Below are 57,671 nucleotides of genomic sequence, written 5' to 3'. Positions count from 1 at the left end.
TTATCCCCATAAGTATACTAAAAGCGTTAATAATGGAATTGGTATATAAGTGAGTTACTCCATAACAAATATATAAAATAAAAAGTAACGGAATTAGTATATAAGAAAAGGCCAATCCCTTAAGCCTAAAATTAAGGGAAAAAGATAACACATTTATATATATGGCTACTAATCCACCAAATGACAATGCAAGAAATGGAGCTGTCCGTGAGCGCTCGCAGACCTACAATCCAAAAACGGACTCTTGGATAAAACGAGATGCAAATACAGGAAAATTCATGGATATGAAAACTTCTAATAATAAACCATTTAAAGGTGTCCGCAAAGAAAAATAGAGTCTAGTAATAGGACTAAAACAAGGAAGGGGTGAAATGCCCCTTATTTTTTAAATAAAACTTAAAGCTTATGGCAGAATTTACAACAGCAGCAGTGGCACTACTAAAACCACTAATTACAAAAGGCGCATCGATTGCCTGGGAGAACCGCAATCACTTAACGTCTTTCTTCAAAACGAAGTACGGTAAATACAAAGATCAAGATATTAGATTCTCAATGAGTGGTCTATACAAAATTCAGATTCCAGATAGTAACGACTATCTACTCGTCTTCAACAGAAGAATAGAAAATCAGCTTCAACCTGTGGGAGGCGCTTACAAACGCTTTGGTGATGATAGCCTTTTCAATAAATGGGGTTACAAACCTGACAACAAGAAAAACGGATTGGATGTTGATGAGAAGAGCTTCTCTGACTTACGTTTTACAGTGAAAGGTCGGCATGTAATAGATGTATTAAACTGGTTCGACAAGGGACAAGAGCGAGAAACCGATCCGCGTAGAGAGTTCATAGAGGAATTGCTTGATACGGAAATACTTGATAGGAAGATCTTTCAACATATCAACCAAAAACATATCAGGCGGTACTCTAAAAATCTTTCATGGAGCGATTACTTCAATTGTTACGAAATTCTTGTTTTTGACATTTTTGAGCTATTACCAAACGACGACCAAAAAAGAGCACTTATTGAAATCGCTAAACAGCCTCTGGACTTATCTAATGGATATGCAGTGGTAAGCTGTGATGATATAGAACAATTACGACTGATGCAGAACGGTAAGCAGATTGCTCGGATAGGTCAACACACTAAATTATTAATCAACAAAACATTTTAACATGCTAGATATATTTAACAATTATGTTCTTCAACGAGAAGAACTTTTGGCTAGAATAGCACAGGAACTACAATTGGATAAAACACGGATAGAACGAATGGAATCGGCATATAACGCTGTTGCAGAGCTTTTGAGAAATGATAAAAATTTCTTTGACGGATTAGTTATTGAGGTATATGCACAAGGTTCTAAAAGAATTGGCGCAACTGTACGACCGATTAACAATTCTGATTTTGATTTGGATGTAGTACTGCATATTTTCGATCCATACTACCGACATTCTCCACAAGAAATCTATAATGCACTTGTAAAAGCATTAGAAAAAGATGGATATTACAAAACAATCCTAGAAAAGAAGAAACGCTGCGTAAGACTTAATTACAAAAGTGACTTTCATATGGATATCTTGCCTGCATGTATGCCAGACATGTCGGAAAAGGAAATGATTAAGATACCTGAAAAAGCGCTCTTCAACTGGTCATCAGGAAATCCTAAAGGATTTTCAAGTTGGTTTTTAAATATTGCGAATTCCGTAAAAGAACCTTTATTGGGCCGGTATTCTGATGTTTTAATGAAAGCTCAGGTAGAAACTGAAAGGCTACCTGAAGAAGCATATTTAAAAACACCATTACAACGGGTTGTTCAACTTCTTAAAAGATACCGTGATATTTATTTTGAGAGAAAAGATTATCCAGTATCCAGTATTGTAATCACAACTTTAGCAGCTCAGTTTTATTCTGCCGAAAACTCCATATTTGAAGCTATGGATAATATAGTACAGAATATAAAAAATGGATATTTAGATTCTATACGACATAATAGAAAATTCAAAGTATTAAACCCCGTAAATCTAGAGGAAGACTTTACCGATTCTTGGACAAACGAACATTATAAAAGTTTTTTCAGCTTTATTGAAGACTTCCATAAAAGATGGCAAAATTTAAAAAATTCATTTGAAACCAGCAAAGATGATTATATCAAGTTATTTGGTGAAGGTGTATATAAAAAGACACTTAACGAACAATTCAAAAACTTTGCGCATTCAACTAATAACTCCGTAGCAAAATCCTCTGGATTAATAGCTGCAAGTATTGCATTTACTTCACCAAGTGGAAATATAAACTCAACTAATGGATATAAAAATGGGAATCATCACAACTTTGGCGGGAAATACTAAGCAAGAACATCAAAAAGATTGGTATACTTTCTTGTATATACAGAAACATTTTGTAGAAAAACATTTTAGCTGGTTAAAGCTCGTTTTGGATAAAAAGAACAAACAACTCATTGGTACAGGCACATTGCAGATAGGGGGTAAATCTTATAAGATCTTGCTCTCCTACTCTCCATTTCAGAAGTTCAGATACGACAGAATCTATATACGAGGTGATACCATCAAATATCATGACGACATACATCTCTATTACGATAACTCGTTATGCTTATATCATCCTCTAATTGACAAATTACCTGGTAAAAACATATCGCTCTGCGAAATGATCCCTTGGATCAGTGAATGGATTATTCACCATAATCAATGGAAGAAATATGGAGTGTGGTTAGGTAAAGAGATTAAGCATTAAGGCTTAATCTCTTTACCTAACTAATGAAATTTATTTTTAACGCTAGAATAATATCATCTAATAAATCATGGAACATCTTACACCAATCATCACAGCTGCTTTACCTATCTTTATATATTGGGCAAATAGTTTCATTAAATCAAAAAATATTTCTAATCAAATTGACCGGTTAAAAAGTGAAATAGAATTTAACAAAGGTTTCAACGATGAATTATGCAGTACACTAAGCCATATATATTGTGCAAAAATATTTCAACAACAATTTGGGTTTGAAGTCGTACCTTCTCGTGTAAATGCATATTTGCAATGTTTTAATACCTGCGATGTGAGCACTAAAACTTTCAAATATTTATATAAGAAACTGTATTTAAAATTCGATAAAGCAAGTCAAAAGGTGAATATTATAGTAACAAAAACTGACAAATACGTAGTTACACTCATCAGTTTTGCAATAATTTACATACTTGTGTTTTCGATAATTATACTATACTTTTTCTTAGACACAAATAATATTTTGGCAAGCGCTGATGAGGTATTGACCATTAGAATAGTTTTGATAATTGCCTATATAATTTCTAGTTATTTTGCTATTAAATTATTCGTAAATGATATTATTCCTTACTTCCAGGCTCGAAGTATTATCAAAAATTTAGCTCAAAATAAAGGATTATCATAATTTTAGAGTTTGATCAAGTAGTAAGACTGAACTTTTGTACTGAAATTAGCCAAATGGGTCCTATAATTCGTTTAAATTAAGTATATTTACTTAAACCAATTTTATGCCATGATTGCCAATCATAAAGAAAATTTGCAAAATAGATATGCAAATAATGTACAATCCACACCAATTTATATTGATGATGCCGAAAGTGGTAGAAAGGGTTATTACTGTATGGGATGTACTAGAGAAATGGAAGCCGTAAAAACTAAGATAGTTGATCGTGCCTCCTATTTTCGACATTATGTCAAAAAAAACAGTCCTAAAAATAGGTGTACATATTCGGATAAAACATATCGCCATAAATTGGCCAAGGAAAACCTTCTGACCAATAAAAGGATAAAAGTACCAGCTGTATATAAATACTCAAATAATGACTCTGATCCTGCAATTTTCATTAAACCAGCTAAGATAATTGAGGCACAAACCGTACATGCTAAACTGAGCTTTTATGAGGACGAATCAGGTAATATTAAATGGACAAAAGCTACCGATATTGATACAGAATATCTTTTGTACAAACCAGACATCACCTTTTTTGATAAAACGGATACACCTATCCTTTTCATAGATATAACTACTAGTCATAAACCTGATAAGGATAAACTAGTAAGTTTATTAAGGTTAGGAATTGATGCCGTATCCGTAATAATACCCAAGGCATCACCTGCCGAAATTGATCAAGTTTTTGAACACAGTCAAAACACAAAATGGTTATATAATAAAGATGAAATCAACACCGAATATATTCGAGTTCCCAATGGAAATACAAAGGGAATATCACATATTGATAAAGAGCAAAGACAGCTTTTTGCAGAGTCTAACCGCTGTAGAAAGGCACAGATTAATAACCTTATACGAGCAATTGGAAAGGTCTTGGAATCTCAACCGTACAGAGATACTGAATCAAAATTTGAATCAGAAATATCAAGAGTTGAGAAAAACACAGAAGAATTACAAGACCGACTTTTCAACGAGGAAGCTTCGCTTAGAGAAAAGCTTTCAACAAAACTTGAAGGAGAAACAAGAGCAGTTGACGATGAAATCGACGAAATTCAAAGTCGATACGCAAATTTGGAAGAAAGATATATTAGAAAAAGAGAGGACCTTGAAGGGAATGGAACAGAACTTCTCGGATCTATTAGAAATCTACAATATGAAATCAGGTCAATCTCAGGAAGCCCAGAAGAAAGAGAGATTAATCATAGAAAAGAAGCTGACGATATTGAACGAAAAATCGGAGATATTGAAATCAATATTGATGGAGTCATCGCAGATAGAGAAGCTTCAAAACGAAGCTATGACGAGCATATCAGACAAGAGAAAGATAAAATTAGAAAAGACGAAGAGTGTCGAGAAGGAATACCAGAAAGCTCAAGACGAAGAATCCTTGAAATGGTCGACAAATATCGAAAAGAAGAGGTCAAAATTGTTGACAATATTAAAAGAAGTGAGTCAACTAGAGAGGGATTTGCAGAGCAGTCTAAAAGAGAAGAAGATGAGCTTAGAGAGGAGTTTGAAACTATCGATAAATCATCAGCTAAAGCCATTGAAAATGCAAATTTTGGAGAAAATCCCTACCTGTCCGAACAATATGAAGCAATGCTTTCTGCAGAACGACTCGTCAGCGATTATATCGTATACCACAGCCCTTTTACGAGACTTACCAAAATTAAAGAGTTCATTAACTCAGGTGTGTTCAAGAATTGGGTATAGTCAAGAAAAAATCGAAGAAGCTTTTGATAGGTACGTACAATAAGGAAATTAATAAAATGATTCCCTGTTTTCAAAAACAAAACATAAACTGATTTAGTAAAAATGTTTTTAAAAATCATAATGTAGATTTAATTAATAAAACTATCTTGAATCTTTGAAATACTGACCCTATTAGCTTTAAATATAGATTATTAAACAAATTTTCGATACATAAGGTAATTGTATTTCACAAAACAAAATCTTAAATTTATTAATCAAACACTATCTTAATATTCTAAGCCTGGTGTCCCATTTTTTTAAAGATATACAAATCGAAATCATTTCTTGAAATATGAGAAAAGCCAATAACCAAATTATCTATTCAGCTACAGATCTGTCTAATCACATTCACTGTAAAAATTTAACCAATCTCAATCTTGATGTCATTAATGGTCTTTTGGAAAAACCTAATTATAGTAATCGGTCTCTGGATCTGCTTAGAGAGCGTGGATTATCGTTTGAAGAAGAATATCTTGAATCATTAAAAAAAGAAGGTTATCATATTTTCAAAGTGAATCTAGAAAGTGATCATCCCTTACAGCAAACATTAGAAGCTATGAAGGAAGGATATGATTTTATTTATCAAGCTAGATTAAGTAATGAAAAATGGCAAGGATGGGCTGATTTCCTACGAAAAGTAAAACAACCAAGTAATTTGGGAGACTGGTCGTATGAAGTTATTGACACCAAATTAACTACTAATACCCGTTCGGGAAGCATTATACAAATTACGTTGTATTCGGAATTACTTGGCGACATTCAAGGTATTATGCCTGAACACATGACCATTAAAAATCCTGAAGAAGAACATAATTATCGGGTAAATGATTACAATGCTTATCTCCGTTTGATAAAAAAAAGACTTGAAAGCGCAGTTGCTGTACCTCAAGAAACTTATCCTGAACCTTGCATGCATTGTAATGTCTGTAATTGGTGGGAGCATTGTAATAAAATTAGAAGAAACGATGATCACTTAGGCTTTATTGCAGGTATGGGAACTTCTCAAATTAAAGAAATGAGAAAACAAGGCGTTAATACATTAGAAGCAATGTCTACTGTATCGCTACCAATTCCATTTACTCCTACTAAAGGCTCTAAAGAAACATTCAAAAAACTTAGAGAACAAGCCAGAATTCAAAATGAAAGCAGAACAGAAAATAGACCAAAATATGAATTACTCGAATTACAAAATAATTCTGGTTTAGCAAATCTACCAACTCCTACCGAAGGAGATATCTATTTAGATTTTGAGGGTGACCCTCTTATAGATCCCAATGGATTAGAGTATTTGTTCGGATGGGTATTTCAAAATACCTATTATTCTATTTGGGTTAATAATGAAGAAGATGAAAAAAATGCTTTTTGCCAATTCGTAGACTTCGTATTTGAACAAAAAGAACGCTTTCCTGACTTACATATCTATCATTTTTCTCCTTATGAAAACGTTGCTTTAAAAAGGTTAATGAGTAAATATGCCGTTAAAGAAAATGAAATAGACACTTTACTTAGAAGTGCTGTTTTAATAGATCTGCATCGAATTTTACGTCAATCTATACGAGCAGGCGTAGAAAAATACTCCTTGAAAGATCTTGAACCCTATCATGGCTATATAAGAGAAATGGATTTAAGAACCGTTTCTAAAATAAAAGCTGATTATGAATTTTTATTAGAATCAGGAAATCTTAAACATATTACAGAAAATATGACGAACGCTATTCGTCTTTATAATCAAGATGACTGTTTTTCTACGTTAAACTTACATCAATGGTTAGAACGAGAAAGAGCCCTACTCATTGATAATGGTTATGAAATACTAAGACCCATTGTTGAAGTAAAAGAGCCTGAATCTGTAACCCAACATTTAGAAAGAATAACCCCTATCATTAATTATCTACTAACAGATATACCGGCAGACATTACAGTAAGATCTAAAGAACAACAAGCAAAATATTTACTTGCTCATTTACTTGATTGGTACAGAAGAGAAGAAAAATCGTTTTGGTGGGAATATTTTCGGTTATTAGCTTTAGAACTTGATGAACTATTAGATGAGAAAGACGCTATTGCTATGTTGGACTATACCGGAGAACGGGAACAAGTCAAAAGAAGTTTTATCGATACCTATACCTTTCCTTTACAAGAATTAGACCTTAAAGCGGGTGTTAAAGTAAACGATATTAACAAAATAAGCATTGGAGAAATAGTTGAAATTAATGAACAAAATCAAATGTTTAGAGTAAAGAAAACTGCAAAAGCATTAGATGTTCATCCTGACTGTATTATCAAATTTGAGAAAATATCAAATGCGGCAAAGGCTGAAAATATTATTCAATTTGGAGAATGGATTGTAGAAAATGGTTTTGATTCTGGCTCGAATGACTACCGAGTAACGCGAGATATTCTACTGAACCGCTCTCCTCGATTGCTTCAAAAATTACCTGACATCAACGATACTGTCGAAAAAGGTAAACAATGGGCTTTAAACCTCGATAACAGTATCTTGCCTATCCAGGGTCCTCCAGGAGCTGGAAAAAGCTATACCGCTAGTCATATCATATTTGACCTAATCCAAAAAGGTAAAAAAGTTGGGATTACGGCTTTAAGCCATAAGGTAATTATGAATTTACTGGAAAAAGTAAAGGAAGTTGCTGATGAACATCAATTTGATTTAAAAGCATTATACAAAGGTGCGGTAGAACACGATGACGATAAATTCTGGAATTTCGCAAAAGACAACAACGTCATTATCTCTGAACTATCTAACTATCCTTTAATTGCGGGTACGAGCTTTATGTGGTGTAAAGAAGAATTGAAAGACTCATTAGACTACCTGTTCATTGACGAAGCAGGACAATTTGCATTAATCGAAACACTTGTTGTTTCTCATGCTGCTAAAAATATTGTTTTCTTAGGAGATCATCAGCAACTTAGTCAACCGATTAAGGGCGTACATCCTGACGGAACAGATGTTTCCGCACTTGAACATTTATTAGAAGGAGAAAAAACAATTTCGGAGGATAAAGGTCTGTTTCTTGAAACTACCTGGAGAATGCATCCTGAAATCTGTGATTTTGATTCTGAAATGTTTTATGAATCAAGATTACAAAGTAAACAAGAACTAAAAAACCAATCGATAAAAGGTAATACTGAATTTATAGGAGCAGGACTCTTTTATAAGGCGGTGCCCCATGAAGGTAATACCAATAGTTCTTTGGAAGAAGTAACATGCATTAAAAATATAGTAGAAGAATTAACAAAAGGTGATGTTTATTGGACTGACAAAAATAGCGAAGATCACGTTTTAGAAAATAAACATATTAAAATTATAACGCCCTATAATAGCAATGTCCATGAATTACAAAAAGTGATTCCCGAAATAGAAATAGGGACAGTAGATAAATTCCAAGGGCAGGAAGCACCAATCGTCATCTACAGTGTAGCAAGTTCATCTACGGAAGATGCACCAAGAGGAATGGACTTCTTATATAGTCCTAATAGATTTAATGTAGCTGTATCTCGAGCACAAATTGCTTTTATTTTAGTGAGTAATCCGCTTATCTTTGAAGCTGATTGTAAATCCCCCAGTGAAATGAAACTTGCTAATCCATATTGTCGATATATAGAATTATCAAAGATGAAATAAAAGCCCAAAAAAGTGAAGCTAAGTGCTTCCCTTTTAATTTAAATGGTATAAATCCTATGCTTACTTCGTACATTTTTATCCGCAACAACTTTTTATATTTGCTTTTTTCATAAATTTAGAAAACAATAAAAACATGCTGCGCAATTTAATGCAAAGTTGAAAGTTTTGAGTTTTCTAATCCGCCACTATCTCCAAGCTAAAAAATCACTATGAACCAACATGTTATGACGCACACTTCACAACGTCCAAGCTAAAACGACCGACGAATAATATACTAGTCAATAGAAATGAAGCATTAGACTAAAAAATTTAACTGACAATAATTTATTTCATTAAAAATCCAAGATTCTTCCGAATATAACCGTGTTCTTAATCCGTTTAATTATTTATGTGGATGATTACAGTTGTAATCAATTTGCCATTTTGAGAAAAAGTTGTTAATATGTACAATCCAAGTAAAGAACGAACTAGAGATCAAAATTATTGGATCGACTGCCAGTTAAATAAGTGAAACGATGTGTGTCAATCCCACAACTAAAAATCAGTTTAAGAATCAATTTAGCTCGATCTTACTAAATCAGAGAAATCGTTCTAAATTTTCAACTATTTTATCAGCTCATCTTCAACGTAGAAGACGGACTGACAAATTTAGCTAAGCTGTTCACAGGACTACCTCATTACTTCAAATACAGAGGTACTTTTGGGTCTGGACATATAATTCATAGTTATTGTTCCTAGTAGATTTCAGTTCATTAATCTTGTTAAAAAATCTTCAGCCTCCGTAACTGTTAAATCCATTTGAGATAGTGCAGCCTGTAATTGACTATTCATTTCGTCAGCAGTAAAACGTTCATCTTTGGTCAAGTAATTGTTTTCAAACAGATAATCTTCAAGTTCTAGTATTTTTGCTTGATTAAACCTAGAAATCTCACCTTTTTTTAATGATTCAATTAATAGCTCTGGCTTATAGTTGAGCTCTTTTAATTTAGTGCTAACTGGACTTATAAATGTGTTAGACACTTTACCTGAGTCAAGCAAAACCTCATTATCAATAGGTTTAGATCGCCCTTTTTGATATAGTTCTTGATAACAATACAACAATTCAACTTTACAACTAATCCGTCCCAATATAGGTTCTTGGAGATTATCAATTTTACCCTTATGCCTTAAAAAGCTTCTTAGTTGCCCATAGTATTGAATACCACGCAGTAAACAATTATGCAATAACTCATTATCTTCAATTAAGTAAGATAGATGAAGTTGATCTGGTCTATTCTTAAACAAATCATACAATGGTGGACTTAATAGCGTATGGTATTCTTCAATGGAATTGATGCTAGGAGAAGGAAGATTAGGAATAGATCTCAAAGGAATTTCTCTTTTTTCATCTAGGTGGTAACTTACTTGAGCATTACTCTGACCTTTTAAAATAATTATTTTCCCATTAATCTCTGGATTTCTATCTATATATTCGTTCCATTTCTTTAACTCATCTGTTTGGGCTGTGAAATAAAATACTTGTCTTCCTTCTTTACTAATCTCTATCAAAGCTTCAATAATCTGCTTCGCACGAAGATCATCACTATTTGCTAATACTTCGTCAGCTAAAATAGGCAATTTAATTCCCACTTCTTGACTTTCAATAAATGCTAGACGGACAGCAATTAATAATTGAATTCGGGTGCCTGAAGATAAATGATCAAGCGATAGACCATGATTTAACACAGTATCTCTCGCTTTAAAGCTACCTCCTCCATGATCATCTAGTATTAGTTCATAATGGCCATGGGTAATTTTATTAAATAATTCATTTGCTCGGTTAAATACCTTTGATTTACTATGCTCTTGCGTTCTTCTTTTCAAGCAATTGACAATCAAATCTCCTGTGATAGAGCGAATGGTACTAAGATAATTATGTTCTAAATCATCGAGTGCAGATTCCTTTTCTGTCAACGCTATTTCGAGCTCATGTCCACTCCTCTCTTTGTTAATATCTGCTTCTATCCTTGCTATTTCAGCAATCAAGTCGTCAGTCTGATCGGATAAGTTTGAGAAGTTTTCTTTAAATTGTTCGGCTTGGTCAATTTGTAATGTTGGGAGTTCTTCTTTTACATTGTTATACAAAGGATGATTTTGCATCTGCAACTCCTTTTCTATTAAACGACGCTTAGCATGATCAAACTCCTTTACCCATTGATCATAAGATTCTTTTTTAGACAGTAAATCGCGCAACTCAGCTTTCATATCTGTTTCCAAACTCAGCGAACTGTAAATCGATTGAATTTCATTTTCATAATTTGCTTTGATATCTTTAAGGCTGCTTTCACGATCATTTAGATTTCCGCAATCTCTTAAGAGTCCGGTACGTTTATTTTCATTCTCAGCCATGTTTTTTAAAATCGCTTTTGCAGAAGCTGCATCTGAGACAGTAGCAATCTGAACTCTCATTAATATTGCGTTAATACAACTTATCGTTTCTAGACGGTTTTTGTCTTCTTCTTCATAGGAAAGTCTATTACCGCGTAATTCATTGTCGTGCTTTTGCCACTGTTGTAGATCTTTCAAAAACCAATAAAGACCAGAATAGGACTCAATATTTTCAACGATCAATTCCGGAATCGTAGTGAGCTTCTTAACCCAAGCTGCACGCTTACTTTCTAAAGTATCTAACTCCGGCTGGATGCGCTCTACTTGATCAGTTAACTCAGCTATGCTGCGTTTAATTTCTTTCTGCCGCTTAGCCTCTTGGAGCTCCTGATGAAGCTCTTCTAATCGCTTTGACACATCTTCTTCCTTCCAACTAGACGGTTCGGGTAGACCCGTTTTCTTGAAATCACCAACCCGAGTTTCTCTAAAAGAATCGGTTGTCACATCCCGTCCTTTTACTATAACATATACGAGCATGAGTACCAGTCCACAAAATCCTATCCAGCCAAAGAAATAGGTTAACAAAACGGTTATTAAACCCAATATCAATAATATCCATAAAGTTTGTTGTGAGGATGCCGATGGTCTTGTATCTTTCTCAAACCAATTTAAAAGAAAACGAATTCCAGTATGCAGATTTTCCTCAGTATGATTCTGTTCTTGTTTCTCTTTATTTAAGCGCTGAATTTTATCTTCAAAAACCCGTTTTCTGCTTAATAAAGAATGAGCCCCTTCAAAAAAAACGTCTAAGTCACGAATATTTTGTAAATCTAAAGCAGCTAAGGCTTCACGCTGTAGTGTGGGGAAAAGTTGACTAAGCACTACTGTTGTTTCCTCTTCATTCTTCTTTATTGCGCAACGTTTACTTACTAAGTTTTGCTCTAAGCTTATCAGTTTCTCAATATATTCGCGCAGTTCGTCGAGAAGAGTCCCACTATATCCTCCCTCTGGCAACTGTAGAATCATTAATTCATCCTGTTTACTCTTTCTTTCTCGCTGAATTACAATAATCTTTTGATTGGTTTCTTCATTATCGGTTTCTAATTTTAAAAGTAGTACATCTTCATTTCCTTTCAATAAAACCATTTGTTCAGGGTAGGAGTTTTTTTCTATCTCTAGGCTTTCATACCTCTTTTTAGCGTGAAGATAATCGATGACGTAGGTATAGAATTGTTGAGACTTGGATGCACTTTTGGCTTCATCGTATTTTCCTTTTAATGTATTGAGCCTTTTTTCCTCTTTTTGTAGTTCCTTTTGCTTACTTTCAATTGAAGCGACATGTTTACGTTTGCTTTCAAAATTTTTAAATTCTGTAAGGCCAAGATTAGGAGTACTACCTTTAAACCCTAAACTGTTCTTTGCTTTATTAAGATCATACCCACCTATTGCTTCTCGGAATATCTCCTGCGCTAAATTTTTATCATCTTCTTTTATTAGTTCATGAAGTGCTAAAAAATAGCGTTTAGATTCATCATAAGCAGGAAGAGATGTCAGGCTATCATCCACTCCCCCACATTGACAAAGATAATGGCCATTATCAATTTTTATATCCCATTTTTCATCATTTATTAAGAGTCTGCTCTCAACATGAATTCTTTGTATATTTTGCTTCCAAAGTATATCTTGAATTATTCGGGCAGTAGAACTTTTGCCGGAAGCATTCGGTCCAGCGATCACATTAATATGGCTTGATAAAGATACGATAGGCTTCATCCCCAAAGGAAAGCCTGGCATTTTAAAAATGGAAAGTTCTTGAATTATTAGTGCGGGTCTCTTCATATTAATTAGATTTATGTTGATTCAATAATTCTCCGAGCAAGCGGTTGCATTCAGCTTTTAATGCGATACGTGCAGTTTCTGTCGTATTGTTAAGTTGCCTTCCTGCTGAAAGAGGAAGATAGGCACCTACTCGATTTGCATGCTCAACTTTTACTACCCATTCTTTTATTAAATCATCAAGAAACAAATCAGTCCGATTTTCTTCAATAGCCAAAATCGTATTTGCTAATATTCCTGCTGGAGAAGATTGTTGCGCCAACTGATTTAAGTCAATAACTTCAGGACTTATATGCATTTCTACTCGTCGAACACTGATCATCGTACCAGTTTCTAACTTGTCACTATGCTCTATAACGGTACTTTTCCAGGACTCAATCTCATTGACAAGACTACTTTTTCCAGTGAGTCTCAATTGATAAACCAAAGAAAGTACCTCTTCCAGCTCAGTTATCATTCTTTCCGCATCTTCTTTTAAACCATAAATTATTTTGTTGCGAAAAGCATCTACGTTTTCAACTCCACTTACATCAATTGATATATTTTTATAACGTACTGGTGACATTCCGATGTGTTCAATAGTTAGTGGCTGATCGGCACTTACAGTAATCAAGAGCGGACCATGTACAGCAGGTTCTTTTGCACTTAATGCCTGAGGTGACCCTGTATACCAAACAAGTGGATGCTCCGCTAACTGCTGAGGCTTATGTATATGACCCATTAGCCATAGTGAAATATCAGTATTCCTTAATTCGTCTAGGCGTACAGGCCCGTAATGACTATTGCTGGAGTCTAAGTCGCCATGAAGAAGACCAATAGTTTGGTGATTAGGGTCTAAAATAACAGAATCCCATGAAAGCATTGGACTTTTTGTAACGAACCTTCTCGCAAAAGACCATCCAACAAATTGAATAGTATGTCCATTCTTGCTAAACTTCGAGGCTTCCCATTTTTCATCTTGGCCTAACAAATGTACATGTTGGTTGTTTCCCGTTGTAATAATTTGAGGTAATACGTCAAAATCATGATTGCCTGAAACTACATAAATTGTCACATTATGCTTTCCTAAAGTATCGAACGCTTCCTGCAAAGGCCCATAAGCTTCAAAAAAACGATTATCCCAATCTATAATGTCTCCACAAAGTAAAAGAACATCTATATTCTTTTCAATACAATATTTCACTATTTTATTCAATGTGAAACTCGTAGATGCATGATCACCATCAACGTCAGAAGAGCGTTTACCAAGATGTAAATCTGCAGTTGCTAAAATTTTAATATTCTTGTCCATTTTACATTAATAAAAGTGCACTTGCATTATACATGGAGTGCACGGTAATACAACCTTTTGCCCAATACACATCTGAGCTTATAAAAAATGATCGTCCTCAATTTTTTGATGCCTTTAAAAGGCTAAAATAAAGGTAGCTTAACAAGCTATATTATGCTGTTCTAAATAATACTTTAAATTTATAATTCATTATAGATTATAATTCATAATCTAAAGAATGTTATTCTCTACACTTGAACCTAATACTAATTTTTAGGAATGTAAAGTGGAGAACCTAATTAGTTAATAAAATTAAAATGCAAATATTAATATTCACCATTAAACTCCCTCAATAACAACTAATCTCCGATTAATCAGTTTCTGCACAGCTTCAGGCTTCAATTCCTCAGTACCAAAGCCTCGCTTATCTTTGGTACAAGAGCTACAAGCTGTAGCATCAAGGTCATTGCTATAGCCACATAAACATTCCCATACTTCTTTGCTCGATGAAAACATGCCCTTTGATTCTTTAACTGTAACCACCTCCGGGAATAGCTGTACCAAGCCCTCTCCTTTCCATGTCTGTAGATAGACAATATCTTGAGCGGAATACCAGTCTTTGTCTAAGGTAAGTACCTTCAATGCGGCCTTTTTTGCTAATAAAGATCCTGATAACAGTTTCACCACCTGATCGTAATCGATAAGACTGGAACTGCTGATAGCTTTGTTAATGATCTTAAACTGCGCACCGGTTAAATCTTCCGACAGTAACTGTCCATAAAGTATGGCTATAGCTTGGTCTTTGTCCAGGAAATCAAAATAACGGAAGAGCGTGGCTTGACGGTCTTTGAATACTTGATCCTCCCCTGTTTCATTCATTGCTTTAAATAACAAGGGAACAAATTCGGTCAATCGGGATGTAGCTATAAATTCGGCTGTAGCATTGTCCATTGAATAGATACCAGTATAGCGTTCTATGATCAAGCTTGCTTTGACTTTGTTCTTAATAACAGATCCATCGATATCTCCACCTACCGCTTCTGCTTGTATATGTTTAATTTCATTGAGCAATACAGGAGTACCGATAGCGGTGATCATAAACATCTGCGTTCCTTTGCCCGAGAGCTCATCAATATTGACGCTGAAGCCTATAACGGCATCTGCCCTATAGCTACGTGCATTTTGCTTTAAAGACTCTACTACGCTCTTATATAGCTCCTGAAGTTTGTTTTCATAATTGCGGGAGCGACCACCGAAGAAGTCGACAAAGCTGGCTCCGATTTCACTCAAAGCATTGGCTCCAATAACAGCTGTTGCTGATATGGGATCAAAATAACGCAGGACTTCTCTCCCCTCGATGGTATTGGTACTGGTAACGATCATGGTGTATGATGAATACTGTTTTAAAAGCCCGAAAATAAAGGATCGCTTTGATTAAAAAATACGGGAAGCCGTAAGGAGGGTATAAAACATCTAAAGCCATTCTTGACAGAATGGCTTTATTTGTTTTTACTACATTCTAATTAAATTTTTTATTTTACTTACTACACTTTGAACATCTTTTGTGGAAGATGTCATATTCTCTTCACTATGATACATGTCAAGTAAGTAACATTAGATGACTGTTTAATGATACTGAAGAAATTCGGAAAAGAAATACGCTAGCCTATTAATCTCCATTTTCCGTAATAAAAAATAAATTTGTAAGTTTTACCAAATTCTAGAACTAAATCATTCATATTAGCCACACTTGAACTTCCTCCCGGTATTGTTACTGTATAAATTTGAGTAGGTTCATTTGCTAAACCAATGGATACCAACACTTCATGACCTTCGAACAAGCTTACTTCGAATGGAGTCACTGAATTTAAAGTAACCGTAGTCGTTGGGATAATTCTCAAAAATCCATTGGAGTTATAAAGTCTGTTCACAGGAATAATACCATCCGTTACGGGAATTATAGCTGACCCCGATCCTGCTGTGATTACAGGAACGGTACCTTTTATTATACTTGACAGACCTGTTGTACTTACAATAAGTTTAGAAGTCGACTGTCTTAATGTTTGTGATAATCCTTTATCTGAAATTTCAATATAATTTGGATTCTGAGATCCAGACCTATCGAGTTGAAGAACATGACCTTCTAAAGTAAATGAATTTAATCCGTCAAAACTCATGTTTAAATTTCCAGATGTTTTATACAATCCGAAACAACGATGAGCAAACAGGTTTTTAAAAGAACTTTTAAATCCAGAAACTGTACTTGTTACAGACCTAATATCGTCTCTTATTAGTACGCCAATAACTCGGGAAGATATATTTTCTACTTCAATATTTCCTTTTTTATTACCCTCTATGTGGACAACATTACTTTTACTATTGAGTGTACTGAAATTGGTACTATCATCAAAATTTGCAGTAATGTTTGTTATTTTTATATCTGCATAATCACCCCCGTTAAAGCGAATAGCAGCATTGTAAGTATTAATATCTCTTCCAAGCCAAATATGGTCCACGTTATTTATTTTATAACCTCTGAATACCTGTACCGATTTATTCTCTTCATTAAACCCTTGATTTGATACACTAACCGCATAACTATTTCCAGATGTTTGTACATTGTTTACCGTTATGAACCCCCCAAAACCATTATGAGCTAATGCTACACAGGAGCTCTGGCCATTCGGTTCATAAACATTACTGACCTCACACCTATATGAACATTTATAATCTACAACATGTCTAGTTCCATTACCATAAATATTATTAGAAGATATATGCCTACTTTCATTGATAGCTAATCCATACCCCTCTCCACTACTTACTGCTCTCGGATACTCCATAAATATGTTATTAGTACAACCTTCATAAACTGAATCCAGTCTACAAGCATTTCCATAAAAATTAATACAGAGAATGTTATGTACTTTTACCCTTTCAGCATTTTCCACCCATAGTAGAGGAAATGTATGTGTAGTTGTGCTAGTTATTTTTAAATCCTTTATCTCCACATTTGTGATTGATACTATAGGTGTAATAAAAACTTGCCCTGTATTAAAAATGCCCCTAACTATATCATATACAGTTACGACATTCCCAACTATTGATTTAATTTTAAGCAACTCTTTGTTCATGCTTTTTAAACCATCTGGGCGCTCGGCTTTGTCCTCTAATTGAATTAGTTGGTTTACTTTCAAAGAGCTTGCATCTGAAACTGTAAAAGAAGTTTGTCCAAAAGAAGGATTTCCAACCACATTAATAATTGGAAGTTTAACGCCACTAATTCTTATAACACCTTGCAGATCATTTGTTGGAATGAATTCAGAATTATTAAAATTTAGCATACCTCCTTTAGCCTTTATAATTAAGTTTCCATAATACTGAGCACCTGAATGGAAGTCTAATATAAAATTATCAGATAGATAACTAGATATGTTGTTAAGTATATTAGTCTGATCATCAACACTATTACTTTTTAGACCAAAATAAGAGACATGTATATGCCCTATATAATTGTGTTCTAACTTAATTCCATTCGTCTCAATCACACTACCTCCATCATCAGGATCTGGATTCGTTGGAGCTAGGTAATAAATAATTGGAGCTGGTGTATCTCCTTTTTCGTAATATCCTAATAACTCCACTCCAGCATATGTTGGGTTTGTACTTTGCAATGATGCGATTTCACTTGCAGATAAGCTTCGCATATCTGCCATAGTGTTCTTAATTAAAAATTGATTTGCCATATTTTATGTTTTTTAAATTTATACAACAAAAGTATAGCGAACCATAGGGGGATCTAAGAAGAATAGCTGTTATCTAAGCGGTATGTAGGAGATACCGAAAAGTGTACCTTAGTCATTATAATTTGGACCAAGAGAAGTGAAATATAACAAAAGAACTTCCCTCTAACGGCAGAGGGAAGCAATTTGGCTACTTTGTTGATCTGTCTAGCAAAACCAACGAGTGGCTTTTAAATCAATATGTTATCTGAAATAGCTATTGATCATTTTCGAGAAAATATTAATCAAAACTCCACAATTTACTGGCTGCATTGACAGCCTTAAGAATATAAGTATTATAAAAAGTCTTGCTTTTCAGACGTCAGTATTGTAAGTTTAAAATATCTCCTAAACAGGCTAATTAAACTTAATAACCACATTTTTAGAAACCGGTACAGTGAGAGACGTGTCCCATATAGGATAAGAATTAGTTGAATTGTGAGATAATCCATTTACTATATATTTCGCGCCTGAATTAAAGGTCATTACGGGCGCATCCATCGCAAGCATATCATAAATATTTGCAAATAATACATTCATATTATTTGTATTTCCACATACAATAAATGTCTTAGGAAGTAACGTTGACCTCGTAGTTCGTATTAGATTTGTAAAACATGAGTTTTTAATATAGTCTAGCACACCAATTCTGAGAGATGATGTACCGTCGTATGCCAGGTTATCCACAGTGACATTTTCTCCTATGATATCCAAATGGCTGACATTTGTTGCTATATTGTCCGATACTTTTAACCTTAGATTATAAATAGAATATCCTTTGCCACGAGTAAGTAAGAAAGTTCTATTTGAGGTTAAGAAAGCCGCATTTATATCCAAAATAGTAATATTGGTATTTATGATAGAAACATTTGCAAAGTTATTAACTGAAGAAGACAAACCTGTTGACAAAATACTGCCTCCAGCAGTGCTATTTCCGATGTAATTGCTATTATTAATTGTTATATCCAGACCGTTAATAGAAATATCTGTCCCAGAAAGGGCTATATTCGCTCCATCAATTCTACAATCTTTGAAACTTACTCCACAGGTGAGATCTGTACTGTTTCCTAGTCTAACTGAATATTTATCCACGAGACCGGACGCTGGTAGTGCAACGCAATTATTAAAGTTAATTCGCTGTTGCGACGCTACCGTTGGCCCACCTTGTGTAATAAAATAGTTGGAATAACTCTCAATAGTGATATTTTCAAAATTCAGATCTCTTATGCGATCTGAAGTAGCTGGCGCGATTTGAATAGCCCCATCAACATAATTGGCGTATACATTCCTAACTTGTAAATTATGACTGCCCTGCATTTGTAAAAATATAGAACATCTATCTGTTAGCGTAGCACCATAAAATTTTAATCCATCTAAAACGGTGTCAGAATCTAATTTTACTGCTGAAACCATCGGGTATTGCATTGCTGTTGCATAAACTGTTAGATTATACATTTTTATACCGCGGCAAAATCCCGACCCAGATAATTTCACCGCTCTTTTTGATATATTTTTGAATAAACAATCTGAAATAGTGATATCGAAATAATTCACTCCACCAAGGATACTATAGAACCGGATGCCATCGGCGTCCAAATACCCAGAGTAAAAATTGAAGTCTAAACCATCATCAAGTATATTTACAATATTTTCAAACGTACATCCTTTAATATTTCCCCTGCTACTGTTGTCTGTAGGAGTCGTTGGTTCTGAACCGTTATACAAAAACATTCCACCTGTAAATCCGTGACCTACCGTTGGGGTACCACTGACAGCAGTGTTATTATATTTACGAAAATCTTTGAATACACAATTCTGGATGGTAAAGTTCTTAACGCCGTAAGGAGACAACATCAAGCCATACGAATTGTTACGAGCATTGCCTCCGCTAACGGTAGCAGTCAGATTTTTAAATTCACTTGCGCTAATTACTAAATTTTCACAATTGTCACTCACAAAAACCAATGAGAAGCTTGGCTGCTTATTATTTCCATCAAACACGACCTCAGTTATTTGAACATTCCTATTGTTTACTGTTAGGATTTTATCATCAATTCCACCATTGAATTTCAATGTTCCGTTTTTGATTTTTGAGCCATTTATAACAGTTTGAATATTTTTGCATAACACCTCCCTTCTACTCAGGTCGACCTTTCCAAATTTCTTTAGAATAGTATTCAATCCAGGACTGAAATCTGCATTTGCCTGGTGTCCATAGTAACTAATATCTACAAATCCCTTAAATTCATGGACAAGTTTTATGTTTCCTGCAACTATAACACTCCCACCATCATCTTGTCCTGGATCTGTAGCAGCTAAGTAATAAATAATGGGCGCTGGGGTATCCCCTTTTTCGTAGTAGCCTAAAAGCTGGACCCCATCAAAAGTTCCGGCCTGTAATGCTGTAATTTCAGCGGTAGATAGAGCTTTCATATCCTCCATCGTTTCCTTAATTAAAAATTGATTTGCCATATTCATTTATTTTTATGTGTAAAGCAAAAATATAGCTGCTACGAAGGTTATCCGAGGAAAACAAGGTATATGTAAGCGGTATGTGGGAGATACCGAAAAGTCGATTCTCTTAAATATTTCAATATATTGTATTCATATATAAAATAATAAAAAAGCCATATTCTTTCAAACACGGCTTTTCCCTCCTGAATATATATTTAAAAATTAATTTGCTTGCTGACCGCTGCTTCTATCCGCCTGTAATTTTGCATTTAACTGTGTCTTTAGTTCATTTATTAAGCCAACAGCCTGATTGTATTTAATCTTTAGATCATTGACCAGCGATAGAGCTGAAGTTAGGTCTACAGCATTTGTAACTATGCTTTCCGTTGAGTTCGGGATTGAACAGTTGCCTATTGCAATAGACTGTTTCACTAGTCCATTTTGAGAAGGGGTCGATACATCTGAGTCGAATATAAATCGCTTTAATGATCCCCAATCGCTAGAAGAATTATTCGCACCTATTTTTTTATGGAAGTATAATTCGGACAAACTATTTGACTTAGAATATATTCTAAAAGACGATATCGAATTGGTATGATCAAAATTACCTGTTCTATCTACCCCCAGCGCCACCCCTAAATTAGGGTAAAAACTTGTATCCTTTATTAGTAATGGAGAAAAGCCCCCCTCAGTGTCAGATGAATTAATTGGAGTTAAAATGTCATTTTTAGTTTTAACTTTATACGAATCTGCACTGACTAATCCGGAAAGCTTCAAGTTATTTTTATCAAACAAACTAGTCTGATGATTCTTGAGGTTCCATTTTGTCAGAACACCACTTTGATCTACAATTCCTCCATTTTCCTCATTAAAATAATAATAAGTACTATTTCGCAATTCAGGATTTACAGCACCGGACTGAACCTCTACTTTCTGAAAATAGCCTCCTGATATAGAAGTCCCTAAGCTTGTACTGCCTATCCTAAAGAGATCGGAAGAATAACAATTGGTATACACGCTATATATACCTGAGTCAGATACATCAATGGCGAATTGATTTTCAAAACCTACCCCTGTAAAGTTATTATATCTACTATTGGGACCAACGACCATACCATACACACTGCATGCTTCGGGACTACCTCCAGTAAATGTATTATTATCTGCATGAGCTAACGATAGCCCAATGCTAAGCCCCTCCCAGTAGTTTTGGTAAAATGTATTATTTGAACTATTTCCTGCCGTTGTGCCTCCTCTACTTCCAACTGTTAAAAACATTCCTGTATGGGGTTTTGAGTCCATAGGAGTCATATATTTACTACAGCCACATCTATTAAAAGTTGAGAGCTGAACGGATGCCAGATACCATCCATAACCACCAGTGATATTTTTACCTTCACCGACCCAAACATTTGAAAATATACTTCTTGCAATTCCTCTTACAAATAATGTAATATCTGTAGAATTATTTCCTGAAAAAACCATATTTGCTATATTCACATTATTTACAAATTGCGTCATTGCATTTCCATCTTTAAAGGCATCAATTTCAAAAGCATGGATTCCCGATCCGATGAATTTTAATACAGTATTTGTTCCTTGACCTATTAACTTTGCATTTTCAAAAACAAAATTCAAAGTTTGACTATAGAGTAGTATTCCCTCTGGTAAGATTCCCTCAACAGTGCCAGAATCTTTTAAGTAAAGAAAAAATGCTGATAATCGTCCCGCGTTGTCGGCTAGGTTTTTGCTAACTCCAAAATATAGCGCATGTACTTTGTCAGAAAACTTACATTCAAGCTTAAAATTATTAACGACTACAATATTTCCTCCATTATCATCAAGGGGTGAATTGCTCGCATAATAAATAACAGGAGCTGGTGTATCCCCTTTTTCGTAATACCCTAATAGCTCCACTCCAGCATAAGTTGGGTTTGTACCTTGCAATGATGTGATTTCACTTGCAGATAATCCTCTCATATCTGCCATTGTGTTCTTAATTAAAAATTGATTTGCCATATTTTATATTTTTAAATTTGTACAACAAAAGTAGAGCTAACCATAGGGGTATCTAAGAAGAATTGGTGTTTTCTAGGCGGTAGACGCGATCTACCGAAAAGTCGATCATCATGAATATTTCAACTTTAAAAATTATGCTAAAAAAAAGCCACATCTTACGACATGGCTTCTACTTAATATATGGATTAAACTTGATTACTTATAAGAATTGATCGATTGGGATATTTTCCAGTTACCGCCGTCATTGACTAAAGTCACAAGATCGGTTTTGGTAAAACCTTCAAACTGCATGGTTACTTTGGCTATCATATAGTCACCAGATTCCTGTACGATGGTGGTACTGGTTTTACAGTTAAGCTGCTCGCCTTTTTGCTTTTTCAAGAAGGAGATAACTTCCGAACGGCTATTGGTTTTATCTTCTGATGCCTGAACTTTTTGGCTGAAGTCTGTTGTAAACAGCTGCTCTACCCCTGCCGATTGTCCCTCTGTCATAACCGCAACGTAATGATCAATGGCGAGATCTGCTGTAGATAAATTGACCACCGCTTTTTTAGGATTTGATACCTCTGGTTTGCCTGCTGCCATAGTGAAAGTAGATACTGCGATCATGGCTGCTGCTGCGAATGTTTTTGCTAAAGTTTTCATAATGTCTTTATGTTATATTGTTAGTTTTATCTTATTTGTTGATTCAAAAGTAGGGTGTTAATCGTCCCAACCCTATGGCAATTAGACTAAATCAACTAAAAACTCGGTGAATGAAGGAAATGGATAGGTGAAATTATTTTAAACTTTTTTGAACTATTCTATTCGACAGGTGTTCTTATAATACAAAGCGATAACAAACATACTTTCAGCATGAAAGTGTATAACGATAAATGACGTAGTACAGTAAATAAATCCAATTGCTTGAAAACAATCTGGATGATGAAACAAAAAAGAGGAAACGATAAGAAACATAAAAATTACTGTGCAGTTGAACGCCAAGATAAAGGGTCTAATGAGAATTAGGCCCTTTTGATGTTTAAAAGCTGATTAGATTTTAGCTCTAGTATGAGCGGTCTACTGCTGAAATCGAGTAGATGTGGTGATCGGTTTGATTAAAAAATACGGGAAGCCTTAAGGAAGGTATAAACCTAATAAAGCCATTCTTGACAGAATGGCTTTATTAGGTTTTTTATATCCTATTTGATTTATTTCAGTTTTTCAATCTCGTCGATGGTAAGGCCGGTACCCTCAGCAATTTGTTCTAAAGGTAAACCCATCTTTTTAAATTTTAAAGCTGTCTCAATGGCTTTTTTGTGTTCGCCTTGAGCAATACCTTCTTTTAAGCCTTCTTTTAAACCTTCTTTTAAACCTCGATCATGTCCAAGACGCTGAGCAGTAGAATAGGTATTCTCTGCATCACGCTTATGTTTTAAACTTGCTTCGTATGCCATCTTATCCTCCGGTGTTAATTTTGCGACTTCGCCTATGTCAAAGATAAGACCAAATACCCGCTTATCCAAAAAATCCGGTATTTTATCAAGTTTACTCATGTTTTTCAATAGATATAGCCACATATCCATATCTGTCTTTATATCAGCCTCATTCTTGTTAAAATTTGGTAATACTAAGAGCTTGTAACCAAGCTTTTCATAAAAAACACGATTACTCTGCTTATCACAAAGAGCAACATCATAAAAATACTTTCCGGATTCAGTTTCTCCTAATTCAAACTCTAAGATACCGATAAAATATACTTCGGGAAGTTCGTATGTATTTCCCTTATAGCCCTTGGGTATAAGTTTATTGATAAGCCTGGATGTATAAAAAACGGTTCGGTCTTTAAAAAAATCTTGATAAAGCTGTTGCATCTCTATAATGAAATGCTCCCCATCAATGCCGGTACAATAGAGATCGAAAATAACCTTACGCTCATTTTCAACATCGCCACCCTGCTCCACTGGCCGATAATGAAGATCTTGAATAACTTTCTCTCCCTCAAAGAGTCCATTTAAAAATCCAATTAAAATAGGCTTATTTTCTTCTCTTCCAAAATAAAATTTAAAGCTCCAGTCGCCACTAAAACCAACATACTTGCCCATGTTACTTTTTGTCTTTTTCATAATAATATGCTTTGCTTAAATAATTAATGTTGCTAAGCAAACATCAGAAAAACTAAAATTATTAGCCGGTTATTAAACGTTTGTAGTCGATAGTAGTCGTTTGTTGTCGGCTAGCTGGCAACAAAAGCATCAACTTGTTAACCAAAACTTGTAAGATGAACATATAAAGAAATCCACGTTGTACGATGTGGATTTTAATACTTTTATCTACTTATGTAGTCTGATTTTCCTAAAATGGATTTACGATATTTTATTCCCCAATCTCCCATCGCTTCAATAATAGTACTTAAACTCTTACCCAACTCCGTGAGTTCATATTCCACAGTAATAGGTTTGGTAGCACATACAGTTCTTGTTACTAGATTATTCATCTCAAGGTCTTTTAATTCTTTTGATAATACTTTAGGTGCAATTTTGTTAACATGGCGTTTCAAATCCATAAAACGTAACTTTCCAATGAAAAATAATGTAGTCACAATCAGATATTTCCACTTTCCACCCATGATATCTTGAACATCGGTTATACCAACAATTGACATTTTGCAATGCTCAGTTAGCTCTATACTGTCTTTATCCATATTTATATACATATATTCAAATATAGTTACCATTTAGTAATTAGTTACCAAAAGGTAATATATAACATGCAGTAAATCTTACTGCTTTATCTTTACAACATTATAGAACAATAAAAGTATTTAAAAATGAAAATAGCAGTTATAGGAGCTACAGGATTCGTAGGTAGCAATATTACGAATGAATTGATAAATCGAAACCATGAGGTCTTAGGCATCTCGAATCACCAAAGACACTCAGATAATAGCAGTTTGACATTTGTGAATTTAAATGTCATAAAAACAGAAGAGTTAGCAGATTGTATAAAAGGTTATGATATTGTAGTGAGTGCCTTCAGTTCTGGGTGGAATAATCCAACTATGTATGAAGATTTTATTCAGGGCTCAACATCCATACAACAGGCAGTAAAATTAGCGGATGTGAAACGCTATATAGTTATTGGTGGAGCAGGAAGCCTATATGTTACCGATAATTTGCAGGCCGTGGATACAGATGACTTTCCTGAAATATTTAAACCCGTTGCACTTGCGGCAAGGGATTATTTAAATATATTGAAGAAGGAAGATTCTCTTGATTGGCTATATTTTAGTCCAGCACTTGAAATGCACCCAGGCATTACAACAGGAAGAACGGGGCAATACCGACATGGTATACTTCATCCCATATCCAATGAAAATGGGAAAAGTATCATTTCTGTTGAAGACGTTGCTGTAGTCATAGCCGATGAAATTGAATCACCTAAATACAATCAAACACTATTTACTGCTGCATATTAATAAATGAAACAGTACATTTAGAAATCTAATTACCTAAAAAACAACTGTATGGCAAAACACCATACTTTTGAATATCAAGTCAAAAGGGGGATAATAAAAATTAGCTCCCTTTTATGTATAGCACTAACTGATTGCCCCAGCTCCGCTTTGAATGATATATTGGATTAAACAATTACCAAATGAATGTAAAAGTGGGATAATGCGCCTAAAATTTGTTAAATCTTAAAAAATGAGATATCTTGAATGGTCATATGAATTACATTTGTATTTGTACCATTTTGTATCAATTTCCTAATAATTATAATATGCTTCCTGAAGGGATTATAGACCAAATAAGGCTGAAATTTAAACATCAACTTCCTGAAGAATTTCTGGAAGAATTACAAAAAAATGCATTATTGATCGAACTTAAAAAGGGAGAGATACTTTTTTCGGACCAGGCTAAGCGTAACCGGGTTTTTGTAATTATTGATGGCAGTTTGGTTCGGTTTATTGTAACGCCAGAGGGTGCAAATCGTGCAACGATGTTTCATACTGAAGCCCTTTTTCCGATGATCGGAAATAATTTTGAAAACGTAGAAGGTTCCAATTTATCTTACTACATAAAAGCGAATGAAAATGCAAAATTGATAGAATTTAAAAGAGATTTTGCTTTACATTGTATCGAGAAATATCCTTTTTTAGCTAAAACGAGTTTCATGAATATGATTGATTATTTCCAGACACATCACATCATTCAAAATCATCTTATCGCCCTTTCCAGTATTGATTTCTTTCAATGGTTTCTGATGCAATATGGATTTATTTTTAAAAGATTTCAATCACAGGATATTGCTAGTTTTATGGGAATCACACCTGAATGGTTCAGCAAACTAAAACGCAAAGCAAATAAATAATAAGTTTATGCTTCCCCGTTCATTTCTTGTCTTAATTCAAGTGATGTTCATTTTCAACCCCTTAATTTTGTTATGAAATAAAGTCGTAAATACATAACGACCTCATTTCATAACAGTAAAAATAATAAAGCTATGAATAAAGTAATAGAAAAAATGATTTTCAGACCAGCTTTTGAATACATTGACAATGGAATCGAGCATGGCGTATTAAGTCCGTTTGAAACCAAAGAAACAATTTTAAAAAAAGGTGAACAGATCGCTCCGGGCTTTAAAGCCCTTGATTGTGATATTCGATATTTGAAAGATATACCGATAAAAATGCGTGACGGTATTACGATCTATACCGATATCTTTCTACCTATTACTGCTGAAAAAGTTCCTGTGCTCATTGCTTGGAGTCCTTACGGAAAAAGTGCCGGAACGGCTCCCCGTTATATTAATTTGTTCAATATGCTTGGAATGGGAAATACCTGGAATTCGGGCCTGACCAAATTTGAAGCACCAGACCCAGCTTATTGGGTGCAACACGGATATGCGGTATGTAACCCGGATGCACGAGGAATAGCACAGAGTGAAGGGGATATCACCATGATCGGATCTCAGGAAGCTGAGGACTGCTATGATCTGATAGAGTGGTTGGCTGTACAAGATTGGTGTAACCAAAAAACTGCTTTATCGGGAACTTCTTACCTCGCTTTTTCACAGTGGTTTATCGCTGCTGGTCAACCTCCCCACCTGACCTGTATAAGCCCTACTGAAGGATTGCAGGATGCATATCGCGATTTAGCGTATATAGGTGGTATTCCTGATCCTAATTTTATCCATCGTCTACAAGTAAACCATGTAAGTGCTTCGGGTGCAAGGCGCGAAGATATGGTTGCTGAGATGGAAGCTTATCCATTAGCAAACTGCGATCTGTGGGAGGATAAAATAGCCGACGTGTCTAAAATAACAGTTCCGGCGTACGTTGTGGCCAGCTACTCTAATACGTTGCATACTATGGGGACTTTTCGCTCCTGGCGAGCCATAGGTTCTACTGAAAAATGGTTACGCATACACGACAGTCAGGAGTGGCCTGATTATTACGATGTGGAATCTACAGAGGAGCTTCGCAGGTTCTTTGACCACTACTTACTGGGAAAACAAAACGGATGGGAAAAAACACCTAAGGTACGTTATTCACTTTTAGACTTACAGGGAAATAATCAAACTGGATTAGTTGCGGAAACTTTCCCTCCCAAAGAATCGGAAATGTTACGTTATTATATGAGCGGTAAAACACGAACTTTACAATTAACGGCTGACGCAGAAGAACTACCGTTGCGTTATTTCCCTGAGGCTTTGCCATGTCGGGTTTCATTCCAGACTACTTTTGAAAAAGAAACGAGCTTTATTGGCTATCCAAAAGTTAAACTGTTTATGGAAGTTGACAATGCCGATGATATGGATGTATTCGTTTGGGTACAAAAAATAGACAAATTGGGGAATGTCCTGAGCGAATTTGTCGTTCCTAACCGCAATGCCGCGTTGCAGGATTTTACTCAGGATGGTGCTTCTGCCTTACGTTATAAAGGACCAAATGGCCGTTTGCGCGCTTCGCATAGAAATTTGGATCCCGTTTTGTCTACCGAAGATGTACCTGCGTACAGTTTTGACCGGGTAGAAAAACTTGGTGCAGGAGAAATTGTAGCATTGGAGATCGTACTGAGTCCAATCGGAATGGTTTATTACGCAGGTGATACGCTACGGGTGATGATAAGCAGTAAAGATGAGATTGGTTCTGTTATGCCTGGAACTCCCGGCTGTATCCCCAACAATAAGGGTATCCATATCTTGCACACTGGAGGTAGGTATGCCAGCTATCTACAAATGCCCATATTAAAATAGGTGCTTACTATGGATAACGCCATTCTTATTCTAGAATGGCGTTATTTTTTACTTGAGGCCAAGCATTCTAAAATAATTTTGTGATAAAGAACTTCTCTCCTATTAACGATTAAATAATGGACCTTATATTAAAGCCATTTCTTTTTCTTGAAATAAAAATAAGGTAAAATAGCACATAGAATCATAACCAGAATTACTACGGGATAACCGTATACCCATTTCAGTTCGGGCATCACTTCAAAGTTCATCCCATAAACCCCAGCGACAAGTGTTGGTAATGCAATACAGATGGTTGCAACGGTCAGAATTTTAAAAATACGATTCTGATCAAGGTCAATTTTATTATTGATGTGGTCTCTGAGATCCCGAAGTCGCTCAAGGTTGAATTGTATATAGTCTGAAACGACCATAAGATCATCCAATTCTGTTTCGAGTACTTCTTTGATGAATTCGGTATTACCAAAATCACTTTTTTTACAAAGCCTGAATATACGGGTGGCCTCGTTTACCGCTTCTTTAATAAGCAGATTGTTAAAATTATAGGTAGTTATAAGGTTCATGTCCTTATCCGCAAATGCATTCTCAATTAGCACTTTATTGGCTAAGACTTTAATCTTCTTTGCAAGATTTTCAGTAATATCAGCGTAATAATCAGATACAAATTCGAAAGGAAACTTAAAAATGCTTTTGTTGAAATTTACCAGTTTCTGAAGATCTAACAATTTGGTACTATAAATTTCTGACCAATATTTATCGAGTGTAGAACTTGTAAATAAGAATATTCTACCGCAAGAAATAATAATAAATACAGGTTCTTCAACCATTTTCCCTTCTGAATTATAGTAAGGGATAGAAAAATGAAAGGAAATCTGATTCTCTAGTTCCAAAAGATGTGAACTTATCTCAATATCTTCAAAATGTGACATGATAGCAAAATCGAGCTCAAACTGTTGCTTAAGCCAATCAATATCTGTCGCAGTATAATCGTGAAATTGGATAACGATAAAATCCGATAAATCACCAACGATTTCGTGTATACTGTTAACACTATATTTCTTACTGTCTTTACCTATTAGCTCAATCATAATTGGATAGTATTTAACATTCTTACAGTGTCAAAAATAAGCTATTTTTAGTAGATTTTATATTTAGCCGAATACTGCCACGAGATCTATTTCTCTAAAACTGTTTTTGAGCAACATACCTGACTTTTTAAAAATAGATTTGTTTTTGATCTCAGAGAAAGAAAGATTTTATATAGCTGAATAATTATTAAATTTCTATATATTTAGTTTCATATAAAACTTCCTGTTTAAAATTATCTATTAACAATGATAGACGAAATCGAAGAGTTTTTTAAGGCATATTGGCGAGCGGGAATGAAGGCAGGTTACACCGAAAATGTTCCAAAAGAAATGATGGTCTCGGCTAATAGTGAAGGAAGCTATGAATGGAAACTAATTCCTGGAGTATTGACTAATGAAGATTATAAAAACGTGGAAACACAATTTAAAATCACTTTCCCAGAAAACTTTATAGCATGGCACAAACGTTATTTCTTCGAAGACTGCGATTGTTCAATCATCAGGCTACCCTTCTCAAGTCCCAGTAGACCTCTACAGGAAATAATAGATAATCTTGACTGGTATATAGCAGAACAGCTGATTCCTCTTGGTCTTATTCCCTTTGCAAACGAAGGTAATGATGCAGGACCATTAGTCTTTGACACAAGAAACGCTATCGGAAAGGAAGATTTTCCGATAAGAGTTTATGACCATGAATATGGTGGCGATCTAGATGGATTGAGTGAAATTATTTTTTCATCGTTTAGAAAAATGCTAACATGTTTAACACATTTCCTGACCGAAATTGAAAAAAGAAAACGTTTTGAAGTGTTTGCCGATTTCTATGAAATCGACCCTGAGGGTGCTGGTGCAACAGGTAAAGAGTACTGGGAAAGCTGGATCGCAATGGAAAGAGCTAACTTTGAAGAAGTTGGATACTAGTTTTTTAAACCCAAAAAGATGCTGAACAACAAAAAACTATATTACAATTATCATTTTATAAGGCAATAAAGGAATTTTATGAGCGACATATTTAAGGATGAAAACATCTATCCGTATCAAGGAAAGATAAAAGAGCATTTTAAAGGGTTTTACGATGCTACATTTATAGCTTTTATTCCATTCTTTCAAATTGATTCACAGACTAATAATAAGGTAAGTCTCAAGAAATCAAAACTATTATCTCATGAAGAAGCTGTACAAGAATTTGAATTCTTGAAAGATCTTCCAAAAGCGAAAAGGCAAATTTATAGTTACAAAAATGATGAATATCCCTCAAATGAAACTATTTTTTTGAAAGGCAAAGCAATCTCATGGAACAAGGTGGTTACTGGATCAGGGTTGACGGACTATGCTGAACTTAATAAAGCTTTACGAACTTCGATTGGTGCGCTAAATAAAAATTATGCTAGACCAGACCTTTTGGAAATGCTTAATGCATTTACTGATAAGAAAAGTATCTATCATCCGACTGAAGGCACTTTTGATATGTTATCAAAAGTAAGCATTTATAGAACTTTCCAATTTTTCAGAAAACCTCATATTGTAATAACAGACGAATTCTACCAACAGACCTTTAGTATAGACCTCGATAAATTAAGTGAATTTGAATTTTGTGAGCAAATTAATTTCAAAGATTACTACCTATATTCTACTGATTTTGAACTTTTGTTTACAGTGGAATGGGATAGTTTTTTCTTTATTATTGCGACAGACAGCAAAAAAATGGAACAATTAATAGGGAGCAAATTGTTTGAGGGTTTTTTATGTAATGATGAGACAGATCATCATTGGGATTATATGGATAAAATGTAAAAGAATGTTTGATATAAACCAAAACCTACAACTATTTTCATTTATTTAAATTTACTTTTCTTAGAGATATAATAAGATACCAAATCTTCTAATTAGAGGGCTTAATTGTAAATTAAAATAAGTGAAACGATTTTTGTGAATCCCACAAATTATGGAATATCTCCTATCCTAGCATCTACTTACATATGAAAATATTAATGCTATTTTTAATTTTGTTCAGCTTTTCTGCAAACGGGCAGTCATCAAAACAGCTTACTGATGAACTGAGTAAGGTTCTAAAAGATGAATTGGTGAGAGGAAAACAATTTTCAATCCATTTTACTAAAGTGAATAATGGGGAAATTAACATTTTGAGCCCGAGTCTTCCAACAGATGACTTGTTATTAAATAAGATAAAGACTGTTTTAAAAAAAGACTCTCTACTTCACTCCAAAAATTCGTACTTCTTACATATATACTGGGATCTATATTCAACAGAAGTTTACAGTTCAATAGGAAAGAAAGTTTCAGAGGGTTTTACAAATTATTCTAACTACATGCCTAGCCCCTACGGGGGAATTGGATTATTTGTTAAAAATATGGTAGCTGAGCTAAAACGAAATAATTTCGACTTTAAAAATTATTCAAGACACCAACATCAACTAGAAGTATATGTGGATGAAAAAGGGAACCATTCTTTTACGGGTTCCGAAAAAATTCTGTCGTACTTGGACAGCACAAAACTAAACCGCTGGAGAATAGCTTTATATTATGGCAAACCTATTAAAAGTATATATGAGATCACATTAATCAATCCTCAACCCTTATTAGATAGTCTTAAAAGAATAGAATCGGCACAAGCTGCAGAGGTATTTGTGTGGGATCAACTGTATGAAAATCAGTTTGTGCGCTATCAATCAGGTATACAACAAATCCCACAGGGAGAACTTATTATTTCATTTGTTCTCAACTCTTCATTAAATAGCTTTGAAAATCCAATAATACATCGTTGAAACCGAGATGATGCAAAGAAATTAATGAATTTCATCTTAATGCAGCATCCTTTCAAAAACAGTTTTTACTGGTCTGAATATCCAAAGTCTGACCGTTATTATTTCTACTTAAAATAGCGGATATTTTTTTGAATGCAAATTTCTGTTTTTCGTGTTCAATTTTTAGTGTTTTTTCTGATGCCTGTACTTTCTGGCTGAAGTCCTCTGTAAACAATTGCTCCACTCCTGCTGATTGACCATCTGTCATAACCGCAATATAATGATCAATGGCTAGATCTGTTGTAGATAAACTGACCACTGCTTTTTTAGGGTTCGAGACCTCTAGTTTACCTGCTCCCATAGTGAATGTTGATACTGAAATCAAGGCTGCTACTGCGAATGTTTTTGCTAAAGTTTTTTATCTAGATAATTTGTTATTTAAAGGTGATAAGGCTATCATGAGTATAAAGTCTACAACTAATTACCAATGTACTCATGATGGTTCATAATATTTTTATTGTTAGTTTCTATTTATAAGTTGCATCAGCCCCTCATCCACCAACTCAAACCCTGATGCTTGCTGAAGCAATTGTTGATTCAAAAGTAGGATGTAAATCGGCCCTACCCTATGGTAATTAGATTAAACCAACTAAAAACTCGGTGAATGAGGGAAATGAATAGGTGAAATTATCTTAAGCTTTTTTGAACTATTCTATTCGACAGGTGTTCTTATTATACAAAGCGATAACAAACATACTTTCAGCATGAAAGTGGATAACGATAAATGACGTAGTACAGTAAATAAATCCAATTGCTTGAAAACAATTTGGATGATGAAACAAAAAAGAGGAAACGATAAGAAACATAAAAATTACTGTGCAGTTAAACGCCAAGATAAAGGGTCTAATGAGAATTAGGCCCTTTTGATGTATATGGATTTTCAAGCATTCGCAACTATTATCCATGATAGATATTTGGTTTTTATCTGTATCTTAATGCGGTTAACCTATATACTTATAATGACTAAATCTATGTCTTCAATCTTCATCAAATATAGCTTATCTAGGTACTTTATCATTTTTTCATTATTGGTATGTAGCTATATTGCTAAAAGTCAAGAAGAAGAAAAAATTCGATTTTATTCATATGAGAGCTTTATACCTACTCCTCGAATAGGCGTTTATCAATTTTATAAAGAACTTATAAAAGCTTTCCCTAAAGCTCATGAAAAACAAAAAATTAGTTTTCTTGTACTAAAAGATGGCTCTGTCAAGATTAAAAACATTGATTATCCAAGTTTCGGATTGGACTCATTACAGCAAAAGTTTGAAAATATCTCAAAATGGATACCTGTTTATATGAACGGTAGAGCTTCCATTTTCAATCAAGATTATACCTTTCAGTTTGGCAAGCTGTCTGATATAGGAGATGTCGGATTTTACTTCACAAATAAGGATTCTGTAATTATTTATGATAAAAATCATATTCGATATGTGGGAGGAAAGTTGTTAGGGACCATGCAAGTGTCTACGGTAGACTATTTTTATAATAAGGGCAAAATCAACAAAATTATTATCGAAAAAAAATATTCTCAAAATCATATTGAGGATCTTAAAAAATATAATAATTACTATAATTACAAGTTGTTAGAACAGTTTTTAGTTTTTTATTATGGTCTTCCAAGCTCATATATTGCGTCTCCCACGATTCCTGTAATGGGTAAAGAATCGTTTGATGTGATTAAAGAAATTGAAAACAAAGATTATTCGGTCTCTTGGAACGATTTTTTGGATGGAAAAATTTTATTGGAAATAACGAACGGGACGCCAAAATTAACGTATGAATTCTATTAAAGATGTTTAAGCAATACAAGTGTGCCGATAGCGGTGATCATAAACATCTGCGTTCCCTTGCCCGAGAGCTCATCAATATTGACGCTGAAGCCTATTACGGCATCTGCCCGATAGCTACGAGCATTTTGCTTTAAAGACTCCACTACGCTCTTATATAACTCTTGTAATTTGTTTTCATAATTGCGGGAGCGTCCACCGAAAAAGTCCACGAAGCTGGCTCCAATTTCACTAAGAGCATTGGCTCCAATAACAGCTGTTGCTGAAATGGGATCAAAATAACGCAGGACTTCTCTCCCCTCGATGGTATTGGTACTGGTAACGATCATGGCGTATGATGAATACTGTTTTAAAAGTCCGAAAATAAAGCATCGCTTTGATTAAAAAATACGGGAAGCCGTAAGGATGGTATTAAACGAATAAAGCCATTCTTGACAGAATGGCTTTATTCGTTTATATATATGATTTATTTGATTTACTTCAGCTTTTCAATCTCATCGATGGTAAGGCCTGTAGCCTCAGCAATTTGTTCTACTGATAACGCCAACTTTTTCAGTTTCAAAGCTGTCTCAATAGCTTTTTGAAGTTGGCCTTGGGCAATACCTTCTTTTAAGCCTTCTTTTAAACCTTCTTTTAAACCTCGATCATGTCCAAGACGCTGAGCAGTAGAATAGGTATTCTCTGCATCGCGCTTATGTTTTAAACTTGCTTCGTATGCCATCTTATCCTCCGGTGTTAATTTTGCGACTTCGCCTATGTCAAAGATAAGACCAAATACCCGTTTATCCAAAAAATCCGGTATTTTATCAAGTTTACTCATGTTTTTCAATAGATATAGCCACATATCCATATCTGTCTTTATATCAGCCTCATTCTTATTAAAATTTGGTAATACTAAGAGCTTGTAACCAAGCTTTTCATAAAAAACACGATTACTCTGCTTATCACAAAGAGCAACATCATAAAAATACTTTCCCGATTCAGTTTCTCCTAATTCAAACTCTAAGATACCAATAAAATATACTTCGGGAAGTTCGTATGTATTTCCCTTATAGCCCCTGGGTATAAGTTTATTGATAAGCCTGGATGTATAAAAAACCGTTCGGTCTTTAAAAAAATCTTGATAAAGCTGTTGCATCTCTATAATAAAATGCTCACCATCAATACCGGTACAATACAGATCGAAAATAACCTTACGCTCATTTTCAACATCGCCACCCTGCTCCACTGGCCGATAATGAAGATCTTGAATAACTTTCTCTCCCTTGAAGAGTCCATTTAAAAATCCAATTAAAATCGGCTTATTTTCTTCTCTTCCAAAATAAAATTTAAAGCTCCAGTCGCCACTAAAACCAACATACTTGCCCATGTTACTTTTTGTCTTTTTCATAATAATATGCTTTGCTTAAATAATTAATGTTGCTAAGCAAACATCAGAAAAACTAAAATTATTAGCCGGTTATTAAACGTTTGTAGTCGACTGTAGTCGTTTGTTGTCGGCTAGCTGGCAACAAAAGCATCAACTTGTTAACCTAGTCTTGCTTTCCTGACACAAAAAAAAGCCACATCTTACGACGTGGCTTCTACTTATTATATGATTAAACTTGATTACTTATAAGAATTGATCGATTGGGATACTTTCCAGTTACCGCCGTCATTGACTAAAGTCACGAGATCGGTTTTGGTAAAACCTTCAAACTGCATCATTACTTTGGCGATCATATAGTCTGCTGACTCCTGTATGATAGAGGTGCTGGTTTTACAATTCAACTGCTCACCTTTTTGCTTTTTCAAAAAGCTGATAACTTCTGAACGGCTATTGGTTTTATCTTCTGATGCCTGTACTTTTTGGCTAAAATCTGATGTAAACAATTGCTCTACTCCTGCCGATTGTCCTTCTGTCATAACCGCAACGTAATGATCAATGGCTAAATCTGCTGTAGATAAATTAACTACTGCCTTTTTAGGGTTTGATACTTCTGGATTGCCTGCTGCCATAGTGAAAGTAGAAACTGCGATCAAGGCTGCTGCTGCGAATGTTTTTGCTAAAGTTCTCATAATGTCTTTATTTTATAGTTTGTTAGTTCTTATTTGTTGATTCAAAAGTAGTGTGTAAATCGTCCCTACTCTATGGCAATTAGATTAAACCAACTAAAAACTCGGTGAATGAGGGAAATAGCTAGGTGAAGTTGTGACGGTCCTAAACAAACTACCTTGCTATTCAATTTTTGTAGATTATGTTAGCAATACATGACAAATACTCAGTATGAGCACGCTCAATATGTCTGAATGTTTATTTTCAGAATTAATGCTTTTATAATATTTAACAATAAATAAGCTTTTCAACCTAAATGATAGCTTAAAAATGAAATATATCAATCAAAATTATTAACTTCAAATAGAATTAAACGTAAAATTACTGACAGTCACCCTTTTTGGTCAATTTACCCTAATTTTAAACCACAAATAAATGATAAAAGCTATTCGAATTTCTCTCCTCTTAACATTTACCTTTTCCGGTATTACAAATTTGTCTGCGCAGTCAAAAGATCAGTTTGTATTAAAAGCTGTCATTGATACCGTACCTAATGCAACCTACTTTATAAGATATGCAAATGGCAATAAAATAATGCATGATACAATAACACTGGATAAAAATAGCAGTTTTATATATCAGGCTACAATTCCTGAACCAACAATTTTTTATTTAAGCGTGCCCAATATTTACAACGATAGAATCATAGGAGATTTTATTGTCTATTCTTTTTGGGTAGAGCCAGGCAAAACGATATTATTAAAAGGTAACAGCGGATGGTTAATAAAAGGTTTACATGGACTGGCTTCAAGATCGGACCGCTATGAACTTAGAAATTCGGTCTTAGATAGTCTTGATAAAATTTATAAAAAGAAATGGTCCGAGGCGCTAGATTCTCGTAAGAAACAAAAGGGATCTGAATTAAACAATGATGAATCATTAGCGGTTTATGATAGCATTACAAATACTTTTATTGTAAGTGAACCTAAAAACTATTATGGATTATATTTGATTAATAAAAAATTAATAACTAAAATTTTTGAAATTCAACAAGTAAAGAAATGGATCTCGAGTTATCCTGAATCACTTACTTCGACCTATTTAGGGAAAGAAATCTATTCTAAAATCTCCGGTAACGAAATGAGTCAGATCGGTCAGGTACTACCAGATTTTGAGCAGCCGGATACCGCATCGAACTTCATAAAATTGTCTAGTTTTCGTGGCAAGTACGTCTTCGTCGACTTCTGGGCATCTTGGTGTGGGCCATGTCGAGCAGAAAACCCCTATTTGATTAAAGCGTATGAGACATTTAAGTCAAAAGGTTTCGAAATTGTGGGAGTTTCGCTTGATAAGGAGAGAAAATCTTGGTTAAAAGCAATTCATGATGATGGTTTAACCTGGACTCAGCTTTCTGATCTAAAAGGATTTAATAATGAAGTTGCTAAGAGATTTTTAATTACTGCTATTCCTGAAAACTACTTACTAGATCCAAATGGTGTCATTGTTGCAAAAGGACTGAAAGGAGAGCAATTGATGGCAACCTTAGAAAAACTTTTAACGAAGTAAATAACAATAACTCAACAATCTCGTCTTGGACAGTTCTAGTAACAATCATGGTTTATGATGAATACTGTTTTTAAAAACCCGAAAATAAAGCATCGCTTTGGTTAATAAATACGGGAAGCCGTAAGGATGGTATAAAAGAAATAAAGCCATTCTTGGCAGAATGGCTTTAGATGTTTATCTATATGATCTATTTGATTTATTTCAGTTTTTCAAGTTATTCAATTAAAATTATCTCTTTGAGACAAAAATACTATTACCTACGGCATATTTGTTACTATTGGAAATCTTAAAGGGTGTATTATTCTTCCATAACATAACACTGATTGTCCCTTTTTTAGGCATTTCAAAACCTGTAATAAAAACATCATTATTGATAATCTTAATATCTATTGCACTGGCCTGCATATCATCCTGAGATAAGATTGTCTTTACGCCATTTTTCCATAGAACTGCTTTACTGTTATCAGAGGCACTAGATTGTCCTACGACATATACATCATCCCCCTTAACGTAAATTGAACTTGCAAAACTAGATTCTATATCCTTGTCAAATAGTGTCACAACACCATCTTTCCAAACAGTTGCATTAGTAACTTGACCAAAAGCCCGCCATCCTACAGCATACACAGCACCGTCAGTTACAAATATCTTTTTTATGGAATTTGATTCATATATGTTTTCTTTACCTAAATCTGTCACAACACCATTTTTCCATATAAACCCACCTCTATCGCCTATATCATAATATGTACCTCCTACATATATATCTTTCTGTTTGATAAAAATGGAATTAGCTTGTCCTTCTTTCGACTTATCCAACAGATTTGATGCAATGCCGTTTTTCCATAATTTGGCAATATCTCCATTAGGTGATCCTTCGTATCCCACGATATATACATCGTTGCCATCTATCCAAACTGAATTTGCCCGAGAAGAATATTTTCCGTCTGTTAATTCAATTAATTCATTATTTTTCCATAAGGCTGCCACTAAATTTTTATTGTTGCGCCATATATAACCAACTAAATAAACATCTTTCCCCGATACATACATATCGCTCACGGTTGCGACTGATTTCCCATCTGTAAGATTAGTATATTGACCATTTTTCCATAATTGAACAAAAGTATTTGAACCGTTAGTTTCCGTTCCTGCAATAAAAACATCATATTGAGGATCTTGACTTTCATTTTCCTCCGAGTTTGTCGATTTTTTACAACCAAAAAAACATAATAAAACAACTAGTTTTATTACTAATAATGTGGATTTCATCATATTCCTTAAAATTCTATATTGTAATGTTATCTATATTTTCAAATTCAACAATGCGGTAGATAGTATTGGTAACGATCATGGTGCATGATGAATACTGTTTTAAAAGCCCGAGATAGACAATCTGTGTACATCTTTTCAAAATCTACTGATCGCTTTATCTTTTGACTGTGCAATTATGGTTTTGATGTCGGTTATAATTGTTTGGTTTACGAGCATAGTATTGAAACTTCTAAACGTTTATCAAATATACAAATAAAAGAAATTTCTGCCACCATCAATACCAGATAACTTCATTGTAATTCCATATCCAGCTCATTCTTTGATGTTGAAAAAGTAATAGAATCCTTTGATTCTTTAACGGTAACTACTTCTGGAAATAGCTGTACCAAGCCCTCTCCTTTAAATGTCTGTAAATAGGCAATACCTTGAAGGGAATACCAGTCTTTGTCTAAGGGAAGCAGCTTCAATGCTGTCTTTTTGCCAATAAAGATCCTGCTAACAGTTTCTTAACCTGATCTTTGTCGAGGAAATCAAAATAACGAAAGAGCGTGGCTTGACGGTCTATAAATACCTGATCCTCCCCTGCTTCATTCATCGCTTTGAATAGCAGGGGTACAAATTCGGTCAATCGCGATGTGGCTATAAACTCGGCAGTAGCATTGTCCATGGTATAGATACCGGTATTGCGTTCTATAATCAAGCTTGCTTTGACTTTGTTCTTAATAACTGATCCATCGATATCTCCACCTACCGCTTCTGCTTGTATATGTTTAATTTCATTGAGCAATACAGGAGTAACGATAGCGGTGATCATAAACGATTGGCGTTCCCTTGCCCGAAATCTCATTAATATTGACGCTGAAGCCTATAACCGCATCTGCCCTATAGCTACGGGCATTTTGCTTTAAAGACTCCACTACGCTCTTATATAACTCTTGTAATTTGTTTTCATAATTGCGGGACCGCCCAACGAAGATATCTACCAAGCTAGGTCATATTTCACTCAAAGCATTGGCTACAATAACAGCTGTTGCTGATATGGGATTTTTGTGGTGATCGGTTTGATTAAAAAATACGGGAAGCCGTAAGGAAGGTATTAAACGTATAAAGCCATTCTTGACAGAATGGCTTTATACGTTTATTTTATATGATCTATTTAATTTACGTGTTACATTTTTAATCTTTTTATAACACGTAATTACCACGTGTTACATTTTTAATCTTTTTATAACACGTAAAACACAAAATGCTATTCCTATATCAATTTATGAAGATGAGCTGCTTTGTTTAAAAAATCATATAGCTCTATATTTATATAAAAATTTTCTTTTCCAATTTTCTGTAAATAAACCAATTTGAGCGCTACCAATTGATCCAAATAACGAGAAGCCGTCTGACGGGAAATACCGAGATCCTCAACAAAAAACTCAATTTTAGTATAAGGATGCTTAAATAAGTTATTTATTAAATCTTGAGAATAAATTTTTGGGAGCTCACTTCGAATTTTATTTTTATAAAACTGCATTATTTCTTTGATTCCTTTAACAATTTCAATTGTTTGCACGGAGGTCTTTTCAACAGCATCTAACATAAACATAATCCACTTTTCCCATTCACCAGAGTCTCTTGTATATTGCAATAACTCATAGTATTGAGCCTTGTTCTGATTTATATATCTACTTAAATATAAAATAGGTAGACTTAAAAGATTTTCCTTAACCAAATATAGAATATTTATTATACGACCTGTCCGACCATTACCATCATAAAATGGATGAATGCTTTCGAACTGATGATGAATAATAGCCATTTTCACCAATGCATCTAAATCTGATTGTTCATCATTATTGATAAACTTCTCAAGGTTTGACATTAAATCTTCAATTTCAATAAAAGTCTGAGGTGGGGTATAAATGACTTCATCAGTTTGATCGTTTTTTAAAGAGGTGCCCGGTAGTTTCCTAAAACCAGATCTCGTTTCCTCCAATATAGCTTGAATGGCAATAATATTATTAGAAGTTATTAGCCCTTTATTAATAACTAATTCGTAACCACTTTTTAAAGCTGTCGCATAATTAAAAACTTCTTTAGCTGCATGACTAGCAAAATTATCAGTAATTGCGTCACTGCTAAAAAGTTCATCTTGCGTAGTTATAATGTTTTCAATGGCAGAACTATCTTTTGCTTCTTGTAACGCGAGTGTATTAATAATAATTTGTTGATTAGGAATGGTCTCGGAGACTCCATTCAGTTCTGCTAAAGCTTTATGAGCAGAAACTAATTTTTTTAAAACTATTTTTGTTTCGAGATCTACACTTAACGGTAAATTTGGGATAGTATAATTACTCATTACGTATTAATTAATAAAAGTCTTAAATCTAGTTCTGTATCAAAAAATAAATTTAATACACGACGAGTACAACAACATCATAGTTAGCTATATTACAATCGTATAGAATACTCCTTAAAGCCACCAGCTGACACAAACTTAGTAAATATTTACGACACCATAATATACAATAGATAGATACTGGATCCTTTACTTTATTAATAATAAGATGCTTCTATGTAGTTTTTACAGTTTGTTTTCATAACTGCGGGAGCGCCCACCGAAGAATCCCGAAGGGATCTGCGAAGCAAACTAAACAAAGCTGGCTCCTGATTGCACTCAAAGCATTGGCTCCAATAACAGCTGTTGCTGAAATGGGATTTGTGTGGTGATCGTTTTGATTAAAAAATATGGGAAGCCGTAAGGAAGGGATAAAACGTATAAAGCCATTCTTGGCAGAATGGCTTTATTTGTTATTTTATACTTTTGGCTTAAAGAATTTTTACAGCATAATGCTGTAATATAGATAATTAATGTTTTTTTTATTATCTTTGTGATAGTATGAAAAAACAAGAAATTAAAAAGCAAGTGATTATAACTTCAGTATCTCAAATGATTGCTGATAAGGAAGCTGTGCGTTCATACATGAAAGGTAAAACAACACTTCAAGAACTGGATAAGAAAGGTATCAAGTTTGCAAAACCATTATAATTACGTTTTCGATAATATTACAAATACGTATAACTTTGTAACAAGAAATTCTATTTTATACAGGGTTGCGTTTGTGGTGGATGAAACTTTTTCAGCAATATCTGGAGAGACCATTCCCAACATGTTCCAATTAGTTGTGGAAAAAGCAACTGAAACTCTTGAATCTTACGATGCTAAAGTTTCTAAGACAATAGAAGACATTGTCGAAAAATTTTTCCAAGCGGTTGAAAATTCGTTAATATATATCTGTTCTGATGATGACAAAAAATCCAAATTGCGTCATGACATCTTTGATAGATGGTACAAAAATTCTCCATATCATCATGCTATAATAAAACTTGACAATATAATTAGTTTCAATTTAGGGGACCAAGAAACCCAAAAACTTTATACATCGATGATGTTTCATAGAGATAATAGCAATTCTAAAAAGATAATCCATATTTATACTCAGATATCAAGTGCATTGCTTGATGAAAAATAATTTTTCATCGAAGACTTACAGGATTTTTCAATCTATCAATAACCAGTAAATCAATACAATACAAGAATGTTCATTATTCATAATCGGATATACACAACATTTTAATGTCCCTCCGGCACCATAATATTTGCATTGTTAAAACACCAATCTATTCCTCAGGGACTGCATCTAAATTGCTATTACATCGGCCCGATTGTAATAACAATCAAATAAAGAACCATTAATTTTGTAGTACGTTATATTAAAAACACTATTATCATCAAATAATTATAAAATAAGAATTTAAAATATTTTTAAATTTTCAGAAATGCCTTCATATACCACTGTTACAAAATGATATTTAAGTTTATTTTTTTATAAAAATTTTGCACAATCAATATTTGTAATTAAATTTAGTCTATAAAATAACTAGCCATATTTTATTTTTGAGCCAATTTCATAATTATACATATTGACAGCGAACTGTTACTTAATCTTTCGAAAAAACAAATAGATAATTATTGTTTTTAATATAAAAAAAACAATAGTTAAACTTAAAATCTCCACTCATAACTTAATGTTTTCTGGGAATTACAATACTATTAACCAATTTTTGAGGAACTAATTCAAGTGTTTTCATTAAAAAAATAACCAACAACTAAAACTACAAATTATGAAAAAAATCAACTTAACCTTGATTACGCTACTTTTTTATGGCATGGCTTGGGGGCAATCAACCCCTCCATTATTGAGCGATGAAAAAATTAATGTAACCACAAATGATGGGACACCAAAAGAATCCCCTTCCGACACTGAAAAAACTAAAGAGGAAGATTTAAAAAAACTAATTCAAAAAATCCTAAATGATAATACGGATTCTAACACAGCAATTGGAAGTGTAATACTTAAAATAAAAACAATAGTTTATGACAAGGAATTAGCTTCCAAGATTGAAGAAAAAGACAAGTTAAAAAGTAATGAAGTCAACAATATTTTTCAAAACCTATACCTCAAATTAATAAGAAAGGAAGAAATTGACAAAAAAAACTATCAATTATTAACTATAAAAGTTAAAAGTGACTCTGATAATATGGGTTATGATGCTCCGATTATAAAGATCGATAGTGCAAAGTTTGATATTCAAGAAGGAATGTTAGAATTTATTAAAGTCTATCTTAGCGATGGAACCACTTACACAAATAAAGCTGCCCCTATAGCTCTTGTACACCTTGAAAAAAGAGGTAATGACAGACTTTTTAACGCTGACGGAGATAAATTCATCTTGTTAAAAAATGTTGTGGTATTTGAGTCTAACAAAAGATTTGGATATCTACCGGATAATAAAACATTCAGTCTAGACAATCAGGATGACAAAACTCCAGGAACACTCATTCTCAACAAAAACAGCGACATTAATTCTCTAGTTAACTTTACTGCTTATTCAGATTTACTGGGGTTGTTAGGAAATGAACCTAATGCGCTAGTGAACTTCGAAGCAAATGCTAAGTTTTATTTACATCGATTAAACTATCCAAATAAGTTTTTATACATATTCCCAACATTTCAACCGCATTTTCATTACAACAGAATAGATAGCAAATTTGACACTATTGTGATTAGTGATAATAATGTGAATCCAACTGAGATCTTCAGAAGGCACAATTTTGCAGTTGGATTTGACCTGACGGTACTTAGATGGGACTGGAAACCTGCAAACTCGTTTGAATTAAAGGCTGGTTACTTATATACTTCAAGCAAAGTTCATATAGATGAAAAAAAGACAAATGCTATAAACCATATAAAATACTTTGAAGCGAATCTTAAATCTAAAGTGATAGACAATTTTGGAATTGATCTTAACGCAAAATATATGTGGCAAAAACTGAATGACAATGAATATTTTGATAGCTCTAAAGAAGAAATGTTAGCTTTACGAGGTGGAATTTATTATGCATCACCAAAGGCTAAAGGAGACGATAAGATATTTTTGAGATTTACTAATTATCTAGTTTGGGGTGATAGAAAAAAAGATTTTTCTCAAATACAAATAGGTTTTACAAAATCACTTAAGTTTTAAGGTTATCCTTATAGAGATACTTTCAATTAGAATATGTTAAAACGATGGCTGTTCGAAAAAATATCCATCGTTTTAACATATTAATTCTCCTGTACGGTAGTACTGATTGTTTTGAAGTTCAACTATTCTCCTTCCATCCCATATTAAAAAACAAGAAAAAAGTATTAAATTCTTTTATTGATCTAATACAAAACCTGACCTTCTCAAAAAGAATTAGGATGAAGAAACAGAAAAATAAAATATCACTTTTATTTCTTTATGTTTTTTAAATTATCCTACGATGCCCTGTACAATATCTTCACTCTAAAAGTACCTGTAGAGGTAGGTAAAGTGGAACCCGTAATTCCGATTGTATTGAGTATATCTGGAAATATAGATGCAGAAGATATACTATCTTTAACAGTAGCAATTCCGCTCCTATATACCAATGTACCAATATCCAAATTTGCAATGACGGCATTGGCATTATTATTATTACCTATTCGAAGACCACAACCTGTCACATCTCCTATTTTGTCAATAATTTGAATATGAAAAATATTACCTCCAAATTTCAAAATATCCATATCAACCCACTGATGCAAAATTATAGTTTCATTTGCAGTATATAATGGAGATATCCATTCTCTAAGTTCATTTGAAGACTGTAAACCTTTTGTCTCATATTTCTTAAAAAATGAGAAATAATTTCTTCCTCCCATAGTTCTTAAATATCCTGAATTATTAGAATATGCTCCAGCCAAAGAAAATAATGAGGCCTGATCAGTCATATTCTCATAATTATTTTCTATTCTATTGTCAACACACATTAAAGGATCTTCAACGGGTAAATGCCAAACATACATGCTCATGTTGTTACTCCATAAGGTATTATTTTCTATTGTAGTATTTCGCATTCTTCCCCAAGTGATTATACCATATTTAATTCCATCAGATGGTGTTACATCATCACCATTATTAACAAGATAATTATTACTTACACTGGCTCCATTTACTCCAAAATTTTTTGCTAAACAAATTGGCGCACCTACTCGTTCTATGTAATTATTATTTACTTCTAACCCATTGACACCGCCATCTCTCGCAGAATCTGCTGTGCTGGCCACAAAAACACCTTTCTGACAATATTCAATAGTGTTCCATTTTATGGAAACACCTTGCCCCCTACCAAAAATAATAGCCCCCCCCTTTAATCCGCCAGTAACTACGTTTCTATGAATTTGAACACCATTCATCTGATTTAAACAACTAATCGCCCATGAATTATTTCCACTAGCATCGATGTAGCAATCCGAAATTATTCCTCTCCATGAAAAATTAGCATCTATCGTCCTAACTTCATCACCATTACTACGGATCCTACAATTAAAAATCCTCCAATTAATACACCCGTTGATATCTATACATCCTGCTCCAAGGTTTGTAATAATAAGATCTTGTAATTCCACATAAGATATTCTTGGAGATATAAATTGTTCATTGCTAGTTACACCATTTCCTATAACTATTGTAATATTTATTCCATCTCCAATAATTCCTCCATTCACATTACCGATGGCTTGACTATACTTACAGTCGCCTTTAAGCGTCTGTCTTTCCTTTATCCGTAAAGTTGTAACCTTGTACCCTACAGTTGGGGTCGGAAAATATATAGTGTTTACCATAGTGTTAATACAATTTTGGATGCTGATTGTATCATCAGCAACACCGTCTCCTTTAGCTCCAAAACACTTTACATTCAACTCAGAGTCAATTGCATAATAAAGCTTTACACCACCACCGACTGAAATTATGTTACCTCCATTATCTGCTTGTGCTATATTGGTTAGATAATAATATTTAGGAGTAACAATATCGCCTATTTCGTAATATCCCAATAGCTCCACTCCAGCATATGTTGGGTTTGAGCCTTGCAATGATGCGATTTCACTTGCAGATAAGTTACGCATATCTGCTATCGTGTTCTTAATTAAAAATTGATTTGCCATATTTTATGTTTTTTAAATTTGTACAATAAAAGTATAGCTAACCCTACGGGAATCTAAGAAGAATAGGTGTTATCTAAGCGGTAAACGAGATCTACCGAAAAGTTGGTCATCTTGTATATCCCAGCATGTTATACTACGGTATAAAACAGAAAAAGCCGTGTTCTTTCGAACACAGCTTGGACTCCTGACTCTATATTGACGAATTAATTTGCTTGCTGACCACTGTTTCTATCTGCTTGTAATTTTGCATTTAGGTGTGTCTTTAAAGCATTAGTAAGTGGAGAAGTACTGTTATACTTAAGTTTTAATTCTGTTGTCATTGCTATCCCAAGATTAAGCATGGACTTTACCTCATTGAGAAGTGTTTGTGTAGTAGTAGGGTCTACAGCATCGCTAGTGGAAATACCAATTATGTCGGACAATGTAATTAAAGATGAATCCGGCAGATTGATATTAGATACTGCAGCTGCCTGTCTAACTCTATACACTCCAATCAGTACTAATCTTTTATCCGACAAGGCTAAAAACTCCAATTTTAACCTCCCACTCAGCGATATATTTGTAATATCAGCAGTATCTAGGACAACATTTGTTCCTGCCGTAACTGAATATGTACCACCATTACTTAATGATGCATTGATATGTATTTCAAATCTTTGCCCGGGAACTATCTTTGTATTAATTGCATTATCAATACTTAAAATGTAGTTATTATTGGTGTTTATCGTCAGATTATATCTTGCAGTTCCCGTTATCAAAGTTGATATATCAATTGTATTGTTTGCGTTACTTAGGAGGGTACCGTCAATATAATCTGTGATATAAAATGGACTTTTTACAACCTCACTTGCTGTATAATTACGCATTTTCCTATTACCCATTTCATACGTACTGCTTAAATTATATCTGTTGATGCCGGTATAAAAATCATTTGTAGTTGATGAATTTCTATACAAAGGTCGTTCGGTATCATTTCCTAATTTTTCCAAATTTATTTGAAATTGATTCGATCTAGAAAGCTGAACTGTAAACAAAGGTTTGTTGTATATCATGTAATCAGCATTGTAAACAATCTTTGTTCCTATAAATCGGAACTCTCCGGTTATCGTACTTGCAATAGAACCTCTCCAATTTAACTCTGCTGTTGTTGTAGTATGTCCTTGTATCATATAACCAGACACTAAGGTGAAAAAACAATTTAAACCGGCATAGATATGCACTCCGTCGATGGCTTCTGTATATATACTATCAAATAACCAGTTGCAATTTGCTTCTGTTAATATTCCAGCACATAATTTACTTGAATCGATTAGTTCAAGATTATCAAGAATATTTTGAGGTATAACAACTGCGGAAGGAATGTTCCATTCTTCAGTTGCAATTCTTACTCTTAAATCTTCTATAATGCTTGACACAAAAGTATTAGAAGTAAAGGAGGATCCTCCAATATTTCGTCTTTGATAAATACCAATCCTCACACTTTCTATCATCAAACCTGTGAACGTACATCCATTAACTGGCCCTATCTCTCCATCCATAAAGATACCAATACCACATCGTCTAATTTTTATATCATAATAATTCTCTCGCCAACACTTCCCCATAATGATACCAAAACCTTGAGTAAATCCTACGATAGCAATTTTTCTTAAACCCCATGAGGAAGAATCTATTTTAATACCAAATGCGTTATCACTAGAATTACCTTCAATAGCAATATTTTCTATCAAACCGCCAACATCTCTAGTGATATTATCATTACTACAAGTGAAACCTGAAGCTCCGTCCTTAATTCTGATCGTAGAGGCATTTTTATTTATTGTTGGTGCACCAGTTACATATTGCACACCTTGAGCACATGGATTAGCTCCGGTCCCAATTAAGGTTGTATTAGGAGGTAATGTAATATTGCCGACCAGATATTTACTTCCTGTTGGAGAAACTTTCACGTATGATTTGCCCTTGGACTTTTGAAGTGCCTTTACAAATGACAAAGTATCATCATTAATATTATCTCCTTTTGCACCGTAATAACGAACATCAATACCATCTCTAAACTCATGCTCCAATTTAATTCCCCGCACTTCAACCACGCTTCCTCCATCGTCGGGATCTGTTGATGTGCTCAAATAATAAATAATCGGAGCTGGTGTATCGCCCTTTTCATAATATCCTAATAGTTCTATTCCAGCATGAGTTGGGTTTGTACCTTCCAATGATGCGATTTCACTTACAGATAACTCTCGCATATCTGCCATCGTGTTCTTAATTAAAAGTTCATTTGCCATATTTTATGTTTTTTAAATTTGTACAACAAAAGTATAGCTAACAGTGGGGAGATCTAAGAAGAATAGCTGCTATCTAAGCGGTAAACAAGATCTACCGAAAAGTCGTTCATCATGAATATTCCAACATAGATAATTATAGTAAAAAAAGCCACATCTAACGACATGGCTTCTACTTAATATATGGATTAGACTTGACTACTTATAAGAATTGATCGATTGGGATACTTTCCAGTTACCGCCGTCATTCACTAAAGTCACGAGATCTGTTTTGGTAAAACCTTCAAATTGCATCGTTACTTTGGCTATCATATAGTCCGCTGACTCCTGTACGATGGTGGTACTTGTTTTACAGTTTAACTGTTCACCTTTTTGCTTTTTCAAGAAGGAAATAACTTCTGAACGGCTATTGGTTTTATCTTCTGATGCCTGTACTTTTTGGCTAAAATCTGCTGTAAACAACTGCTCTACTCCTGCCGATTGTCCTTCTGTCATAACCGCAACGTAATGGTCAATGGCGAGATCTGCTGTAGATAAATTGACCACCGCTTTTTTAGGGTTCGATAAATCTGGTTTGCCTGCTGCCATAGTGAAAGTAGAGACTGCGATCAAGGCTGCTGCTGCGAATGTTTTTGCTAAAGTTTTCATAATGTCTTTATTTTATAGTTTGTTAGTTCTTATTTGTTGATTCAAAAGTAGGATGTAATTCGTCCTTACCCTATGGCAATTAGACTAAACCAACTAAAAACTCGGTGAACGAAGGAAATAGATAGGTGAAGTTGTAACCTATCATTTCTTTTGTTAAATTGGAAAGGATTACCAAACTAATAACGAGTTAAAATATGCGGCCAATGATTCAACCTGAAGATTTGATAAATCAGCGATTTGACAAAGCTTGGTTCAACTGGGATTGTTGTTAATCATTTAATTTTATGGATGATTTTCTTTTTCCTTTGATTTTATTTGTCATCTTCATAGGTATACCAATTGTCGTGGGATTATTGATATATACAATTCCTAAAAAACTGGGATATCCAAGGTTTGCAAGATATCTGCTACTTACCTATGGTATTATTTTCCTATTATTTACATGTTATCTATTTTTTAGTGATTATTTTTTCACAAAATCTGATGCGCTCAAACTAGTTGAAGAACAAGGGATAACATTAGTAGATGAATTTAAGATCAGTAACAATAACTCATCGTTTGCAATTGGTGAGAGTTATGAAACATTTACGCTTAAAATCTCTAATTTTGATAAACAAAAAGCTATTTCGAAAATTATAAATTCCAAAAACTTCCATTCGACCGAAGATTCTAATCACATTGAATCTTATAATTCATTAAATCAGTATTGGGGCTCCAAAATTATACAGAATTATGAAACCGAAGATGCTTATGTTAGGGAGTATTTTAAACCCAGTGGACAAAATAATTATGCCCCTACTTTTAGAAAAATTACGATAAGCAAACTAAAAAATGAATTAATATATGAGGATATAGACGAATAGAATCATTCTGTAAAAAACGTCTAATACTATTTAATTATATTTTTATTCAATCGAGTTTGACACCTTTGTTTATAAGCGGAAAGACATTTTGCCATGATCATGGCAAACAAAATGGACTATAATAAATATTTACAGCTTTGTTAGCTTTACCAATTTTAATACTATGTAAACTCTCTTTTCTTCTCTCTGTCAACACCTAAAAGCAATTTGTACTGTGTCCAACTCAATTGTGCACGCAGTGCGTGCACAATTGGAAATGTCCGATAAAGCTGACGATACAAGTTGATTTGTTTTATTGAAAAACCAGTTTCAAATTCGGGTTGTAATTTTTCCAAAGATATTTGTTACGTTAAGTACCATAATAACTACTTCTTGAAATAGCTTTACCAAGACCTCTCCTTTCCATGTTTGTCGATAGGCAATATCTTGAATGGAATACCAATCTTTGTTTAAGCTAATTACTTTCAATGTTGCCTTTTTTGCCAATAAAGATCCTGCTAACAGTTTCTCCACCTGATTGTAACCGATAAGATTGGAACTGCTGATCGCTTTGCTAATGATCTTAAACTGCGCACCGGTTAAATCATCCGACAGCAAATGTCCATAGAGTATGGTTATAGCTCCAGTTTTCTTGTAACGTGCCCATCCTTATTCAATTTCAAAAGATAAATAATAAAACTATGAAACCGTAAAACTGGATAACTTTAAAGAGTAATAATTAAAAGCAAAAGTGGCTAAAGTTTGCACTCGAAGCGCTTTTGCTTTGATATATTATTGCGTGTAATTCGTTATTTATTTGGTAGTCCCGATTTTTCAACCAGTTCAACATTAAGACCGCCTTCTTTGGCATTTGGATTTCCTCTTCCAGTTTCTATTAAATTTTTCAAACTACCTTGAATATAATTTGCCCAAGAATCATTACAAATTTCGAAACACTCATCTAGTGGTGTTAAACCTTCGTGGGTAAAAGTCACTTTTGTTTGCTCTCCATCTTTAGAAAGATCAAAAATCAATTTGGTATTTACCCATTCCGTTTTATCTTTTATGAAGTTAAATTCATTATCCGTAACCAGATAAACTAATTTGACATTTGGGATTTCTTCTACCAGTTTTAATTTACACAAATGGATGTCTTTGTAATGATATAAAAATGCTTCTCCAAGCTTTTCTGTATTCCCTTCTATTTCTTCTGACCACCAAGCTCTAAAATTTTTAATAGCTTTAAAGGTAGTTGAGGCGTCTTTGTCAACTTTAAAAGTTGAGGTGTAATTGTTGTTTTCCATTTCTTGTATTTTTAAAGTTTTATTGACAGTTGTACTTTTTGAGTTAAAGGATAATAATACTAAAGTTATAATAAATGAAATTGATGTTTTCATGTTCTTTTTAATTTTACAAGATTATTTTTTCAGTTCGCTGCTTGGTTGATACAAAGATAATTTCCATATTAAACTAATAGAGGGTGTTAATTAGACATTTTAAAGGGTTGATTTAGACATTATTAAAAGTTATTTTTGTTTCAAATAATTTATTATGAAGCAATTGAGTATTTTAATTCCTGATGACCAAACTAGTATGAGTACCATTGCCTGTATAATTGGTACCTATCAAATGTTTATCACTGCCAATTCGTATTACGAAAAATTGGATAAGCAATCCGTATTTAAGGTCGATTTGGTAAGTGCTACAGATGAAAAATTGCTCAAAAATGAATTTTTGACTATAAAATCAAATCTCACTATAACTAAATGTCCAAAAAATGACCTGATTATTATTCCTGCAACTTTAATTCGTAACTATGAAACCGCTACAAAAAACAACAAATTATTAATTGACTGGATACAAGTGCAATACAAACAAGGTGCAGAAATTGCAAGTATGTGTGCGGGAAGTTTTATGTTGGCATCTGCTGGTTTACTTACTGGCAGGGTTTGTTCTACTCATTGGGCATTGGCTGAAAGTTTTAAAGAACTTTTCCCGAATGTTAATTTACAGACTGATAAATTAATTACGGATGAAAATGGAATTTATACTAATGGTGGTGCTTATTCTTTTTTGCATTTGCTACTATATTTGGTCGAAAAATTTTATGACCGGCAAACAGCTATTTATTGTGCAAAATATTTTCAGATAGATTTAGATAGAAATCAACAATCTGAATTTTTAATTTTTAACGGACATAAAAATCACATTGATGAAGTAGTTCTTGAAGCACAACTTTATATGGAAGCAAATTATCAAGATAAAATTTCCATTGAAGATCTATCTGTAAAATTTGGATTGAGCAGAAGAAACTTTGACCGAAGATTTATAAAGGCAACCGGTTTAAGACCGTTTGATTATTTACAACGACTAAAAGTGGAAGCCGCGAAAAAATATTTTGAAAATTCTCGAAAATCTGTCAACGAAGTAATGTATGACGTTGGTTACAATGATACTAAAGCATTTCGAGAAGTTTTTTATCGTATTACAGGTATAGCACCAACTGACTACAAAGAAAAATATAATAGTGGAAATTGATTGTTTTTAAGTTTTATCAATAGATTAGTTTATATTTATGTCGTTATACAAGTTATCAACTACTTTTTCAAAAATTTCTCCTGTTTTATCAAAGCTGGTATTTGTCAATATAGATATCCCTATATTTTGTTTAGGATAAATCACAAACCAATTTTGCATTCCGTATATACCTCCGTGATGTCTATAAATTAATTTATTATCATTTTCTATGATGTACCAATGATATCCTTCCCAAAAATCAGAACCCTCTTTGTATAATTTTTTATGGGATTCGTTTACAATAGGATTTGACTCGTCTAGTTGCAATTTCATATATTTCACTAAATCCGTAAAGGATCGGTTTGATTAAAAAATACGGGAAGCCTTAAGGAGGGGATAAAACCTATAAAGCCATTCTGTCAAGAATGGCTTTATAGGTTTTATATGATCTATTTGATTTATTTCAGTTTTTCAATCTCGTCGATGGTAAGGCCTGTCGCCTCAGCAATTTGCTCTATCGATAAACCCATCGTTTTCAGTTTCAAAGCTGTCTCAATAACTTTTTTATACTCGACGACATTCACTAAAGTATGAAATGTGATGAATAATAAAACTTTAGATAAAGTTCTATGTCAGTTAATATTCAAAAATCTTTTAAAGAAAGGTATAAGAAATAGATTTAAAGCAGTCGGATCATAGATAAAGCCATGCCCGCCTGATTCTACCATCTCTAAATGCCACCCTTGTGCAATTACACTTTTCTCAGAATAATATCTTTGTATGTTATCTTTTGGAAATACATTATCATCAATTGCGTTGACAGAGTATAGAGATCTTGAAGCATCTATTTTTTTCCAATCTATGGCATCTACTTTTAATTCGCAATTGCCTGAAAATGTAAAGAAAGATTTAAATGGTGTCTTTGATTGGCTCGCAAACCAAAACGTCGCTGTTCCTCCGTTAGACATACCACCCAGATATATGTCCTGTTCCACTAAAGGATATTTTCCTTTTATTTCATCTACGATATCAAGGATTTGATAAAAGGCCTCCTTCTGATTAACCCAACCATAAGTTTTTTTACCAAAGGGGTAAATAACAATAAATCCTAAACTATCTGCAACTTTGAATATTGGTTCGCTGGAAATTGATGATTCTTGATATGAAAATTCAGGTGTAGTAACAACTCCTCCATGCAAAAACACAATGGTCTTTAGGTTTTTAATATTGATTGATTTTTTAGGCAAAAAAACCAAATAAGGAACTTTATAAGTTCCTGAATCATTCCAATAGAGCGAAAAACCAATGCTAAGTGAATCATTATTGTGTTTTACATTTTCCCCATTTCTCTCAATCATTTGGAACCATTGCTTATCTTTGAGGGCTTTATCACTTTTTTGGTTATTCAGTTTTTCAGAAATCTGAGCTAAAGATGCTTGATAGTGAGGTTGATCTTTGAGTCCAGGAAAATCGCTAGCATTATTAAAATATTCATATTCACCATTGCTTAACCCCAGCCCTAATTCAACTCCTTTACTGAACCAATTTAATGCCAATTGGATACTATCTAATTTATAGGCAGCAACCATAGCATTTGCGTAATCATATTTACCAATCGAGTCATGCTGCTTAAAAGCTTGGCTAAAATCACGCAGTGCTGACACATATTCATGCGAGGTCAATTTAGTCGATGCACTTTGCATTAATTGTGAATAGGTCATCCCATCCAGCGGTACCGATTTCTTATTGTTTACTTGCGACAAACAGCAGTAAAAAACCAAGTTTAATGCTAACATTAATATGTTGGGGTTAGTACATAATATCATGAACAATTTAGTTGTTAAATCTATTAGAAAATATTATCAGAGTTTAATGCTAATATATATTATTTTTAGAATTTATTTACCTGTAAGAATTGATCGATTGGGATACTTTCCAGTTACCACCGTCATTGACTAAAGTCACGAGATCGCTTTTGGTAAAACCTTCAAACTGCATCGTTACTTTGGCGATCATATAGTCTGCTGACTCCTGTACGATGGTAGTACTTGTTTTACAGTTTAACTGCTCTCCTTTTTGCTTTTTCAAGAAGCTGATAACTTCTGAACGGCTATTGGTTTTATCTTCTGATGCCTTTACTTTTTGACTGAAGTCTGATGTAAACAACTGCTCTACTCCTGCCGATTGACCTTCTGTCATAACCGCAACGTAATGATCAATGGCCAAATCTGCTGTAGATAAATTAACTACAGCTTTTTTAGGGTTTGCTACTTCTGGATTGCCTGCTGCCATAGTGAAAGTAGATACTGCGATCAAGGCTGCTTCTGCGAATGTTTTTGCTAAAGTTTTTTATCTAGGTAATTTGTTATTTAAAGGTGATAAGGCTATCATGAGTATAAATTCTGGCAACTAATTACCAATGTACTCATGATGGTTCATAATGTCTTTATTTTATAGTTTGTTAGTTCTTATTTGTTGTTTCAAAAGTAGGATGTAAATCGTCCCTACCCTATGGCAATTAGATTAAACAAACTAAAAACTCGGTAAACGATGTTGATGGATAGGTGAAGTTGTGAGGATCGATTCAAAATGCTAAATTCACAATATTATTAGAGTATCAATAAACGTAGACCATTAAAAACTTTCATTTCTATTAGAAGTACAATTCTTTTAATGTAATTTTAATAGCTAAAATAAAACCTCAATATGATCACATTTGAAACAATCGAACACTTTTACAACAATTTAAGCTCGAATGGAATAAATTGCAATAACAATTTTCTATACACATATTGTTTTATCTCAGATGATAAGATCAACCTTCAAGAATTAAACAAGGAATTAAACAAAAATAATTTCTCATCAATTACGATAGAAGAAAGTGAAGAAGATTATTGGTGGTTAAGTGCTTCCCGGATTGAAAAACATGATGCTCATTCCTTGTTCGAACTCAATAAAATCCTATATGCTCTAGCAGAAAAATATAATGTAGAATATGATGGCTTTGATATAGGAAATCCAGATGGACAAAGTGCTATCGAAAGGGATACTTATACTGTGCCAGAAGAATTCAAAACCGGTGATCTTATAAATAATAACCTTCCTGAATTAGTTATCATAAACACGGCTCTGGAAAGCTTTGCTCATAAGGCTGAGTTTAGATACTTTATCAATTTTACTATTCCGTATATAACGCCCGACGGAACAGGTCTTCCTTCTAATGAAGATCTACAAAATTTACATGACTTTGAGATTTCGATCGAAAATAATCTTCAAAAATCAGGAATAAATAGCTATTATGTACTTCGGACAACTAATAATGGTATAAGAAAATTCTATCTTGCGATTGCTGATAAAGGAAATGCCATTAATATTTTAGAAGCAATGAAACCAAATACAAAAGATTTACATTTTACCTATAACATCACTGAAGATGAAAACTGGTCAATGTACAATGAAATGCTAATCAAGGTTGCTACTGAATAAGTATCAGATACAATGAGATAACCACTGAATAAAATGCCTTAATACTGGGGCATAAAAAATTGAAAGATGATTTTCAAAAAAATAGAGGGCAATGAATTGTATTTATACATCAATGGAAACCTAGTTTATAAACGTTGGATAGATACTGGTCAGTCCAAAGTGTTTGATGTAATGGCTTATGATAAATACTCCCACACAAGTATTGGTGATTTGAAATATGAAAATCAAAATGGCTTAATCATATTAAATGCAATCCTAAGATTAAAATCAACTGAGGAGGGCAGTCGCAAAACTGGTATAATAAGCGGTTATCGTCCAAAACATGTTTTCGAATATACAGCAGATGGAAAAATAGATCAAACATATATAGGCGACATTGTGTTTGAAGATATTAATGAGATACTTCCAGGAGAAGAGAGACGTATCTTTGCAAGATTCTTAATTCACCAACGTATAGAAGAATACTTAACAAAAGGTGCTGTATGGTGGATTCACGAAGGCCAAAACCAAATTGGGGAAGCTGAGATTTTATAATATATATAAGACCTTTAATAATTTGATTTATAATCGAAATTTCGAATTAAACGCCATATGATTAAGAAAATTACAGTTTTAATAACAACCTGGTTAATCTTTATCATAGTTGATTATTTTTATATCCCATATTTCATTCAGCCAATCTCATGGTTATTTTTCTGTTTTACTTTACTTATTTTGTGCAGTTAAACGCCAAGATAAAGGATCTAATGAGAATTAGGCCATTTTGATGTTTAAAAATGGCCTAATTCTCATCATGATTTACAGTGTTAATATATCATTGTAAATAGCAAATTTACTTTCATCAATTTTTAGCAAAAGTATTTCACCACTTTTCTTCAAAAAAATACATTTACTTTTCCGGTGTATTTTCTT

52 protein-coding genes (1 of these 52 running past the window's edge) are annotated in these 57,671 nt (G+C 33.8%); 23 read left to right on the top strand and 29 right to left on the bottom strand.

The window, feature by feature from the left end:
• Positions 1-10 carry the beginning of an RNA polymerase sigma factor gene (locus tag EDF66_RS24570; protein WP_132845813.1) on the bottom strand. 674 nt of this gene lie to the left of the window's left edge, so the window shows 10 of its 684 coding nt (coding positions 1-10); its start codon is at positions 8-10; the stop codon falls past the left edge of the window.
• 151 nt (positions 11-161) lie between these two features.
• Here EDF66_RS24570 and EDF66_RS26195 point away from each other — a divergent pair, with 151 nt between their 5' ends.
• From EDF66_RS26195 to EDF66_RS24540, 7 genes are all read left to right on the top strand, one after another.
• Positions 162-335: a hypothetical protein gene (locus tag EDF66_RS26195; RefSeq protein ID WP_165902518.1), complete on the top strand. Its 174-nt coding sequence runs from the start codon at positions 162-164 to the stop codon at positions 333-335.
• A gap of 94 nt (positions 336-429) precedes the next feature.
• The gene (locus EDF66_RS24565; RefSeq protein ID WP_132845812.1) at positions 430-1,170 is read left to right on the top strand and encodes an HU-CCDC81 and SPOR domain-containing protein; all 741 of its coding nucleotides are present in this window, start codon (positions 430-432) and stop codon (positions 1,168-1,170) included.
• A 1-nt stretch (position 1,171) separates the two neighbouring features.
• Positions 1,172-2,347, top strand: a complete 1,176-nt coding sequence (locus EDF66_RS24560) for a nucleotidyltransferase (RefSeq protein WP_132845810.1) — start codon at positions 1,172-1,174, stop codon at positions 2,345-2,347.
• Entirely contained in the window at positions 2,313-2,753 is a 441-nt protein-coding gene (locus EDF66_RS24555) for a hypothetical protein (protein WP_165902517.1), read from the top strand. Before EDF66_RS24560 ends, EDF66_RS24555 begins: the two co-directional genes overlap by 35 nt.
• Positions 2,754-2,820: 67 nt before the next feature.
• A complete protein-coding gene (locus EDF66_RS24550; RefSeq protein WP_132845807.1) occupies positions 2,821-3,429 on the top strand; it encodes a hypothetical protein in 609 nt (202 codons plus the stop codon).
• Between the two features lie 108 nt (positions 3,430-3,537).
• Positions 3,538-5,187, top strand: a complete 1,650-nt coding sequence (locus EDF66_RS24545; RefSeq protein WP_132845806.1) for a hypothetical protein — start codon at positions 3,538-3,540, stop codon at positions 5,185-5,187.
• Positions 5,188-5,518: 331 nt separating this feature from the next.
• A complete protein-coding gene (locus EDF66_RS24540; RefSeq protein WP_132845804.1) occupies positions 5,519-8,869 on the top strand; it encodes a TM0106 family RecB-like putative nuclease in 3,351 nt (1,116 codons plus the stop codon).
• 744 nt (positions 8,870-9,613) lie between these two features.
• Here the strand turns inward: EDF66_RS24540 and EDF66_RS24535 are convergent.
• From EDF66_RS24535 to EDF66_RS24495, 9 genes are all read right to left on the bottom strand, one after another.
• Positions 9,614-13,075, bottom strand: a complete 3,462-nt coding sequence (locus tag EDF66_RS24535) for an ATP-binding protein (protein WP_132845803.1) — start codon at positions 13,073-13,075, stop codon at positions 9,614-9,616.
• Between the two features lies 1 nt (position 13,076).
• Complete coding sequence (locus EDF66_RS24530; protein ID WP_132845801.1) at positions 13,077-14,363, bottom strand: exonuclease SbcCD subunit D; 1,287 nt, start codon at positions 14,361-14,363, stop codon at positions 13,077-13,079.
• Between the two features lie 318 nt (positions 14,364-14,681).
• Positions 14,682-15,725: a heavy metal-binding domain-containing protein gene (locus EDF66_RS24525; RefSeq protein WP_132845799.1), complete on the bottom strand. Its 1,044-nt coding sequence runs from the start codon at positions 15,723-15,725 to the stop codon at positions 14,682-14,684.
• Between the two features lie 278 nt (positions 15,726-16,003).
• A complete protein-coding gene (locus EDF66_RS24520; protein WP_132845797.1) occupies positions 16,004-18,058 on the bottom strand; it encodes a hypothetical protein in 2,055 nt (684 codons plus the stop codon).
• 423 nt (positions 18,059-18,481) lie between these two features.
• A complete protein-coding gene (locus tag EDF66_RS24515) occupies positions 18,482-20,596 on the bottom strand; it encodes a hypothetical protein (RefSeq protein WP_132845795.1) in 2,115 nt (704 codons plus the stop codon).
• A gap of 204 nt (positions 20,597-20,800) precedes the next feature.
• Positions 20,801-22,597, bottom strand: coding sequence for a hypothetical protein (locus EDF66_RS24510; protein ID WP_132845793.1), 1,797 nt, complete (start codon positions 22,595-22,597; stop codon positions 20,801-20,803).
• Positions 22,598-22,792: 195 nt separating this feature from the next.
• Positions 22,793-23,242: a nuclear transport factor 2 family protein gene (locus EDF66_RS24505; protein WP_132845792.1), complete on the bottom strand. Its 450-nt coding sequence runs from the start codon at positions 23,240-23,242 to the stop codon at positions 22,793-22,795.
• 545 nt (positions 23,243-23,787) lie between these two features.
• On the bottom strand, positions 23,788-24,702 hold the full coding sequence (locus tag EDF66_RS24500) for an Rpn family recombination-promoting nuclease/putative transposase (protein WP_243656134.1): 915 nt from the start codon (positions 24,700-24,702) through the stop codon (positions 23,788-23,790).
• Positions 24,703-24,905: 203 nt separating this feature from the next.
• Positions 24,906-25,280, bottom strand: a complete 375-nt coding sequence (locus EDF66_RS24495; protein WP_045755719.1) for a winged helix-turn-helix transcriptional regulator — start codon at positions 25,278-25,280, stop codon at positions 24,906-24,908.
• 126 nt (positions 25,281-25,406) lie between these two features.
• On the opposite strand from EDF66_RS24495, the gene EDF66_RS24490 reads away from it, so the two are divergent.
• From EDF66_RS24490 to EDF66_RS24480, 3 genes are all read left to right on the top strand, one after another.
• Positions 25,407-26,054, top strand: a complete 648-nt coding sequence (locus EDF66_RS24490) for an NAD(P)-dependent oxidoreductase (RefSeq protein ID WP_045755178.1) — start codon at positions 25,407-25,409, stop codon at positions 26,052-26,054.
• Positions 26,055-26,305: 251 nt separating this feature from the next.
• Positions 26,306-26,950: a Crp/Fnr family transcriptional regulator gene (locus EDF66_RS24485; protein WP_132845790.1), complete on the top strand. Its 645-nt coding sequence runs from the start codon at positions 26,306-26,308 to the stop codon at positions 26,948-26,950.
• Positions 26,951-27,082: 132 nt separating this feature from the next.
• Entirely contained in the window at positions 27,083-28,837 is a 1,755-nt protein-coding gene (locus tag EDF66_RS24480) for a CocE/NonD family hydrolase (RefSeq protein WP_132845789.1), read from the top strand.
• A gap of 128 nt (positions 28,838-28,965) precedes the next feature.
• On the opposite strand, the gene EDF66_RS24475 is transcribed toward EDF66_RS24480, so the two are convergent.
• Complete coding sequence (locus tag EDF66_RS24475) at positions 28,966-29,922, bottom strand: CorA family divalent cation transporter (RefSeq protein WP_132845787.1); 957 nt, start codon at positions 29,920-29,922, stop codon at positions 28,966-28,968.
• Between the two features lie 246 nt (positions 29,923-30,168).
• Here EDF66_RS24475 and EDF66_RS24470 point away from each other — a divergent pair, with 246 nt between their 5' ends.
• From EDF66_RS24470 to EDF66_RS24460, 3 genes are all read left to right on the top strand, one after another.
• On the top strand, positions 30,169-30,843 hold the full coding sequence (locus EDF66_RS24470) for an SMI1/KNR4 family protein (RefSeq protein WP_132845786.1): 675 nt from the start codon (positions 30,169-30,171) through the stop codon (positions 30,841-30,843).
• 78 nt (positions 30,844-30,921) lie between these two features.
• Complete coding sequence (locus tag EDF66_RS24465; RefSeq protein WP_132845784.1) at positions 30,922-31,716, top strand: DUF2711 family protein; 795 nt, start codon at positions 30,922-30,924, stop codon at positions 31,714-31,716.
• 185 nt (positions 31,717-31,901) lie between these two features.
• Positions 31,902-32,708: a hypothetical protein gene (locus tag EDF66_RS24460; protein WP_132845782.1), complete on the top strand. Its 807-nt coding sequence runs from the start codon at positions 31,902-31,904 to the stop codon at positions 32,706-32,708.
• Between the two features lie 52 nt (positions 32,709-32,760).
• On the opposite strand, the gene EDF66_RS24455 is transcribed toward EDF66_RS24460, so the two are convergent.
• Positions 32,761-33,048 carry a hypothetical protein gene (locus EDF66_RS24455; protein ID WP_132845780.1) on the bottom strand — a complete coding sequence of 96 codons (288 nt, stop codon included), beginning with the start codon at positions 33,046-33,048 and terminating at the stop codon, positions 32,761-32,763.
• A 670-nt stretch (positions 33,049-33,718) separates the two neighbouring features.
• On the opposite strand from EDF66_RS24455, the gene EDF66_RS24450 reads away from it, so the two are divergent.
• Positions 33,719-34,540 (top strand): hypothetical protein, encoded by an 822-nt coding sequence (locus EDF66_RS24450; RefSeq protein ID WP_132845778.1) that lies wholly within the window; start codon positions 33,719-33,721, stop codon positions 34,538-34,540.
• On the opposite strand, the gene EDF66_RS24445 is transcribed toward EDF66_RS24450, so the two are convergent.
• The 3 genes from EDF66_RS24445 to EDF66_RS24435 all read right to left on the bottom strand — a co-directional run bounded on the left by EDF66_RS24445 (position 34,537) and on the right by EDF66_RS24435 (position 36,595).
• Positions 34,537-34,866 (bottom strand): heavy metal-binding domain-containing protein, encoded by a 330-nt coding sequence (locus EDF66_RS24445; protein ID WP_132845776.1) that lies wholly within the window; start codon positions 34,864-34,866, stop codon positions 34,537-34,539. The genes EDF66_RS24450 and EDF66_RS24445 overlap by 4 nt on opposite strands.
• 146 nt (positions 34,867-35,012) lie before the next feature.
• On the bottom strand, positions 35,013-35,927 hold the full coding sequence (locus EDF66_RS24440; protein WP_243656133.1) for an Rpn family recombination-promoting nuclease/putative transposase: 915 nt from the start codon (positions 35,925-35,927) through the stop codon (positions 35,013-35,015).
• A gap of 218 nt (positions 35,928-36,145) precedes the next feature.
• The gene (locus EDF66_RS24435) at positions 36,146-36,595 is read right to left on the bottom strand and encodes a nuclear transport factor 2 family protein (protein WP_132845773.1); all 450 of its coding nucleotides are present in this window, start codon (positions 36,593-36,595) and stop codon (positions 36,146-36,148) included.
• A gap of 412 nt (positions 36,596-37,007) precedes the next feature.
• On the opposite strand from EDF66_RS24435, the gene EDF66_RS24430 reads away from it, so the two are divergent.
• Positions 37,008-38,138, top strand: a complete 1,131-nt coding sequence (locus tag EDF66_RS24430) for a TlpA family protein disulfide reductase (protein WP_132845771.1) — start codon at positions 37,008-37,010, stop codon at positions 38,136-38,138.
• 228 nt (positions 38,139-38,366) lie between these two features.
• Here the strand turns inward: EDF66_RS24430 and EDF66_RS24425 are convergent, their stop codons facing one another.
• From EDF66_RS24425 to EDF66_RS24410, 5 genes are all read right to left on the bottom strand, one after another.
• Positions 38,367-39,413: a hypothetical protein gene (locus tag EDF66_RS24425; protein WP_132845769.1), complete on the bottom strand. Its 1,047-nt coding sequence runs from the start codon at positions 39,411-39,413 to the stop codon at positions 38,367-38,369.
• 290 nt (positions 39,414-39,703) lie between these two features.
• Positions 39,704-39,880 carry a hypothetical protein gene (locus EDF66_RS26190; protein WP_165902516.1) on the bottom strand — a complete coding sequence of 59 codons (177 nt, stop codon included), beginning with the start codon at positions 39,878-39,880 and terminating at the stop codon, positions 39,704-39,706.
• Complete coding sequence (locus EDF66_RS24420) at positions 39,877-40,260, bottom strand: hypothetical protein (protein ID WP_165902515.1); 384 nt, start codon at positions 40,258-40,260, stop codon at positions 39,877-39,879. Before EDF66_RS24420 ends, EDF66_RS26190 begins: the two co-directional genes overlap by 4 nt.
• Positions 40,190-40,399, bottom strand: a complete 210-nt coding sequence (locus EDF66_RS26655) for a heavy metal-binding domain-containing protein (RefSeq protein WP_132845765.1) — start codon at positions 40,397-40,399, stop codon at positions 40,190-40,192. Before EDF66_RS26655 ends, EDF66_RS24420 begins: the two co-directional genes overlap by 71 nt.
• 269 nt (positions 40,400-40,668) lie before the next feature.
• Positions 40,669-41,763, bottom strand: a complete 1,095-nt coding sequence (locus EDF66_RS24410) for a Fic family protein (protein WP_021187895.1) — start codon at positions 41,761-41,763, stop codon at positions 40,669-40,671.
• Between the two features lie 540 nt (positions 41,764-42,303).
• On the opposite strand from EDF66_RS24410, the gene EDF66_RS26185 reads away from it, so the two are divergent.
• The 3 genes from EDF66_RS26185 (at position 42,304) to EDF66_RS24400 (ending at position 44,993) form a co-directional block, all read left to right on the top strand.
• A complete protein-coding gene (locus EDF66_RS26185) occupies positions 42,304-42,453 on the top strand; it encodes a hypothetical protein (protein WP_153197979.1) in 150 nt (49 codons plus the stop codon).
• Positions 42,437-42,937, top strand: a complete 501-nt coding sequence (locus EDF66_RS24405) for a DUF6169 family protein (protein ID WP_132845763.1) — start codon at positions 42,437-42,439, stop codon at positions 42,935-42,937. The genes EDF66_RS26185 and EDF66_RS24405 overlap by 17 nt, the downstream gene beginning before the upstream one ends.
• A 652-nt stretch (positions 42,938-43,589) precedes the next feature.
• A complete protein-coding gene (locus EDF66_RS24400) occupies positions 43,590-44,993 on the top strand; it encodes a hypothetical protein (RefSeq protein WP_132845761.1) in 1,404 nt (467 codons plus the stop codon).
• A 275-nt stretch (positions 44,994-45,268) separates the two neighbouring features.
• On the opposite strand, the gene EDF66_RS24395 is transcribed toward EDF66_RS24400, so the two are convergent.
• From EDF66_RS24395 to EDF66_RS24385, 3 genes are all read right to left on the bottom strand, one after another.
• Positions 45,269-46,981 carry a right-handed parallel beta-helix repeat-containing protein gene (locus EDF66_RS24395; RefSeq protein ID WP_132845759.1) on the bottom strand — a complete coding sequence of 571 codons (1,713 nt, stop codon included), beginning with the start codon at positions 46,979-46,981 and terminating at the stop codon, positions 45,269-45,271.
• Positions 46,982-47,184: 203 nt separating this feature from the next.
• Positions 47,185-49,269: a glycosyl hydrolase family 28-related protein gene (locus tag EDF66_RS24390; RefSeq protein WP_132845757.1), complete on the bottom strand. Its 2,085-nt coding sequence runs from the start codon at positions 49,267-49,269 to the stop codon at positions 47,185-47,187.
• A gap of 195 nt (positions 49,270-49,464) precedes the next feature.
• Positions 49,465-49,914 carry a nuclear transport factor 2 family protein gene (locus EDF66_RS24385; protein WP_132845756.1) on the bottom strand — a complete coding sequence of 150 codons (450 nt, stop codon included), beginning with the start codon at positions 49,912-49,914 and terminating at the stop codon, positions 49,465-49,467.
• Positions 49,915-50,108: 194 nt separating this feature from the next.
• Between EDF66_RS24385 and EDF66_RS26650 the strand changes: the two genes are divergently transcribed.
• On the top strand, positions 50,109-50,186 hold the full coding sequence (locus EDF66_RS26650) for a DUF1963 domain-containing protein (RefSeq protein ID WP_132845821.1): 78 nt from the start codon (positions 50,109-50,111) through the stop codon (positions 50,184-50,186).
• Positions 50,187-50,198: 12 nt separating this feature from the next.
• A complete protein-coding gene (locus tag EDF66_RS24375) occupies positions 50,199-50,777 on the top strand; it encodes a hypothetical protein (RefSeq protein WP_132845755.1) in 579 nt (192 codons plus the stop codon).
• Between the two features lie 161 nt (positions 50,778-50,938).
• On the opposite strand, the gene EDF66_RS24370 is transcribed toward EDF66_RS24375, so the two are convergent.
• From EDF66_RS24370 to EDF66_RS24360, 3 genes are all read right to left on the bottom strand, one after another.
• On the bottom strand, positions 50,939-51,058 hold the full coding sequence (locus tag EDF66_RS24370; RefSeq protein ID WP_243656135.1) for a hypothetical protein: 120 nt from the start codon (positions 51,056-51,058) through the stop codon (positions 50,939-50,941).
• A gap of 28 nt (positions 51,059-51,086) precedes the next feature.
• On the bottom strand, positions 51,087-51,374 hold the full coding sequence (locus tag EDF66_RS24365; protein ID WP_132845753.1) for a hypothetical protein: 288 nt from the start codon (positions 51,372-51,374) through the stop codon (positions 51,087-51,089).
• A gap of 191 nt (positions 51,375-51,565) precedes the next feature.
• Entirely contained in the window at positions 51,566-52,153 is a 588-nt protein-coding gene (locus tag EDF66_RS24360) for an SRPBCC domain-containing protein (protein ID WP_243656132.1), read from the bottom strand.
• A gap of 154 nt (positions 52,154-52,307) precedes the next feature.
• On the opposite strand from EDF66_RS24360, the gene EDF66_RS24355 reads away from it, so the two are divergent.
• Positions 52,308-53,294 (top strand): GlxA family transcriptional regulator, encoded by a 987-nt coding sequence (locus EDF66_RS24355; RefSeq protein ID WP_132845752.1) that lies wholly within the window; start codon positions 52,308-52,310, stop codon positions 53,292-53,294.
• Positions 53,295-53,318: 24 nt separating this feature from the next.
• On the opposite strand, the gene EDF66_RS24350 is transcribed toward EDF66_RS24355, so the two are convergent.
• The 3 genes from EDF66_RS24350 to EDF66_RS24340 form a co-directional block, all read right to left on the bottom strand.
• Positions 53,319-53,606 carry a hypothetical protein gene (locus EDF66_RS24350; RefSeq protein WP_207898755.1) on the bottom strand — a complete coding sequence of 96 codons (288 nt, stop codon included), beginning with the start codon at positions 53,604-53,606 and terminating at the stop codon, positions 53,319-53,321.
• A gap of 299 nt (positions 53,607-53,905) precedes the next feature.
• Entirely contained in the window at positions 53,906-55,069 is a 1,164-nt protein-coding gene (locus EDF66_RS24345) for a hypothetical protein (protein ID WP_132845750.1), read from the bottom strand.
• Between the two features lie 106 nt (positions 55,070-55,175).
• Entirely contained in the window at positions 55,176-55,565 is a 390-nt protein-coding gene (locus EDF66_RS24340) for a nuclear transport factor 2 family protein (RefSeq protein ID WP_132845748.1), read from the bottom strand.
• A 414-nt stretch (positions 55,566-55,979) separates the two neighbouring features.
• On the opposite strand from EDF66_RS24340, the gene EDF66_RS24335 reads away from it, so the two are divergent.
• Together EDF66_RS24335 and EDF66_RS24330 are read left to right on the top strand one after the other, a co-directional pair.
• Positions 55,980-56,759: a DUF695 domain-containing protein gene (locus EDF66_RS24335; protein ID WP_132845747.1), complete on the top strand. Its 780-nt coding sequence runs from the start codon at positions 55,980-55,982 to the stop codon at positions 56,757-56,759.
• Between the two features lie 66 nt (positions 56,760-56,825).
• Positions 56,826-57,293: a hypothetical protein gene (locus EDF66_RS24330; protein WP_132845745.1), complete on the top strand. Its 468-nt coding sequence runs from the start codon at positions 56,826-56,828 to the stop codon at positions 57,291-57,293.
• Positions 57,294-57,671: the final 378 nt, after the last annotated feature.

This window comes from Sphingobacterium sp. JUb20, assembly GCF_004342035.1.
Lineage (GTDB): Bacteria > Bacteroidota > Bacteroidia > Sphingobacteriales > Sphingobacteriaceae > Sphingobacterium > Sphingobacterium anhuiense.
The sequence above is the reverse complement of the archived record's forward strand: the minus strand, read 5'-3'. Positions and strand labels throughout refer to the sequence as shown.

Bases quoted from the DNA above. Each gene is read 5' to 3' on its own strand.
- EDF66_RS26195 (WP_165902518.1), top strand. From the start codon at position 162: ATGGCTACTAATCCACCAAATGACAATGCAAGAAATGGAGCTGTCCGT.
- EDF66_RS24560 (WP_132845810.1), top strand. From the start codon at position 1,172: ATGCTAGATATATTTAACAATTATGTTCTTCAACGAGAAGAACTTTTG.
- EDF66_RS24555 (WP_165902517.1), top strand. From the start codon at position 2,313: ATGGGAATCATCACAACTTTGGCGGGAAATACTAAGCAAGAACATCAA.
- EDF66_RS24550 (WP_132845807.1), top strand. From the start codon at position 2,821: ATGGAACATCTTACACCAATCATCACAGCTGCTTTACCTATCTTTATA.
- EDF66_RS24545 (WP_132845806.1), top strand. From the start codon at position 3,538: ATGATTGCCAATCATAAAGAAAATTTGCAAAATAGATATGCAAATAAT.
- EDF66_RS24540 (WP_132845804.1), top strand. From the start codon at position 5,519: ATGAGAAAAGCCAATAACCAAATTATCTATTCAGCTACAGATCTGTCT.
- EDF66_RS24535 (WP_132845803.1), bottom strand. From the start codon at position 13,075: ATGAAGAGACCCGCACTAATAATTCAAGAACTTTCCATTTTTAAAATG.
- EDF66_RS24530 (WP_132845801.1), bottom strand. From the start codon at position 14,363: ATGGACAAGAATATTAAAATTTTAGCAACTGCAGATTTACATCTTGGT.
- EDF66_RS24525 (WP_132845799.1), bottom strand. From the start codon at position 15,725: ATGATCGTTACCAGTACCAATACCATCGAGGGGAGAGAAGTCCTGCGT.
- EDF66_RS24520 (WP_132845797.1), bottom strand. From the start codon at position 18,058: ATGGCAGATATGCGAAGCTTATCTGCAAGTGAAATCGCATCATTGCAA.
- EDF66_RS24515 (WP_132845795.1), bottom strand. From the start codon at position 20,596: ATGGCAAATCAATTTTTAATTAAGGAAACGATGGAGGATATGAAAGCT.
- EDF66_RS24510 (WP_132845793.1), bottom strand. From the start codon at position 22,597: ATGGCAAATCAATTTTTAATTAAGAACACAATGGCAGATATGAGAGGA.
- EDF66_RS24505 (WP_132845792.1), bottom strand. From the start codon at position 23,242: ATGAAAACTTTAGCAAAAACATTCGCAGCAGCAGCCATGATCGCAGTA.
- EDF66_RS24500 (WP_243656134.1), bottom strand. From the start codon at position 24,702: ATGAAAAAGACAAAAAGTAACATGGGCAAGTATGTTGGTTTTAGTGGC.
- EDF66_RS24495 (WP_045755719.1), bottom strand. From the start codon at position 25,280: ATGGATAAAGACAGTATAGAGCTAACTGAGCATTGCAAAATGTCAATT.
- EDF66_RS24490 (WP_045755178.1), top strand. From the start codon at position 25,407: ATGAAAATAGCAGTTATAGGAGCTACAGGATTCGTAGGTAGCAATATT.
- EDF66_RS24485 (WP_132845790.1), top strand. From the start codon at position 26,306: ATGAATTACATTTGTATTTGTACCATTTTGTATCAATTTCCTAATAAT.
- EDF66_RS24480 (WP_132845789.1), top strand. From the start codon at position 27,083: ATGAATAAAGTAATAGAAAAAATGATTTTCAGACCAGCTTTTGAATAC.
- EDF66_RS24475 (WP_132845787.1), bottom strand. From the start codon at position 29,922: ATGATTGAGCTAATAGGTAAAGACAGTAAGAAATATAGTGTTAACAGT.
- EDF66_RS24470 (WP_132845786.1), top strand. From the start codon at position 30,169: ATGATAGACGAAATCGAAGAGTTTTTTAAGGCATATTGGCGAGCGGGA.
- EDF66_RS24465 (WP_132845784.1), top strand. From the start codon at position 30,922: ATGAGCGACATATTTAAGGATGAAAACATCTATCCGTATCAAGGAAAG.
- EDF66_RS24460 (WP_132845782.1), top strand. From the start codon at position 31,902: ATGAAAATATTAATGCTATTTTTAATTTTGTTCAGCTTTTCTGCAAAC.
- EDF66_RS24455 (WP_132845780.1), bottom strand. From the start codon at position 33,048: ATGGGAGCAGGTAAACTAGAGGTCTCGAACCCTAAAAAAGCAGTGGTC.
- EDF66_RS24450 (WP_132845778.1), top strand. From the start codon at position 33,719: ATGTCTTCAATCTTCATCAAATATAGCTTATCTAGGTACTTTATCATT.
- EDF66_RS24445 (WP_132845776.1), bottom strand. From the start codon at position 34,866: ATGATCGTTACCAGTACCAATACCATCGAGGGGAGAGAAGTCCTGCGT.
- EDF66_RS24440 (WP_243656133.1), bottom strand. From the start codon at position 35,927: ATGAAAAAGACAAAAAGTAACATGGGCAAGTATGTTGGTTTTAGTGGC.
- EDF66_RS24435 (WP_132845773.1), bottom strand. From the start codon at position 36,595: ATGAGAACTTTAGCAAAAACATTCGCAGCAGCAGCCTTGATCGCAGTT.
- EDF66_RS24430 (WP_132845771.1), top strand. From the start codon at position 37,008: ATGATAAAAGCTATTCGAATTTCTCTCCTCTTAACATTTACCTTTTCC.
- EDF66_RS24425 (WP_132845769.1), bottom strand. From the start codon at position 39,413: ATGATGAAATCCACATTATTAGTAATAAAACTAGTTGTTTTATTATGT.
- EDF66_RS24420 (WP_165902515.1), bottom strand. From the start codon at position 40,260: ATGAGATTTCGGGCAAGGGAACGCCAATCGTTTATGATCACCGCTATC.
- EDF66_RS24410 (WP_021187895.1), bottom strand. From the start codon at position 41,763: ATGAGTAATTATACTATCCCAAATTTACCGTTAAGTGTAGATCTCGAA.
- EDF66_RS26185 (WP_153197979.1), top strand. From the start codon at position 42,304: ATGAAAAAACAAGAAATTAAAAAGCAAGTGATTATAACTTCAGTATCT.
- EDF66_RS24400 (WP_132845761.1), top strand. From the start codon at position 43,590: ATGAAAAAAATCAACTTAACCTTGATTACGCTACTTTTTTATGGCATG.
- EDF66_RS24395 (WP_132845759.1), bottom strand. From the start codon at position 46,981: ATGGCAAATCAATTTTTAATTAAGAACACGATAGCAGATATGCGTAAC.
- EDF66_RS24390 (WP_132845757.1), bottom strand. From the start codon at position 49,269: ATGGCAAATGAACTTTTAATTAAGAACACGATGGCAGATATGCGAGAG.
- EDF66_RS24385 (WP_132845756.1), bottom strand. From the start codon at position 49,914: ATGAAAACTTTAGCAAAAACATTCGCAGCAGCAGCCTTGATCGCAGTC.
- EDF66_RS26650 (WP_132845821.1), top strand. From the start codon at position 50,109: ATGCGGCCAATGATTCAACCTGAAGATTTGATAAATCAGCGATTTGAC.
- EDF66_RS24375 (WP_132845755.1), top strand. From the start codon at position 50,199: ATGGATGATTTTCTTTTTCCTTTGATTTTATTTGTCATCTTCATAGGT.
- EDF66_RS24360 (WP_243656132.1), bottom strand. From the start codon at position 52,153: ATGAAAACATCAATTTCATTTATTATAACTTTAGTATTATTATCCTTT.
- EDF66_RS24355 (WP_132845752.1), top strand. From the start codon at position 52,308: ATGAAGCAATTGAGTATTTTAATTCCTGATGACCAAACTAGTATGAGT.
- EDF66_RS24350 (WP_207898755.1), bottom strand. From the start codon at position 53,606: ATGAAATTGCAACTAGACGAGTCAAATCCTATTGTAAACGAATCCCAT.
- EDF66_RS24345 (WP_132845750.1), bottom strand. From the start codon at position 55,069: ATGTTAGCATTAAACTTGGTTTTTTACTGCTGTTTGTCGCAAGTAAAC.
- EDF66_RS24340 (WP_132845748.1), bottom strand. From the start codon at position 55,565: ATGGCAGCAGGCAATCCAGAAGTAGCAAACCCTAAAAAAGCTGTAGTT.
- EDF66_RS24335 (WP_132845747.1), top strand. From the start codon at position 55,980: ATGATCACATTTGAAACAATCGAACACTTTTACAACAATTTAAGCTCG.
- EDF66_RS24330 (WP_132845745.1), top strand. From the start codon at position 56,826: ATGATTTTCAAAAAAATAGAGGGCAATGAATTGTATTTATACATCAAT.